Source organism: Aeromonas sp. 604176, assembly GCF_049170755.1.
Classification (GTDB): domain Bacteria; phylum Pseudomonadota; class Gammaproteobacteria; order Enterobacterales; family Aeromonadaceae; genus Aeromonas; species Aeromonas veronii_A.
This window is the reverse complement of the sequence record NZ_JAAKNE010000019.1, coordinates 1-50,577: the sequence shown is the minus strand read 5'-3', so window position 1 is coordinate 50,577 and position 50,577 is coordinate 1. Positions and strand designations below refer to the sequence as shown.

The window sequence follows — 50,577 nt, the reverse complement described above, 5'->3', positions numbered from 1 at the left end:
GGGTACATCAGGCTCTGGCGAAAAGCGGTGGAGAGGTTGAGCCGCTCCGAGCTGTGGTGCACCACGTGGGAGGCCCACAGCCAGCGAACATGGTGGCTGGTGAAGTGGAACAGCCAGTAACAGAGATCCTGCAACAGGAACAGCAGTAGCACACTCCAGAGATTCAGCTCGATATCGAACAGTCGCCAGCCCCAGAGGGTGTCATACAGATAAGCAATGGCGATGGCCGCCAGCGCATCGCCACCCTGATGCATCAGGGCCAGGGCGGCGTTGGCGAACAGATCCCGCCACTGGTAGGTGGCTGTGGGAAAGGCCGCGCCATGTTTGCGCAGGTAGAGCATCTCCCAGCCGATAAAGGCCAGAAAAACCGGGGAGAGGTAGAGCAGAAGCAGTTGCACATCCATATGTGGCCATCCATTCAGAGCAATTGCTCTCCAGCATAAAGGATGGTTTTAATATTTCATTAACATTTTTCAGCCAACGAAGAGATGGCATGAAATATGGCGCACCAGCAGAGGAAGGCGCAGCGGATGGCTATGCTTGATGCAGGCTTTTTCAGGAGGTGCTGGCTTATGCGCGTCTGGTGTTGCTTGTTGCTGGGGTTGTGCATGATGGCGCACGCCAAGACCCGGGTCGAGATCCTGGCGGATGCCGCCTATCCCCCCTACTCCTGGCAGGAGGGGGAGGAGGTCAGGGGGATCTATGCCGACATCATCCGCGAGGTGACCTCTGCCATGCCTGACTATGAGGTGGTACTCAAGCCTATGCCGTGGCGGCGCGGTCTGAGTATGGTGGAACAGGGGACCGCCTTCGCTATTTTTCCACCCTACTACATGCCCGACACCCGCCCTTACATGTGGCCCTACTCCCAGCCGATGCTGGATGAAGAGCTGGTGGTGATGTGCGGCGCCAGTGTGGCAGCCAATACCCCGCAGGCCAGCTTTCCGCTCGACTATCACGGTTTGCGCTTTGGTATGAACGCCGGTTTTGCCGTCGGCGGCGATGCCTTTTGGCAGGCGGTAAAAGAGAAGCAGATCGACGTGGAGGAGGTGAAAAGCAATCGGGAGAACCTGCTCAAGATTGTCCGCGGCCGGGTCGATTGCACCATCAATGATCGCCTCTCCCTGCTCTATGAGTTGCTCAACATGATAAAGGCCGATCAGCTGGCAGTGGCCGATATGTCCCTGCTCAAACAGGGTCCGGTACTCAGCAAGGAGCAGGGGTTTCTCGGCTACAGCCGCAAGGGGGAGTACCCCTACAAACAGGCCTTTATCGACCAGTTTGACAAGGGGCTCTATCAGCTCAAAAAGCGCGACGGGATCAAGCCCATCGTCGAGCGCTATCTGGGAAAGTCCCCGCGCTGAGCCGGTAACCGCGGGAGCGGCTTCAGCAGCGAGTGGGTGTTGTTTCATCCGATCCGCAAAGAAAAAGTGAGAGGAACCATGGTTCCTCTCACTTTTTTACTGGCCATTTTAACTGGCTGTGGGTCTGCGTTTACAGCACCTGACTCAGGAACTGGCGCAGGCGCGGGGAGGGGGGATTGTCGAAAAACTCCGTTGGCTTCTCATCCACCAGCAGTTCACCGCTCTCCATAAAGAGCACCCGATCCGCCACTTCCCGGGCAAAGCCCATCTCGTGGGTCACCACCACCATGGTCATCCCTTCGCGGGCCAGCCCCTTCATCACATCCAGCACTTCCCCCACCATTTCGGGGTCCAGCGCACTGGTGGGCTCGTCAAACAGCATGATGCGCGGCTGCATGGCGAGCGCCCGGGCAATGGCTACCCGCTGTTGCTGACCACCGGAGAGTTGGGAGGGATAGCTGGCTGCTTTCACCGACAGCCCCACTTTCAGCAGCAGCGCCTTGGCTCTGTCTTCGGCCTCACGGCGCGACAGGCCACGCACCTTCTGCGGAGCGAGGCAGATATTATCCAGCACCGTCAGGTGGGGAAAGAGGTTGAAGGACTGGAACACCATGCCCACCTCTTCCCGCAGCTTGTTGACATCGCCCGGCTCGGTCAGGCTGATGCCGTCGACTACTATGTTGCCGTCGTTGATGGTCTCCAGCTGGTTGAGGGTGCGCAGGAAGGTGGACTTGCCCGAGCCACTGGGGCCGACGATCACCACCACTTCCCCTTCGGCGACCTGGGTGCTGACATTTTTCAGGGCATGCACTTCGCTGCCGTAAAACTTCTCGACACCGGTCGCTTTGATGATGGGATCAGTTGCTGCGCGCATATTTCGCCTCCAGAAAACGAACCGGGAAGGCGAAGGGGGTGCCGGTGATGGCTGCACTTCTCGACGCCCGTTGCACCTTGATGATGGGATCAGTTACTGCGTGCATATTTCACCTCCAGAAAACGAACCGGGAAGGCGAAGAGGGGGGCGGTGATGGCTGCACTTCTCGATGCCTGTGGCACCTTGATGATGGGATCAGTTGCTGCGTGCATATTTCACCTCGAGACGGCGTACCAAGAAAGAGAGGGTGCCGGTCAGCACCAGATAGAGCAAGGCGACGGTAAACCATACCTCGAACGGACTGAAGGTGGAGCTGACTACCTCGCGACCGGCCTTGGTCAGATCGGTGATGGAGATGACCGACACCAGCGAGGAGTCCTTGATCAGGTTGATGAACTGACCCGCCAGCGGCGGCAGTACCCGCTTGAACGCCTGCGGCAGGATGACGTAGCGCATGGTCTGGGCCGAGGTGAGGCCCAGACTGCGACCCGCCTCCATCTGCCCCTTGTGAATGGAGCTGATGCCGGCGCGCACGATCTCCGCCACATAGGCGCCGGTAAAGACGGCCAGTGCCGCGACCGCGGCAGTGAAGCGATCGAGGTTCAGCACTGTGCCGATAAAGAAGTAGACGATGAAGATCTGCACCAGCAGCGGGGTGCCGCGAATGAGCTCCACATAGGTGACGGCCAGATTGCGCAGGGCCGGGTTGGGGGAGAGTCGGGCCAGCCCGGCCAGGGTGCCGAGCAAAATGGCGAAGATGCCTGCCACCAGCGAGAGCTTGATGGTGACCCAGACGCCCCAGGCGATGGGGCCGGCGGTCCAGCTCAGCTGGATATCGAGGGCATCGCCACGAAAGACGGTATCCCCTTCGCTGACCTGCACACCGCTGGTCGCGATGGGCTGGCGCTGGTTGGGGTCGAGATCGTTTTGCAGGAACAGTTTGCCTTTCTCTGCGGCCGTGGTGCCAGCCACAACGGTGCCGTCAAACTCGGCGTAATTCTTCTGCTCGGCCTGATAGGCGATGTACTGGGGAATGCGTTCCCAGCGCCAGGTGTAGTCAACGGATTGCACCGCCTTGTAGATGCCGAACACGGCCACCAGCAGCATCAGCAGGAAAACCCCATGCCAGAGCAGCTGATTGGGCTGTTTTTCCATCTGTCTTGTCGGTTTGGGTGTGTGCACAGTCACAACCTCTTCTCGTTATTGTGTGGGGTGTTGCGAGAGGGGGCGGCAAGGCGCCCCCTTTTGAGGTTATTTGAGCTGACTCAGCCAGGCGTTGGATTCGAACCACTTCTTGTAGAGGCGGTCGTAGCTGCCGTCGCCCTTGATTTGGCGCAGGTAGTTGTTGAACCAGTTGAGGGTGTCCTGATCTCCTTTGCGGATGGCCCAGGCCAGCGGCTCGAAGGTGAACGGCTTGTCGAGGTGTACCACGGCGCCCTTGTTCTGGGAGGCGAAGATGGCGTTGTAGGGCAGGTCGTAGACGAAGGCATCGACCTTGCCGTTGATCACCTCCAGCTTGGCGTCATCCTGGGTTTCAAACTGCAGCAGGGTGGCTTTCGGGATGAGGCGCTTGACCGCCTGCTCGCCGGTGGTGCCGAGCTTGACCGCAATCTTGTATTTCGGATCGTTGAGGTCGGTGAAGGATTTGATCTCGGCAGCCTTGTCCTTGCGCACAACGATGGTCTGGCCGACCACGATGTAGGGATCGGCAAAGTTGACCCGCAGGTTGCGCTGGGGAGTGACGGTCATGCCGCCCATGATGACGTCGAACTTGTTGGTCAGGAGCGCGGGAATGATGCCGTCCCACGCGGTATTGACGAACTCGACCTTCACGCCCATCTCCTTGGCGACCATCTTGGCGAGATCGACGTCAAAGCCGATGTACTGGCCCTGTTTGTTGGTCATCTCGAAAGGTTGATAGCCAGCATCGAAGCCAACCCGCAGCACACCGCGCTCCAGCACGGCATCCAGGGTTGAGGTGGGGGTAGTGGCGGGGGCGGCGGTCGCCAGCCCGCAGAAGAGCAGGGTAGAAAGAATCAGTTTTTTGATCATGGGTGACGTCTCTGTCGATGTTGTGTTCGGCCTTGAACCTGATCCCGTGCGACTCCGTGGCACAAGAGACTGCTGCATCCGGCAACAGGCAAGACAGGATGAATGTCTTGGGTCGGGGGAAAGCCCCATATGGGATGCTATGAATCGAAATTGAGCGAAAAATGTACCAAAAACCAATTGTGTCAGAATACTCAATAGGTTAGAGGCGCTTTTTGCTCACCGCTTCACTCATAAAATCACACGAAAACAACATATCTATCTAACGTGGCCGGTTCAAGCCCAAATTGTGTTCAATACCTTTTGTTACATATGATGGGGTTCGCTTGTGACTTGTTTTGTACTCTGACTTTATCTGTACCTGCGGTGGTGCGATCCCGACAGGACAAGCAGGTCACAAAGACAGTAAACAATATGTTTTTATTGTGAAAACAGTCAGCCCCCTCTGGGTCTTGGCAAACGCTTCTCATATACTCAGTTACCTTCTGAAACTGGTTCTTGTATGGCGCTCTCACTGCTGCTGAAACTGGACGTTTTTACCCTGATGCTGATGGCGCTGGGTGGCTACAGTCTTGGCTTTATCACCCTCTCCATCATCTGGTCTACCCACAGGGAGATCCCCGGTATCGGTTACTGGTGGTGGTCTGCACTCTGTGCGCTGTGGCCCAGACGCTATTCTCGTTGCAGGCATTTTTCCCCAGCCCATCCGGCATCTGGCTGGCCAACACCCTGATCACGCTCTGCATCGCGCTGATGCCGCTGGCGCTGCAGCGCTTTTTCGGCCAGCCGCCGAACTGGCGTGCCGGTGTGCTCTTTATGCTGATCTATCTGATTATCCTGAGCTGGTGCATCGTGAAGGGGGGGATGGAGTCTAGGGTGATGCTGGCTTGCCTGAGCTACATGGTGCTGGGGGCGGTGATCGTCTATCTGGTCTGGCGTCACGGCTATCCCGACTATTTGCCGGCGGTGATGGTCTTTACCGTGGTCAACATCCTGCTCTACGCCTTCTACCTGATGCGGCTCTGGTTCCTGTGGCAGGACAACGTGCAGATGCTGATGGATAAGAGCGGGGTCAATGTGCTGCCCTTCCTCTCCATGCTGATGGGAAGCTATCTCTCCACCTTCGGGGTGCTGCTGCTCTGTACCCAGTACCGGGCGCTGGCGCTGCACCAGCAGGCGAGTCACGACCCTCTCACCGGCCTGCTCAACCGGCGCGGCTTTATGGAGCAGCTGAAGCAGCAAAAGTTGGGTGACGGCGGCGCGCTGGCCGTACTCGACATCGATGATTTCAAGCAGATCAATGACCAGTATGGCCACGAGGTGGGTGATCGGGTGCTGGCCGAGCTCGGCGCCTATCTGGGTAGCCAGCCCGATTTGGTGTGCAGCCGTTTCGGTGGCGAGGAGTTTGTGCTGCTCTTCTCGCAGCCCGGTGTGCTGGCGCTGCAGCGCTGCGAGGGATTGCTGGAGGCGGTCGCGAACCGCAACATGGGCGGCCTCTCCATCACGGTCAGCATGGGGCTCTCCCACTGGCACGGGGAGTGGTACTTTGATCCTCTGTTCACTCAGGCCGACCATGCGCTCTATTGCGCCAAGCGGCAGGGCAAGAATCGGGTCTGTCAGGCTGGCCGGGAGGCGTAACTCCCGCTCAGTCCGGTATCACATCGTGTCGGCAGGTTGGGGGCGTGGTGCCTGCGCCTTGAGAAAGGGGAGCAGCAGCAGGGCTGAGATGCCCGCCGCCACCGAGATCACCACGAAGAAGCCGTTCCAGTGCCAGATCTCCATCACCTTGGCCAGCGGATAGCCCGACAGCGCCGCCCCCATGTAGGCAAACAGGCCGACAAAGCCGGTAGCCGCTCCCGCCGAGTTTTTGTGGGAGCACTCCGCCGCCGCCATGCCGATCAGCATCTGGGGGCCAAACACGAAGAAGCCGATGGTAAAGAAGCAGGCCGCCTGCATCACATAGCTGAAGAAGGGCATCAGCCAGAGTGACCCCACCGCCAGCAGGATCCCCACCGCAAAGATGAGGTTCATTGGGCCACGGTTGCCGTTGAACAGCTTGTCCGATCCCCAGCCCGCCACCAGCGCGCCGATAAAGCCCCCCACCTCGAACATGGAGATGGCCGAGTTGGCGCTCATCAGATTGAAGCCGCGCTGCTCGGTCATGTAGAGATTGCCCCAGTCGTTGATGGCGGTGCGCACCACATAGACCAGCACGTAGCAGCAGGCGAGCAACCAGATATAGGGGTTGCCCAGCACATATTTGCGCAAGATCTGGCGATGGGAGAGCCCCGCATCCTGGGTCTGCTGGGCCAGCTCCATGGCGTCCTTGCGCCACTCGCCTACTGTCGGCAGCCCCATGGCGCTCGGGGTATCCCGCAGCCGCCAGCAGAGGAACAAACCCGCCACGATGGCGATAAGGCCGGGCACTATCATGCCGTAGCGCCAGCCATGTTGCAGGGCGATGGTGCTGACGATAAGGGGAATGAGCGCGCCGCCGACGTTGTGGGCGGTGTTCCAGGCCGACCACCAGACGCCGCGCTCGGTACGCGAATACCAGCTTGTGAGCAGCTTGGAGCAGGGGGGCCAGCCCCAGCCCTGGAAGAAGGCGTTGGCGACCCAGAGGGCGGCAAACATCCAGAGTGCCGACGAGAGGCCGAACAGTATGTTGATAACGCCGGTGGCCATCAGTCCGACACCCATAAAGTAGCGCGGGTTGGCGCGGTCACTGATGATGCCGGAGAAGAACTTGGAGCAGCCGTAGGTGATGTAGAACAGAGTCCACAGCATGCCGATATCGGACTTGTCCAGCATGCCGCTCGCCAGCATGTCCGGCATGGCGAAGTTGAAGCTCTTGCGGGTGAAGTAGAAGACCGCGTAGCCCAGATACATGGTCAGCAGCAGGTGCAGCCGCCAGTGGCGATAGGTGGCGTCGATCTCGGCCTGATCCCGGATAAGGGGCCGGGGCGGCGCGCTTCTCATAAAACTCAGCACTGGCTGGCCCTCTGGTAGTGATTAGCCATGACTCTCCTCCCGTCTGCGACTGGGCAGGTTGACCGTCAGCTGGGTGCCGTGGATGCAGGAGAGTTGCAGACTGCCACCGAGCGCTTGTACCCGCTCGCGAATGCCGAGCAGGCCATAGCCCTGTTGCGGGCGGCTTTCCGGCAAACCGCGGCCATCATCTTCCAGCACCAGTTGCAACTGCTCGCCGCTGGCCCGGGCGCGAATGGTGACCGAGTGGGCGTTGGCATGTTTGACCACGTTGTTGAGCCCCTCCTGACAGACCCGAAACAGGGTGACCCGCTGGGCATCCGAGAGATCCCCATCTGCCAGCTGCCACTCCAGACGGGTGACGATGCCGTGACGCTCCAGCTCCAGCTCTCTGAGCAGTGCCCGTACCGCCTGTTCCAGCGTCATGTCGTCGAGCTGGCGCGGGCGCAGCCGCCCGAGCAGACCGCGCACAGCGTCATAGATCCCGAGCGATAGTGTGTCTATCAGGGCGCTGCTCTGGCCCACCCCGGCATTATCGGGGGCAAGGCGGCGCACGATCCCTGCCTGGGTACGAATGGCTGTGATGGTCTGGCCGATGTCGTCGTGCAGCTCGCGCGCCACCTCCTTGCGGATGCTCTCCTCGGTCTCCAGCAGCCGCTCGGTGAGCTGGCGATTGTGGGCGAGCTGGCGCGTCAGCGCCTGATTGAGTTCGCGCTGGCGCTGGATCCCGGCACCCAGCAGCAGGCCAGTGAGACTCTGGGCCAGCAGGGAGAGCAGCAGATCGAGGGGGTGGTCATGCCAGGCTTGGCTCGCCAGCAGGGCGATAGTGTTCATCAGGGTGGCGAGCAGCGCCCCCTGCCAGCCGTAGCGCCACGCCATGGCGATGATGGGGATGGCCAGACAAAACGGGGTAAAGCGCACCAGCGAGTTGGGCAACCCCAGTTGCAGCCAGAGGCTCAGCACGAACAGCAGCAGATACCAGACCAGATGGCGAAAGCGCCACTCCACCGGCTGATCCACCAACGCAGGCCCCAGCGGCACCCAGGTGGCGCGAGTGAGGTAGTGCCAGATCAGCATGCAGGTGGAGGTCAGCGTCAGCCCGCCGGTGAGGCTGAGCAGCAGTGCCGAGAGGCCATCTTCCCCCGCCAGATGCCAGAGCAGGGCTTGCAGCAGCGCCGCCGCCGTGACGGTGGCGAGCAGCAGCAACAGTTGCTGCCAGTCGTTGCGCACCTGTTGGCGACGGGCAATCAGCAGCGGTAGCAGGGTCAGCAGACTGCCCGCGACCAGCCAAGGCCAGTGGGGCAGCCCTACCTCCAGATTGAGCCAGTAGAGCAGCAGCCCTTCGCACAGCAACAGCGGCGGCCAGTAGTGGCCCGGGCTTTGCAGCAGCAAGCCGAGGCGCAGACCGAAAGGGAACAGCAGCACCGCCAGCGCCGGGCCACCCGCCAGATGCAGGCTGATGCTCCAGAGGCAAAACCAGCCGGCGGCAAAGATGAAGCAGGCCGCCAGCGCGATGGCGACATAGCTGGCAAAACGGGAGATCACCAGCTATCCAGCATGCGGTGGGCCAGCTCGACGTTGTTGCTGACCTTGAGCTTGTCCATCAGGTTGGCGCGATGGACGTGAACCGTCTTGGGGGAGAGTCCAAGCTGCTCGGCAATGGCCTTCACCTCCAGCCCCTGTGCCAGCAACTGGGCAATCTCCCGCTCCCGATTGGTGAGGGGATCCCGGCTGCTGCTGGCCAGTTTCTGGGCGATGTCCGGCGTCAGATAACACCCCCCCTGGGCGGCGGTACGCACCGCGGCGATCAGCTCGTCCGGACTGCAGCGTTTGGAGAGAAATCCCTTGGCGCCGGTTTGCAGTGCCTGCTCGATGAGGGCCGGGCTGTCGTGCACCGAGAGCATCACCACGGCCAGACCGGAGGGGAGCTGCTTGAGCAGATCCAGCCCCGATTGGTCGGGCATCGAGATGTCGCAGACGCAGACGCGCGCCCCGCTGCCGGGCAGGCCGGCAAGGGCATCGCTGGCGGAGCCGAATTCGGCGACCACCTGCAGGTCGGGCTCCAGATTGAGCAGTTGGGCAAAACCGGATCGGACGATCTGGTGATCGTCGATAAGGGCAATTTTTATCATGATGTCAGCCTGAAATTCGGTGCGTCATGACCATGACGCGGCCAACAAGATACCTGCCCCTCGAGTCAGGCTCAAGCAGCAGCAGGAAAAGGGGCTAAAAACCGGGGAGCAAGGTGAACAAAGCTTGATCGGGATCAGCTGGCAAGGGCGAGCAAGCGGGCTGATCAACAGGGGATGACCAGCCCGTGGGACTCAGCGGTGCAGCTCGCCGGCGCGCTCCGGCTGATAGACCACTTCCAGAATTTCGACCTCGATGGTGCGACCGGCCGGGCCCGGCCAGGCGATGCTGTCGCCCACTTTCAGACCGAGCAGGGCGCTGCCCACCGGCGCCAGTACCGAGATGTTGCTCTCGTCGCCCTTGGCATCGCGCGGGTAGACCAGGGTGAGGCAGAACTCGTTGCCGCTGCTCTGCATCTTGAAGCGTACCTTGCTGTTCATGGTGACCACGTCCGGCGGCATGTCGGCCGGTTCGCGGATCTCGGCGCGGTCCAGCTCCTCTTGCAGGGCGAGATGCTGCGGGTGGTTGCCGAGCAGTTGTTCGATACGGTCCAGATCAAGGCTGGAGATAACCAGATGAGGTTGTTTCATAAGATATTCCTTATCAATAGCGGATAGGCCCATACCGGCGGGTGCAGGTTGGCCATCACGCAAAGTGTTACAAAAATGGATTCAACAGGTTCAATCGATTGAAAATGCCATGCCCCCAAGCGACTCGCGGCCGAAGGAGCGAGGCGGGGGCTCAGCAGGGTGTGAGCAAATGCGAGGAAATAGCGAGTATTTTCATGGGGCTACCATAACCATTCTGGCCGGCCTTGGCAACCGTGATTGAGTGACTACTCAGGAACCTGATAGTTGTACTGACGGATGATCCGCGCCAGTGTGCCATCATGGCGCATCTCGTCAATCACGGCTTGCCAGCGACGCCCTTCGGTGAAGGGAAAATCCTTGCTGGCCGCGATAAATAACTGGGTACGCATCAAGGATTCGCCTTTTACTATCTCATCGATGGAAAATCCGCCCGTCTGCTGGTTGTAGAGGATGACGTTCCAGGCTGCGACCCAGGCATCGATGCGTCCTCGTTGCAGTTTGAGGGCATTGAGGTCTTCGGTGGCGACGGTTTGGCTGGCGAGATTCAGCCTCTGCTTGAGCAGATACTGGCCGAAGGAGTGACGCAAGGTGCCCACCTTGAGTGAAGGAAGCGCGTTTATCATGAGCGGGGTGGGATGCTTGTGGCGATTGCTGACAATGAGGAACTCTTCATCAAGGATGGGGGAAACCCAGTAGTAGAGATGCTCCCGTTGAGAGCTGCGTACTGGCGGTATCAGCAGTACATCCTTGCGATGGGCGGTTTGGGTGAGGGCTCGGGCCAGCGGCATCAGCTCGATGGTGAGCGGCTCTTTGAGGCGCCGGGCGGCCTCCTCCATGATCTCGATGGCGACACCGCTTGGTTTGCCGTGAGAGGAGCGAATGACGTAAGGGGGCAGCTCGGCCGCCACCAGCACAATAGCCTGGGCACCGGTGTTCACCAGCAACAACAGCAGGGCAAAAAAGGGCAGGCAGAGAGCGCGCATCAAGGTCGTGAGCCAGAGTCGAATATGCAGAGTGTAACATTCCTGCCTGCGTTGTCGTTGTGCCCGCTGAGGGGTTGGGATCTCAGTCGAAGAAATCCCGCAGATCGCGCACTTCGTAATCAGCGAGTTGCTGCCAGGGGAGCTGAGCAGGCAGCTTGCGCAGGGTCACCTCCATCCGGTAGCTGCGATAGCCGTCGAGACTGGCTGACTCGACCACCAGCGGGATCTGCCACTGACTCGACCAGAGAATCCGGGTTCGTTGCTGCCCTTCGCGCTTTTCATACCAGCGGGCCTGCTCGGGGGCGGCCTCATCCAGCGGGGTCATCCCCTCGAGCAGCGCCGGGTTGACGAGATGGCGGAGCCGCGGCCAGTCGGGTTTGAAGGCCACCTGGCCATACTCTTCCACCGGCACCTCAACCAGTTGGTTGTGCCAGCTGTCGGCATAACGCAGCTGAAGTTCACCCTCATCACTGCGACTGACCCAGCGGGCCGCCATCTGGTGGGTAAAGTGCTTGTGGCCGGGGGTGGCGTCGTGAGTGGCGTGATAGGCACGGGCAAGGGGGAGGGGAATGAGCCGCTGGCTCCACACCTGATTGCCCACGCGCAGCCACTTCTCTTGCCAGACACTCTCTCTGGCGATGCCATCGCTGCCGGTGTTCCGGTCGTGATAGCTGATCCGGGCGGCGAGATCCGGGGGCGTGTCGTCAGCATGCAGGGGGAAGGCGAAGGTGCTGCCAAGCAGCCATAACGAAAGCAAAAGTCGCATCATCATCTGTCGCTCGAAAGAGCCGGGGCCCGGGCCGCTGAGTCGATTGCTCAGATGCACCCGGGCCCCTGCTGCTTACAGGCCGAGCGCCTCCCGCAGTTTGCCAAACACCTTGGTGTTATCCAGCGTGCCCTTGAAGCGGTTGCTGCCGGCGCCATCGGCAAACAGCATCACATCGCCGCCGCCGTGGGTTTCCGATGTCAGTTTGACGCCGGTCTCCTGCAGATAGTCATTGGCCATCACCTGATCGCTGGTGAGGACGGGGCGTACATCGGGGCGGTTGGGGCCGTTACCGAACACCAGGGTGGTGAAGGGCTTGCCATCCACGTCGTTCTGGGTCGAGCCATCGCCATTTTTAACCAGATCCAGCACCGGATTACCCTTGGCGGAGTAGCCGTTAATGGTCATGGTGTGGTCATGGTCGGCGGTGACCACGATCAGGGTATTGCTGAGATCCACTTTACCCAGCGCCGTCTTGACCGCCTCATCCAGTGCCACTGCGTCGGTGAGCGAGCGCTTGGCATTGGTGCCGTGCAGGGCGTGATCGATACGGCCACCCTCTACCATCAGGAAGTAACCCTGACTGTTCTTGCTCAGCAGGTCGATCGCCTTGGCGGTCATTTCGGAGAGGGACGGCTGGGTATTGGCTGCCCCCTTGGCGACCCGATCCAGCTCGTAGTCCAGGTGGGATTTGCTACTGAACAGACCGAGCACCTTGCCGCTGGTGACCTTGGCCAGTTCGCTTTGGGTGGTGACATAGCTGTATCCCTGCGCCTTCATCTCGGCGGTCAGGTCGCGGTTGTCATTGCGACCGCCCTTGTTGCTGGCGCTGTAGGGGGTCCAGTGGTTGGCACCACCGCCCATCAGTACATCGACCCCATCCCCCAGCGCCTGGTTGAAACCAGTTCCTCCCGGAACAGCTTGTGCGGCGATGTCATAAGCGGCATCCCGATGGCAGATGTGGGCGTAGGTAGCCGCCGGGGTGGCGTGGGTCAGCTCGGTGGTGGTGACGGCTCCGACCGATTTGCCTGCCGCCTTGGCCAGCTCCAGGATGGTGGGCACCGGCTTGCCATTATCGCTGCTGCAATTGTTGACGGTTTTGTTGCCATTGACGTCTTTGCCGGGGGCGACGGCTTTGGTGTCGCTGCTCATGGCGATCACCTCGTTGTTCATCTTGACCCCGGTGGTGTAGGCCGCCATGGAGGGGGCCGAGTCGGTGGTCTGGGCATCGTTGGAGAAGGTCTTGATGCGGGCACTGCGCGGCAGTTTCATCATCTCCAGATTGCCCTCTTCTCCCACCTTGAACAGGCGGGTGGCGGTGAGCACGGTAGGCCCCATGCCATCACCGATAAAGAGAATGACGTTTTTGGCATCACCGGCCTGTGCCTGGGAGGTTGCGCCCAGTGCACTGAACAGGGCGGCGCAGACCAGCGTGTGCTTGATGGATGTGTTCATCTGTTTGCTCATGAAAGTGCTCCTTACAGCTTGGCCGCAGCCTTGATCTTGCCGAACACGGCGGTGTTGTCGAGTGAGCCATGGAAGCTGTCAGCCCCCTTGCCGATGGCGCCGAGGAAGACATCTGTGCCGCCGTGGGTCTCGTTGCCGATCTCGCCCACCTTGACCACCACTTCCTGGTGGTAGTCATTGGCGGAGACGGTGGCATCGTCGAGCGGGGCGACGCTGCTGCGCGGGCCATCCAGCCGGTTGTAGCCGTTGCCAAAACCTATGATGGTGTAGGGCATGCCCTCGCTATCCTTGCTTGGCTCGCCAGTCTCGTAGTTCTTCACCAGCCCGAGTACGCCGGGGTTGTCGGCGGTGGTCTTGCCGGTGCGCTTGGCATAGCCGTTGAGCACGAGCGTGTGGTCGTGATCGGCGGTGACCACGATCAGGGTGTTTTTCAGCTCGGGGTCGCTCTTTTTCACCTCGTCGATGGCGGCTTTGATGGCGTTGTCGAAGGCGATGGTGTCCTGCAGCGCCCGCTTGGCGTTGGTGTCGTGCAGGGCGTGGTCTATGCGGCCCCCTTCCACCATCAGGAAGTAACCCTTCTCTTTGCCCTTGAGCTGCTTGATGGCGGCCAGGGTCATCTGGGCCAGTGACGGCTCGCTGGCAGGGCGGTCCAGGTCATATTTCATGTGGCTGGAACCAAACAGACCCAGCAGCGGCTTGCCCGCATCGGCCTTGTTCAGCTCATCCAGATTGCTGGCAAACTGGTAGCCCTTGGCCTGCATTTCGCTGATGAGGTTGCGGCCATCCTCCCGCTTGCCCTTGTCGGCTTTGGGCAGGAAGAAACTGCTGCCGCCACCGAGCACCACATCCAGCCCCTCCTTGAGGGCGCTGTTGTAGCCTTTGCCGCCCGGTACCAGCTGGACGGCGATATCTGCCTCCAGATCCCGGTTGCAGATATGGGCATAGGTAGCCGCCGGGGTGGCGTGGGTCACCCGGGTACTGGTTACCACGCCGGTACCGCGGCCATCGGCTTTGGCCAGCTCTAGCAGGGTAGTCACCGGCTTGCCGGCGCTCTTGCTGCAGTCGCTCTCATAGGTGGCGTCGCCGTCCATGCTGATGACGCCGTTGTTGCTCTTGACCCCGGTCATGTAGGCCGCCATGGAGGGGGCCGAGTCAGTGACCTGGGCATCGTGGGAGAAGGTCTTGATAAAGGCCGTTTCTGGCAGGGTATCGATGGTGAGATCACCCTCTTCGCCGACACCGTAGATGCGGGCTGCCGTCAGGGTGTTGAGGCCCATGCCGTCACCGAGGAAGAAGATGACGTTGGTGGGTTGGGCTGCGGGCTTGGTCGCCACCGTGTCATTGTCTGATTTGCAGCCGGCAGCCAGGGCGGCGCCGATCATCACTGCAAGTCCTGCCATTTTTCTCATTGGGGTTCGCTCCTTGTAAAACCTGAGCGCAGCCTAGAGGGGGCAGATGACACTTTTACTGACTATCGGTGACGGTTGTGTGAAAAAGTGATGAAAATGTTACACTATATCAATGTGTTATCTGTCAATTGAGCCAGTTGGTCCGGTCGCTTCCGGCAAGGTCGCTCCGCCTCGGCGGTTTGCTGATTTGATGAGGTGATGGTTAGAATGACCTGTCAAAAGAGGCCCGCAGCAGGTAAAATGCGCCCCCTTCGTTCGATGCCCGCGGCAGAGCGCCTGTTGTTCCATGCGCCCGCCCGCAGCCCCCACAGAGAGTAACGGATATGTCCATCAACTGGTTCCCCGGTCACATGCACAAGGCCCGCAAAGAGATTGCCGAGGTCATGCCCCAGGTCGATGTGATCATCGAGATGCTCGATGCCCGCATCCCCTTCTCCAGCGAAAACCCGCTGGTGCCCGAGCTGCGTGGTGATACCCCTGTGATCAAGGTGCTGAACAAGGCGGACCTGGCCGATCCGGCGATCACCGATCTGTGGGTGGCGCACATGGAAAAAGAGAAGGGGATCAAGGCGCTGCCGCTGACGCAACAAGAGCCGGAGAAGATCAAGCAACTGCTGACTCTCTGCCACGAGATGCTGCCGGAGCGCAATTTTGAGCTGCGCGGCGTGCGGGCGATGATCATGGGGATCCCCAACGTGGGCAAGTCCACTCTGATCAATACCCTGGCGGGGCGCATCATCGCCCGTACCGGCAACGAGGCGGGGGTGACCAAGTCCCAGCAGCGGATCAAGCTGGATAACAACGTTATCCTGACCGATACCCCGGGTTTCCTCTGGCCCAAGCTCAACCCGCCCTCCTGCGGTTATCGTCTGGCCATCACTGCGGCCATCAAGGACACGGTTTTCGACTATGCCGATATCGCCATGTTTGCCGCCGATTACTTCATCAAGGCCTATCCGGAGCGGATCAAGGCGCGCTACCAGATTGACGAGTTGCCCGAGACCGAGATCGAGCTGCTGGAGATGATCGCCCGCCAGCGGGCGTTTATGCGCAAAGGGGGGCTGGCCGACCTGCACAAGGCGTCCGAGATCCTGATCAACGAGTTCCGCTCCGGCTTGCTTGGCCGCATCTCGTTGGAGACGCCGGAGATGGTGAGCGTCGAGATTGTCGAAGCCGCCGCAGAAGCCGAGCAAAAAGCCAAAGAGAAGGCCGAGCGGGAAGAGGAGCGTCAGGCCCGCGCCCGCCGCAAGTACGCCCGCAAGCGTCAGAAATAGTTATCCTCAGGCGTCCCGAGCTTGCCTGACAACGAGCGAGCTTGTGTGACCGAGATGACGGAACACGAAGAGGCGACCCCAGGGGTCGCCTCTTCTGTTTTATCTAGAGAAATCTCCTCCCACTCTGATGGCGTGTCCGCGCCATATAAAGCCATGCCATCAGCCAAAACGATGGCGCGCCGTCTCAAACAGCGACATATGAAGCGGGATCAGCTGTCGCCAGTCGCGGCGATAGCCGCCACCGGGCACCGCCGCGATGGGCAACCCATGCTTGATTGCACAGCCAAATACCATGGCATCGCGCAGGCGAACCCCTGCATCGCTCAAGGAGAGATAACCAAGCTCGTCGGCATGATGCACATCGACGCCCGCCTGATAGAGGATGAGATCCGGCGAATAGAGCCGCAGTGCCAGCGAGAGTGCCTGTTGCAGTGTGGTGAGATAGGCATCGTCCGTCATGCCGCTTGGCAGCGGAAAGTCGAGGTGAGAGGCGGCTTTGTGATGGGGAAAGTTGTGCTCCCCATGAAGGGATAGGGTGATGATATCGCGCCGTCCGGCGCACAGGGCTGCACTGCCATCTCCTTGATGCACATCGAGATCGACGATCAGCACCTGTTCGCAGCGCCCCTCGTCGAGGCAAGCCTGCGCCGCAATCACCAGATCGTTGAACAGGCAAAAACCGCTGCCGTGATCGCGATGGGCGTGGTGATAGCCGCCGGAGATCTGCAAGCCGCATCCCTGCTCAAGAGCATGGCGGCTGGCGGCAACGGTGGCACCCACCGAGCGCAAGGTGCGCTCTATCAGAATGGGTGACCAGGGAAAACCGATCTTGCGGATGGCGCGATCTTCCAGCTGGCCGCTCAGGGCCGCCGCGACATAATCAGCATCGTGAATGCGACAGATTTGCTCCCGGGTGGCCGACGGCGCTTCGCCAAGGGGGTAACCCTGCACCTGCAAGCGCTCAAACAGCCCCTGATACTTGGCCAGCGGGAAGCGATGGCGTTCGGGCAGGGCCAGGGAGGAGTAGAGGGGGTGATAGAAAATATGCAGTGACATCAGGGCATTGTTCCATCGATGCAGAGATGAACCTGGATATGAAAAAGGGGAGCCAAGCTCCCCTTGTCATTCCCGACGGGTCAGGATGATGTTTCCGGATTACTGCTGCTGGATAACCCAGATCTGGAAGGCTTTGCGGGTTTCCGCATCGGCCTTGTTGTACCAGTTTTGCAGTTGGGTCAGGGCTTCCGGATTGCTTTGCGCCTTGCTGGGCGCGGCTTGGGCCGGTGCGCTGGCGGCAGCCATCACGGCAGCAGAGGAGACGGCAACGGTTTTGGGCTGGTTGAAAGCTTTGCCCATGTTGATCAGCTCTTGCTGATAGTCACGGGTCAGCTGGAAGCCCTCTACTTTCGGCATTACGAACTGTTCACTGCTCACTTGCTGTCCTGTGACCTTGTCTTTCAGCGCCACTTTCTGATCTTTCAGGAACTGTTTGGCTTCTGCTTCATTGCGGGGCTTTTTATAGTCCAGCACCAGCTGCTGATTGTCGGCTGCAGTGAAGTTCAGCACCAGCGGCTCGGCGGTCACCAGCTTGATTTCGTTACGGCTGGAGTAGTTGCCTTCAAAGGCGACGACCAACTGGTGCTTGCCGGCAGAGAGGGGGAAGGTGCTGGTTTTGTCGAGCAGCTGGGGGTTGATGGATTGGCCATCAATCAACTGCACGATGTAAGGGGTGGATACTTCCAGTTTGGCATCAGCCAAGGCGCTACCGGCCCACAACAGACCAGCCAGCGCCGGTACCAGAACAGTCAGTTTCATTTCATCTCCTTGAACAGTCAGGCGATTGCCCACTGAAAACAGGGGCTCATTTTTACAGGTTTGGTCTACTGCGGCAATGGCTCTTTCTGGAGGTGTATGTTCGTGCAGTTGTCAGTTCATTTATCAATAACGGCATGCTTATTTATTCGATCCGCCGTGTAAACGGGGGGAGGGCATCAAGTAACCCCTTGCCATAACGCTTGGTCAGCAGACGCCGGTCAAGAATGGTGACTCGCCCCCGATCGGCCTCTTTGCGGATGAGGCGGCCACAGGCCTGGATCAGTTTGCGCGATGCCTCCGGCACCGTCAGTTGCAGAAAGGGGTTGCCTCCTCGCTGCTCCACCCACTCGGCGGTAGCCTCCTCGACCGGCGAGTTGGGCACCGCAAAGGGGAGTTTGGTGATCACCAGATTGGTGAGGTAGTGACCCGGCAGATCCAGCCCCTCCGAGAAGCTGCCGGTACCAAACAGGATGCTGGCTTGACCGCCATCGCATTTCTGCTTGTGCAGGGTGAGCAGGGCATTGCGGGAGGCTTCCCCCTGCACCAGCAGTGACAGTCCCTTGGCTCGCAAGCCAACGGCCACCTCATTCATCTGGCGGTAGGAGGAGAAGAGCACCAGACTCGCCTCCTTGCCCGCCAGAATACGTGGCAGCACGCTGATGAGTTCATTGGTAAAGGCTGGTGAGTTGGGTTCGTGCTCCATCTTGGGCAGATAGAGCTCGGCTTTCTGGTAGTCAAAGGGGGAGCGCAGGCGCAGATAGCGGGTACCGTCGTGCTCCTTGAGCCCCACCTGATGGCGAAAATAACTAAAGGAAGAGAGTGCTGTGAGGGTCGCGGAGACCAGTACGGCTCCCAGACATTTCGACCAGAGCCACTCCTCCAGCAGATAGCCCACCTCTATCGGTGAAGCGTGCAGCCAGATATCGCCGTCATCGCTCTTGGCCATCCAGCGGGCGAGCGGGGTTTTGCCGGTCGGCACATGGCGCCCCAGCATCTCCCAGAGGGCGCAGAAACTCTCCAGCCGCTGCAGATGAAAACCGCTCTCTGCCAACAGGGGTTCGGCCTCCTTGCGGCGGATCTCGCCATCTTTCAGCGCTTCACCTATGGCCCCTTGCATCCGATCCAGCGCTCGCAGCGCCTTCTTGCTCGACTCCTTGAGATTCTCCGCCAGCATGGGCAGGGGATCCGGCAATACCCCTTCGACGAAGCGGTAGTGGGGTTCCGTGCCAAACAGCCGATCGTTGGCGCTGAGCCACTGCTCGACCGCCTTCAGATCAGGCTGGATGGTGGCCAGTGCATCCTGCAGTTTGAGTTGGGGGTCGAGCAGGCTCTCCTTATTAAGAGTCCGCGCCAGCTTGCCTGCACTTTGTACCAGCTTCTCCAGCCAGCGACGCGAGCCTTTGACGCTGGCCGACGCTGCGCCGTGATCCCGGGCGATGGTGGGCAGGTGATGGGCCTCATCCAGCACATAGATGCACTCATCAGGGGGCGGCAGAATGATGCCGCCGCCCATGGTGAGATCGGAGAGCAGTAGCGCATGGTTGACGACCAGCACATCGGCGCTCTCCATGTCGTTGCGGGCTCGATGAAAGGGGCAGTGCTGGTGATGGCTCAGCGCCTTGTTGCAGGTGTGGCGGTCTGCGGCGATGCGATCCCAGCAAGTGTCGGGAATGGGCTCCGGCCAGTTGTCCCGATCCCCGTCCCACTTGCCATTGGTGTAGGCCTGCCACAGCGCCTGGTAGCGATCCTTGTCGCTGTCCGATGGTTTGGATTTGCTCAGACTGCCAAAGTCGAGCTCGAAGTTGGCCATCTCGGCGCCACTGGCTGCCTGCTCCAGCAGATGCTCGCAACAGTAGCGTTGACGCCCCTTGACCAGCATAAAGCGAAACGGAAGCTCGCTGTGGCGGTGGTAAAAAGGAAGGTCTTTGTGGATCAGCTGCTCTTGCAGGGCCACTGTGGCGGTGGAGATCACCAGCTTCTTCTGGGTGAGTCGCGCCACCGGAATGGCGCCCTGCGCATAGGAGAGGGATTTGCCGATACCGGTACCCGCTTCGGCAACCAGAATACGGCGTTGTTTGTCGTACTCGCCGGTCAGGGTTTTGGCTATCTCGGCCACCAGAAAGTTCTGCTCTTTGCGCGGCACAAAACCGGGTAATCCATCCGAAATCTGGCGATAGGTTTGACGAATGGTTGCTTTGAGGCGAGTAGAGAGCATGAAGAGAAGGCCAGTTAGGGGTTAATCGAAGGACAAGGATACCCGCAACCCCTCGGTGAGGTCGAGGCAACAGCCATTATCACGGAGTTTTACGCTGATCAGACCACTTTGGTTGTTTATCAGGTAGTTAGCGTTATTTGCATGCAAAATAGACTATTTGAGTCCAAATAATCAGCAGGATTCATTGTAAACGTTTTCCTTTTACCTTGCCGTCAGGTGAGACTTGGCTCACATTTTTGCCTCCATGACTATGGTTTGCGTAAAAAGTTCCAAGTTTTTTCATTGCGGTTCAAAAAATCCGGTGCTAGTCTCGGCGGCATAGTGATGCAAAGAACATCGCTAACACAGGGAATAACAACAACTTAGTGTTTAATTACAGTAGGCATTGGAAACTATGAAAAAGACAATTCTGGCTATTGCTATTCCGGCTCTGTTTGCATCCGCCGCTAACGCCGCAGTGATCTATGACAAAGACGGTACCACTTTCGACGTATACGGCCGTGTACAGGCTAACTACTACGGTGAGCACGATGATACCGATGGCGAGCTGATTGGTTCTTCCCGTCTGGGCTGGTCCGGTAAAGTTGCTCTGAACAACACCTGGTCCGGTATCGCCAAGACCGAGTGGCAAGTTGCTGCTGAAAACTCCGACAAGGGCAGTGACGGTAAGTCTAGCAAGTTCGATGCTCGTCATATCTATGCAGGCTTTGACGGCACCCAGTACGGTAAAATCATCTTCGGTCAGACCGACACTGCTTTCTACGACGTACTCGAGCCGACCGATATTTTCAACGAGTGGGGCGATGCGGGTAACTTCTATGACGGTCGTCAGGAAGGCCAGGTTATCTACTCCAACACCTTCGGTGGTTTCAAAGGTAAAGTTTCCTACCAAACCAATGACGACGTAGCGGTCAAGATCACTGACGTTGGTCAGAAGGTCAAAGAAGATGCCATCTTTGGTTCCGACGTTAAGCGTAAGAAAGCTTATGCCGTTGCCGCCGGTTACGATTTTGACTTCGGCCTGGGCTTCAACGCCGGTTATGCCTACTCCGACCTGCAAAACAAAGTTAATGGTCAGACTGGTAAGAAAGACGAGTGGGCTATTGGCGCGCACTACGCTATCAATGGCTTCTATTTTGCCGGTGTTTACACTGAAGGCGAAGTGAAGAACAAGAGCCTGGGTCTGAAAGATGACGGCCGTGGTTACGAGCTGGCTGCTTCTTACAACGTAGATGCTTGGACCTTCCTGGCTGGTTACAACTTCAAAGAAGGCAAGGCCAACGCTCAAGCTGCCGGTTCTACTTACAAGGATCTGGTTGACGAGACCCTGCTGGGTGTTCAGTACGCTTTCACTCCGAAACTGAAAGCTTACACCGAGTACAAGATCCAGGGTATCGAGAAGCATGACGACGAGTGGACTGTTGCTCTGCAGTACAACTTCTAATAAGTTGAACAAGAGTAATATCCAGGCTTGAGTCTTTGACCAGGCTACAAATGGCCGAGATAATTTCTCGGCCATTTTCTTTTTTGGCGACAGCGGATTGGCGCCATGATAAATCGCCGGATTGCTGTGTTAAGTGATCTTTGGCAAACCATTTGTCTCGGTTAATCTCTCCTGCTTCCTGCTTCCTGCTTCCTGCTTCCTGCTTCCTGCTTCCTGCTTCCTGCTTCCTGCTTCCTGCTTCCTGCTTATCTCTTTGATGGGGAGGGCACTGCTCTCCTTTACGTCATGCAGTCGTTGCTCGCAGCAGCTTGGTTTGACCGTGAGAATCTGGCTGCCCTTGCAAGGGGCGGTGCTATTTGCGCGGATTGTGCGGATATTGAGGGGGCATACATGGTGGATGTGATGCTGCACAGGGGGAGGGGATTGTGAGGCCAATCAGCGGTAGGTGCTTGGTGTGTCGCCGCTCTCGACTGAGTTAGCGTTGAAATTAGTAACAAACAAAAGGGAAGATGCCTGAGTATCTTCCCTTTTTGGTGATATGAGCGTTCCTGCTTTTGCAGGATCAGCCGTGTTGGCGGCGGTCGTTGGCCTGGGCGAGCAGCATGCGGCTTTCACGCAGGAACTGGTCGGCATGCTCGCCGAAGAAACCGGAAACTTGCGAGAATGCGTTGATGAAACCGTCCCTGTCTCCTCGCTCCAGCAGCCCCAGCGCTTCGCCGAAGTTTTGGTAGTAGCGACGGATCATCGCCAGATTCTGCGGTGACGACAAAATGATGTCGGCATAGAGGTGTGGATCCTGGGCGAACAGCCGCCCCACCATGGCCAGCTCCAGCCGGTAGATGGGGGAGCTCAAACTCAGCAGGCGATCCAGATTGGCCTGCTCCCGGGAGAGGTGCCAGCCATAGGCAAAGGTGGCGAAGTGACGCAGTGCCTGAATGAGGGTCATCGCCTCATCGTGGGCCTTGGCTTCCACCTGTTGCAAGCGGGCGCCCCAGATGGTCATCTGATCCAGCAGCCATTGGCTGGCGGCGGGGTCGCGACCCTGGCAGCAGACGATCACCTGCTTGGCAAGGCTCGCCACATCTGGCCCGAACATGGGGTGCAGTCCCAGTACCGGCCCCTGATGTACCGCCAGCATATGTTCGAGCGGCGCCGCTTTCACGCTGGTGACATCAACCAGCAGGCAATCTGCGGGCAGGTTGCCGAGCCGCTCAATGATCTGGCAGGTGATATCGATGGGCACCGCCACCATCACCAGACCGGCTCCGGCGAGGATCTCGTCAGCGCGCGGCCAGTCGGCTTGTTCCAGCGTCTCGACTCGATAGCCTGAGAGGCTGAACATATGGCCGAACAAGCGGCCAAGCTGGCCCTGACCACCGATGATGACCACCTTGCCAAGATCCGGCTTTATGCATTTGAAGCCGGTATCTTTCTCGCTGGCATAAGATTCACGCATTACCCGGCGCAGCACGTCTTCGATGAGATCGCCGGGCACCCCCAACTGCTCAGCCTCGGCTCGGCGGCGGGCCAGCATGCTCGCTTCCCGATCCGGTGCATAGATGGGCAGGCCGTGGCGGCTCTTTACCTCACCCACTTCTCCCACCAGGGCCAGACGGGCGGCCAGCAGATCGATCAGCTGCTTGTCCACCGCATCTATCTTGTCCCTGAGTACATTCAACTCTTCAGCCATATCCAGTCCCTGCTGGCGCCGCGAGCGGCGGCGCCCTGAAATTCAAGATGCAACAAGGTATCACGGTGTGAGCGGTTTGATGCCACCACTAGTGATACCTCGATTGTTCAATAGGTTACGACAAGATACCACGGCTTACCGTGCAGTTCTGCCCTTGAGGGGGTCAGCCAGCTGGTTGTGGCAGCGGGCGAGCAGGGTAGCGGTGGTGTCCCAGTCGATGCAGGCATCTGTGATGGAGACCCCGTAGCGCATCTGCTCCTTGGGCTGCTCGCTGGACTGGTTTCCCTCGAACAGGTTGGATTCGAGCATCACCCCGATGATGGAGCGGTTGCCCTCCTGGATCTGGTGGATGACGTTGTCGGCCACCTTGGGCTGCAAACGGTGATCCTTGCTGGAGTTGCCGTGGCTGCAATCCACCACAAGGCTCGGCAGCAGGCCCGCTTTCTCCAGCGCCTCTTCCGCCAGCGACACGTTGACCGAGTCATAGTTGGGATGTTTGCCGCCGCGCAGGATCACGTGGCCATCCGGGTTGCCCTGGGTCTGCAGCAGCGCAACCTGGCCCTGCTGGTTGATCCCCATAAAGGCGTGAGGGGAGGAGGCCGCCTGCAGCGCATTGATGGCAGTCCCCAGGTTGCCGTCGGTGCCGTTCTTGAAGCCGACCGGCATGGAGAGGCCGGACGCCATCTCCCTGTGGGTCTGGGATTCGGTGGTGCGGGCGCCGATGGCTGACCAGGAGAAGAGCTCCGCCAGGTATTGCGGGCTGATGGGGTCGAGCGCTTCGGTGGCCAGCGGCAACTCCAGCTCCGCCAGCCAGCAGAGCAGCTCGCGGGCACGGTGCAGCCCCAGCTCCACATCGAAGGTGCCATCCAGATTGGGGTCGTTGATAAAGCCTTTCCAGCCGACCGTGGTGCGCGGTTTCTCAAAGTAGACCCGCATGACAATGTAGAGAGAGTCCTGGTAGGCATCATGCAGCGCTTTGAGTCTGGTTGCGTACTCTTTGGCGGCGTCCATATCGTGGATGGAGCAGGGACCACAGATCACCAACAGCCGGTGATCGCGGCGGTGAATGATGTCGGCGATGGTATTGCGGGCCCCTTGCACGAATGCCAGCGCCTTGTCGGAGATGGGTAACTTCTCCTTGAGCTGGGCAGGCGTGATCATCACTTGTTCGGACTGGATATGGATGTTGTTCAGGGGGTCTCTTTGCATGATTTCATTCTCTCTACTGTATTAAGCCAAAAGCGATCGTACCCATATATTTACACTGGTACCTGCTTTGTTACGCAACCGCCCTCACCTTACCAAGGAAAAACAAACAATCAAGTGAAACTAGTGGGTTTACCACTAAAAAGTCAGATAAAGGAGCTGCTATATAGCGCTAACAGGAATAATACAGAGGGTTTTTCGGAGGGGTAATGGTTATTTTGTAATTTAATGTTTACAGCTTGGGGCGTAAAGGCTGCGTTGCCCAGCTGTTTACCCACAGTAAATGGCATCTCTGGGAGACTGCAACGCGATGGCAATGATGGTGTGAGGTGGCTATCTGGTCAGCCATAGAAAGAGGGAGCCATCATGGCTCCCTTTGCGGTAGGAAGGGGGATCCCGTCTGGCTGCGGATCAGCGCTTTTGTTTTCCCTGCAGCTCTTTGTTCAGGCGAGTGAGCATCCCCTGGGTGACCAGCACTATGCCCTGCTCGGAGCGGTGGAAGCGACGTGCATCTTCATCGGCGTTTTCACCGATCACCGTGCCTTCCGGCAGTTTGCACCCCTTGTCGATCACCACCCGGCGCAGTCGGCAACCGGCACCAATCTCCACACCCGGGAAGATAACGGCCTGATCCAGAGTGCAGAAGGAGTCGACCCGCACATTGGTAAAGAGCACCGAACTCAGGATGAAAGAGCCACTGACGATGGTGCCCCCGGCAAACATGGAGTTGATGGTCATGCCGTGCTGGCCGTTTCGGTCCTGCACGAACTTGGCGGGAGGAGTCATGTTCTGACTGGTCCAGATGGGCCAGTCCTGATCGTAGATATCCAGCTCAGGCGTGACGGAAGCGAGATCCATATTGGCCTCCCAGAAGGAGTCCACGGTGCCCACATCGCGCCAGTAGGGGCGGCGATCCGGACAGCAGCCGACACAGGACATGCCAAACGGGTGAGCGAATGCGGTGCCCTCTTTCACCACGCGGGGGATCACGTCCATGCCGAAATCGTGATGGGACTGCTCGTTGGCAATGTCCTCTTCCAGCAACTGATAGAGATACTCGGCATCGAAGATATAGACGCCCATTGAGGCCAGCGCGGTGTCGGCCTTGCCCGGCATGGCGGGCGGGTTAGCAGGCTTTTCGACGAAGGCATTGATCTTGCGATCATCATCCACCGCCATTACCCCGAAGGCGCTTGCTTCACTGCGTGGCACCTCGATGCAGGCAACGGTCACCTTGGCGCCCATATTGACGTGGTCGAGCAGCATGGCGGCGTAATCCATCTTGTAGATGTGATCGCCTGCCAGCACCACCACATATTTGGGGGCGTGATCGCGGATGATATCCAGATTCTGGTAGACCGCATCGGCGGTACCCCGATACCAGTTCACCTCATCCACCCGCTGCTGGGCAGGGAGCAGATCGATAAACTCGTTCATCTGGTAGCGCAGGAAAGACCAGCCCGATTGGAGATGGCGCAACAGGCTGTGGGATTTGTACTGGGTCACGACACCGACCCGACGGATGCCGGAGTTGATGCAGTTGGAGAGCACGAAATCGATGATGCGGAATTTGCCGCCGAAATGAACGGCAGGTTTTGCACGGTTGTCGGTTAACTGTTTGAGGCGACTACCCCGCCCTCCTGCGAGTACCAGAGCCATGGTCTCGTTCAGCAACTGTCTGGCTTTTGCTGTATTGGCAGGTTGTAACAACATCTCATATCCCTTTGTAGATAAATCACTACAATGTTGCCTCCTTTGACCCCTCAAGAAAGTGCTTTCAGTCACATTTCAGGGTTTTTGACGTAATAAAATGACCTTTTTGTTATTAAAAATGACGGATTGATCCGTCATTGCTTTCAATATGGTCAGTTGTCAATTGAGGCGACTTGGCCAGTAACAGGATCGACTGGGATTGGCGGGGGAGGGTAGAAAAAGCCCCTGCCAATGGTTGGCAAGGGCATAGTTGGTAGAGGCTCGATTAGCCGACTCTGGTTAGCAAGGGTCAGGCTGCGTTGGCCACTGGCTCCTCGCTCTTTTTCTGGTAGGCCTGCGGGGTGAGCCCAAGCAGCTCCTGCACGGTCGAGGCGACGGTGATGGAGGAGACTGTGCCCACCAGGATCCCGGCAAACAGGGTGAAGGAGAAGCCGTAGAGGGCGTCACCGCCAAACAGCAACAACGCGCCCACGGTAAACAGGGTGGTGCCCGAGGTGATCATGGTGCGACTGAAGGTCGCCTTGATGGCCACATCGGAGCACTCGTGGATGCCCATCTGGGTACGCGAGCTTAGCAGATCCCGCAACCTGTCCGAAATGACGATGCTGTCGTTGAGGGAGTAGCCGATCACCGCCATCAAACCGGCGATGATGTTCAGATCGAATTCGATCTGAAAGAGTGACAGCAGCCCCAGCGCCACGATGGCGTCATGGACCACCGAGAGCAGGATGCCGATGGCCTGACGCCACTCGAAGCGAAACGCCAGATAGGCCGACATCGCCAGCGAAGCGACCAGCACCGCCAGCATCCCCTGCTGGAACAGTTCGGCACCCACCTGAGGGCCGACGATGGTGGTGCGCAGCAACTCGACCGGCATCCCCAGCTGTTGGGTCAGCATGGTTGCGAGATCCGCCGCGGGCCAGGGCAGTTCGTGGGGGGGCAGCTTGATCAGCCACTCGCCGGGAATACCGGCCGAGCTCAGCTCAACGGCTCCCGCCAGCGGGGAGACCAGCATGGTATTGAGCTCATGGGCCTCTTTCAGGGTCTGGATATGAAACTCCAGCAGGATCCCGCCGGTAAAATCGAGCCCCAGTGTCAGGCCGTTCACCAGCAAGATGGCGACGCTGGCCACGGTCAGCAGGATGGAAGCCCACAGGCCGATATAACGCCAACGGGTCAGCCCCATGGCAACGATCATTCTCAACATAATTCTCTCCTTGGCCAGCCAGCATCAGGCTGTTGGCCCATCACGACGTGTCGCGACACGCCGGGAAATAGTGTTCTGCTTTGGCCGTCCCAGCCATATCCATGGCCGATGGCGCAGCCAAAGCCGCTCATCAGAGGGACTGCTGTCCCGTTACACCTTCAGCGTGCGCTCGCTGCTGCGTCCCCACAGGGGGTTGATGATGGCGCGTGTCCCCCAGATCCCGGTGATCATGCTGGAGAGCAGACCCAGGATGAGGGTGATGGAGAAGCCCTGCAGCGGCCCGGAGCCGATGGAGTAGAGCACCACGGCGCAGATGAGCGTAGTGATGTTGGCATCGAAAATGGTGTGGAAGGCCGAGCGATAGCCAAAGTCGATGGCGTTGGCCAGTGAGCCCCCTTCTCGCAGACGGTCCCTGATCCGCTCGAAGATCAGCACATGGGTATCCACCGCCATGCCCACCGTCAGCACCAGACCGGCGATCCCCGGCAGGGTCAACACGGCGCCCGGCAGCACTGCCAGCATGCCGACCTGCATCAACAGGTTGGCGACCAGCGCCGTGATGGCAACCCAGCCGAATTTGCGGTACCAGGCCATCATGAACAGCATCATGCCTGCCATGCCGAAGGCCAGCGCGGTGAAGCCTGCCTCGATATTCTGCATCCCCAGCGTCGGACCAATGGAGCGCTCCTCCAGGATCTTGAGCGGGGCGGTGAGGGCGCCGGCACGCAGCAGCATGGCCAGCTCTTGCGCTTCCGGCAGACTGCCAATGCCGGTGATACGGAACTGGTTGCCAAGGGCGGTCTGGATGGTGGCGACGTTGATCACCTCGCTCTGGGCGCGCAGTTTGCCCTGGGCGTTGGTTTTGTACTCGGTGAAGACGGTCGCCATCGGCTTGCCCACATGCTGGCGGCTGAACTGGTTCATCTTGCTGCCACCCAGGGTGTCGAGCACGATATTGACCTGGGGTTGACCCATCTCGCCCATATTGGCGCGGGCATCGACGATGTGCTCGCCGGTGAGTACCGGCTTGCGCGCCATGCCGACGGCCTGGCCGTTGCGATCGGCGATATAGAAGTGGCTGTCGGCTTTGGCCTCGTAGAAGGCCAGCGAGGCGGTGGCCCCGATCACCTCTTTCGCCTGCTTGGGGTTGTGCACCCCGGGCAGTTCGATACGGATGCCATCTTGGCCCTGACGCACCACCGAGGCCTCGACGATGCCGAGCTCGTTGATCCTTTTTTTCAGGATCGACAGGTTTTGGGTCACGGCGTTGTTGACCAGCAGGGTACGCTCAGCCTCGCTCAGCACCAGTTTCAGATCATTGCCGGAGCGGGTCAGCTTCCACTGATCCTGACGGGTACCGGCACTCTCCTTGATGATGGCGAGCCAGCTCTCCTGTTCGGCCACCTCCGGCAGGGTGACGGCTACGGCACCCTGTGCGCTGCGCGTGACGCTGGCGCCGCGCAGATTGGCTTCACGGAAGCGGGTGCGCAGGGTATCCACCAGATTCTTGGTCTGATTGTCGATGACAAAGTCCACGTCCACCCCGATAAGCAGCTGGGAGCCGCCACGCAGGTCCAGTCCCAGCTTGATGGGGTCGGCGCCGAGGCGGGTGATCCAGGCCGGCGCGTTGGAGTGAAACTCCAGGGTCAGGGCGGCACTGTCGACCCCTTGCTGCTCCAGCAACTGCTTGGCTCGCTGCTGCTCGCCCTGGCTGGCAAAGACCAGCTCGACCCGCTCAGGTTGCTCGATCACCTTGACCGGTGTCAGGTGCTTGTCGCTCAGCAACATCTGTTGCTGGGTGGTCAGGCGCTGCTGTCCGTGCAGGCCAAGGGAGGGCTGCTCACCGAAAAAGGTGGGCAGGGAGTAAAAGGTAAAGGTCAACAGCATCAACAGCAGCAGTGCGTACTGCCACTTGCTCATGCGGTTGAGAACGGTGCGATTGCTCTTTCTCATGGCAAACAAGCCTCTGTCAGGAGAATGGTGTCCGGGCCGATAGCATCAAGGCTCGGCAAGGCGCAAAAAATGGGATGCATCAGATGCGGATCAGGCAGTTGCCGGATCCGTCAGGAAGAGGAGATGAGCAAACAGTGGATGTGTCAGCCCCTCCGGGGTCAGGCGTTCAGATAGCTCTGGGTGAAGCGGTATTGCAGATGTTGGCGCTGTAGATGGCGCCGATGGATCGCGCCAAAGCGATCGCGAAAACTCTGTTTGTGATAGAGCTCGGGGGCCAGCATCAGCCAGCCGAGCAGTAACAGCAGGATGGCCTGGGCCGACCAGCTCTGGATCAGCTCGTAGACCACACTCTTGGGCTGGTTGTCACTGCGCAGGGATTGTTCGAGACGCAGCAGGTGATTCTGATGGCTGCCGACAAACTTGATGATGCCATCATCGCTGTCGCTGAGCTGATTGAACACCTGAGTCTGCTGCTGTTCACTCTGGGGAGATGCGGGTAGCAGCGGGCCTTCCATTCGGGCGATGGAACAAAGCAGGGTGAAGGCAATAACCAGAGTTACCAGCACCAGTTTTACTTTGTCGATAAGGCGCAAAAAGTTAATTCCCGATAAATAGAAAGGGCAAACTACCATAAGCGCCCGGTTTGAACAAGGTTGCCCCGGGAGCATGGCACCATTCGGTGCCGCTCGTCAGCTGCCGCTCATCTGCTTGAAGTCGCGGGCATAACCCTTAAGCAGGGAGTAGAGATGGGCCCGCTGGGAGATATCCAGCGACTGGCTCATGGCGCTCAGCCAGTTGACGGTACGCTGGCGCGACTGTTCGGTATAGCCGGTAAAGCGGCCATCCATCAGCCCATCCCCCTCGGCCAGCAGGTTGGTCAGCTCGCGGGTAAAGTCGGGACTTTGGCGCTGCTTCATCAGCCTGTCCAGCTCCTGGGTCCAGGACTCCTGAAACTCGAGCCAGGGGGGCATCAGCTCGTATTGCCATTCGGCCCACTGGGCCACCAGTGGCGCCTGTGCCGGTTTCACCTCACCAATCCAGAACTCGAGCCGCTTGTTCATCTTGTCGCGAAACTCCGCCAGCATCTGCTCTTTGGGCTCAGTGGCAAAGTCCTTTTGCCGCTCCTGTTGCCGCTTGACCCGATCGGTCATGAAGCGGGCCACCTGCTCGTCGGTCAGGGTGCGCGCCAGCCTGACCGCGCGGGGGATAGTGTTTTCCAGCGTGCGGGTCAGACTCTGCTGCACCGCATCTAGGTTGGTCGAGATCTGCTCCGGCGTCATGGGGCTGGCCACCGCCTTGGCCAGTGCATCGAGATCCCTGGCGTAGCGCGGCAGCTCGTGCTGGCGGTGCCAGGCCATCAGCCCCTTCACTTCGCGGCTGAGCAGATCCTTCTGCGAATAGGAGAGGGCAAAGTAGTCATCCAGCTGCCAGATGATGGCGGTATCGAGCCAGTAGTAGATCACCCGGGTGGAGCAGCCGGTCAGCAGCAGGCCGATCAGCAGCAGACCCCAGGTTTTCGGCTTGTGCCAGCGCACCTTGTTTATCATCTGTTACTCCAGTCGTTGCCGGTTGATGGCGATCAGGGTGTCATAGTCGAGTGAGGGCTGTTGCTCTGCCATCAGCAGGGCCCAGAGTAGGCCGATATAGTCGACCCAGGGTAAAAATGCCTCGCTCTGAAAATCGGGCCACTGGTGGCGCGGCACGGCCTGCAGATAGTGCGCTTCCAGCTCGTCGCGCCGCTCGGCGGGCCACTCATGGGTGCGCTGGATGCTGGCGAGCTCAAAGCCGGGGTGACCTGCCGCGCCATACTCCCAGTCGATGACCCAGGGTTTGCTTCCCAACAAGTTAGCCGGATTGAGATCATGGTGGCAAGGGCGCCAGCAATCATTTGGCTCACTGCTGACGAGCAAGCTCCGCTCCAGGGCGGGCAGCCAGGAGGGGATGTGTGCCAGTCGGGCGCGATAGCCCGCCGCGTGGGCTCGCACCGCCATCACCACCGCAGGTAGCGGCAGGCGATGGAGCTTGCGCAGCACCTCAGCTAGCAGACGGGGCTGATCGACTGCCGGTGGCGCCGCGTGCACCCAGTTTGGCTCATCGCACCATTCGAGCAGCATCAGACCGCTGGCGGGATCGCCATAGTGGCAAGGCAGCGCTAGTCCTTCGGCTATCGCCCCCTGATAAAGCTGCCACTCGGTGGGACGGTCGATACCAAGGCGCACCGGGTCGGAGTGGCCCTGACGCAAAAAGTAACTGCGCCCCGAGGGGAGGCGCAGTCGATAGTTGCAGTTGGTCAGGCCTAACCCGAGTGGTTCCAGCTGCCCCTCCCGCCAGGGGGCGGGCAGGCTGGCCAGTAGCGGATCACAGTTGCCTGTCACCGGGAGCCTGTTACCAGCCAAAGGTGGATTTCTTCGCCTGTTTGCGGATCTCTTTCTGATCGGCCCACAGCAGTTCGCCGTTTTGCAGATCCATCAGGTTCATGGTCATCTGGTAGTAGACATCCTTCACCTTGCCATTGTCCTTGACGATGCTGGCGAGGTTGCCATAGACCATGTAGCGGGCACCGGTCTGTTTGCCAAGCCGCACCATGGAGGCAGGATCCACCATGCCGCTGCTCTGCTGGTATTCGAGCTGCTGCTTGACGGCGGCCACCTTGCTCATGTCGACGAAGCGGAATTTGCCGGCCCGCAGCAGCTTGGTGCGGATGGTATCGGTGATCGCTTCGGTATCGATGTGCTCGGAGGTCTTGTTGCGGATAGAGTCCATAAACATCACCGGACGACCGCCAGCGGTGATCTCGCTGGTGGCTGGCGACGCCAGCATGGAGTCCGCCATCTTGTCGGCGATGGCTTGCAGATCGCTTGAGCCGTAATCGACGGTGACGGTTTCGGTTTCAGTGGGATCGCCATAGCTGACCGTGGTGCTGGAGCAGCCGCCCAAGAGCAATGCAGAGGTCAATATCAGCAGGGCATGATTCATTTTCATCAGTAGGATTCCTCAATCACTTCGCGTACGTAAATCCGGTAACCCTGCGCCGCCGGGCTGGGCGCCAGGGCCGAGAGGGTGCGGGTCTGATAGCCATGCAGCTTGATGGGGGTCCAGCCGCGGCCATCGCTGGCGACCTCCTGACCGGCCTCATCATACCAATAGAAGATATATTGCAGCTTGTTATCGCCGCGCTGGGTGCTGGCGGCGGCCACATTGACCTGCAGCAGGCCATTTTGCTGGCGGCGGCTCAGCTCGGTCAGGGTGACGTTGACGTTTTGATGCTGCTCCAGCGTGGGTGCACCGCCCGTCGGGCCATAGAGCGCCACGCCGGAGGTGTTGGTGGCGCAGCCGGTCAGCAGCAGCGCGAGCCCGAGGGCCAACCCGTATGCTTTCATCTTGCTCTCCTTAATCGGGTGAGTGGGGCCGCGTGTGAGCCTGCCCGGTTAATTGTCTTGCTCATCTATCTTCGCCATCTGCTCAGAGCGGCATCACCCGGGTGGTCAGACCGGCGCCGAGGCGCTGTACCCAGACCAGGGTGGTGCGTCCCTTGTGGATGGTGAGCGGCAATTGCCGCTGCGCCGCCCCCGCGCCCAGGGTGAGATTGATGTCACCGGCCGGCACCATTCCCTGCCAGCTCGATGCCTGAGCTGGCAGCGTCAGCCAGCTGCGGGTATCGGCCCGCTCGGAGAGGGTGTTGAAGATCCCCACCAGAATATTGCCCACATCCCCTCCCTCTTTGGCGGCGGTGCGGCGCATCTGCTCCTTGGCCACCAGTCGCAGCGCCTGGCGGGTCAGCATGCCGGGCAGCCGCTCTTGCAGATCTTTGGCGGCCAGCGCTTCCAGCCTGACCAGCTCGCTGGTCTGCTCGACCCGCTTGCCGACTTCCACCGTCAGCGGGCCGGTGTCGCTGGCCCGATTATCGTAATAGGGGATGGCGACGGTAAAGGTGCGAAAATCGCCGCGGGAGGTGGAAATGGGGAGCGGCAGGAACAGTTCTCGCCGTGCCGGGATCAAACCATCTTCAAACAGCACCACCAGTTGGCCTTGATCTTTTGCAAGCGGCGGCGCTTTGCGGCCTATCTTTTTCTCGGTCTCGCGGATCTCGTCCGGTGAGCCACGCAGCCGCGCCAGACGCAACAAGGCATCTTGCAGGCTGCGGTTGTCCGGCGCTATCTGGTAGCCGCGCTGATAGTCGACCCAGGCATCGTTGAGATCCCCGGCCGCCTCATAAAGCACGGCAGAAAAGTAGAAGGTGTAGGCGTTCTGAAAACCGTTCTTGACCTTGCCGATCAACCGGTCGAGATCCGGTGCGCCGCGCGACATCAGCTGGCGCATCTCGCCTTCTGCTTCGGCCTCTTCGCTCTCATCCTTCGCTTTGCGCACCTCATCGGCTCGCCGTTTCAGGGCCTGTTCCTGCACCTGATTGGCCCGACGCACCTCCACCAGGGCGCCATTGGCATCACCCCGTTGCAGATAGTTGAGTGCCAGATAGTGATGCAGCATGGTGCGTTCGTAATCGGGAGTACGATAGGCCATCGACTGATCGTTAGTGAGCAGACTGCCCACCTGATCCAGACCGTGGCTCAGCCGGTATTCGGCCTGATTGTCTTCCCACTGAAGGCGGCTGTCGGCGGCGGTGAACGCCTGCTTGCTGCCCGCATCCTGACCCGCCAGCCAGGCGATGCGCCCCTCTTCAAGGCGATCGAGGATAAAGGTGTCATCGCCGAGGGTGGAGTCGCGCACCTCGGGCAGCGCTTCGGCGGCATGGCCCAGCAGCAGCTGGTTGCGCAGCGGCACCATCTGATCGGAGTAGGAGACGAACATGTCTTGCCAGCGGGAGGCGCAGCCCCCCAGCAACAGCAGGGCGCCGCAGAGCAACAGGGCGCTGCGGCAGGTTGAGGCGTTGCGATTCATTACAGGCTGAGCAGCGGTCCCAACGGCTCGCCGCCGACCAGATGCATGTGGATGTGGTAGACCTCCTGCCCGCCGTGGCGGTTGCAGTTCATGATGAGGCGGTAGCCATCTTCGGCGATGCCCGCATCGCTTGCCAGCTTGCGGGCCACGGTGAACATCCGGCCAAGGGCCAGTTCATGTTCGGCTTCCACGTCATTGACGGTGGGGATCAGCACATTCGGGATGATCAGGATATGGGTCTTGGCCTTGGGCTGGATATCCCGGAATGCGGTGACCAGATCGTCTTGATAAAGGATGTCGGCAGGGATCTCTTTACGGATGATTTTGCTGAAAATGGTTTCTTGCGCCATGGCTAACTCCCTTATATGAAAAAGAAAATTGAACTTGCATCCCAAGCGGCTCCCGAAAGAAGGCGAGCAGCGCGTCAAGTGTGACACAAGCCGAGATTTGACACAGCTGATGTCCCATTCCCTTCAGTTATTGTTAAGAATACCGATAGCCAGAGGGACGTCATCTGCAGCGCCTGTTCAGGGGTCTGCAGGGTATCAAAAGGACGGGGTACTCAGGCAAGGGACTTTTGCATATACAGCGGGACAATAATGAAACAAACAATGTCGGATCTCTCCATCTTGCAGCGAGTCTACCTTGGCTTCGCGATCCTGGTGGCCGTGATGGTGGCCAGTTCACTACTCACATTTCGTAGTCAGAATACTCTGGGGGGAGCGCTGGAACAGGTGACCCGGCAGTCTATGCCGCTGGTGATTGCCAGCAGCCAGACCCAGATCACCCTGCTCAGTGCCAACAAGTGGCTGGGGGATGTGCTCACCGAGCAGGACCCCAAACAGCTGCCTGCCGAAGTGGCCGAACTGAAACAGGCCAAGGCCGCGGTGGGCAAGAGCATCGATGCCTTGCGCCAGCAGGTCGCCCACCACCCCGAACTGCAAGGGGAGATGGGCACTCTGAGCCAGCAGGTCGACAGCTACCTGCAACTGACCGATACCCTGCCGGGCGAACACGAGGCGCTGCTCACCCGATTGCACAAGGTCAATCTGGCCAAGGGGCAGTTTCAGGTCAGCTTGCCCCAGTTCAAGAAGAGTCTGGGGGACATGATGATCACCATCGACGACAGCTTCATCAAGATGCTCTCCGAGACCCTGACCACCAAGCTCTCCGCTATCGAACTCTCCACCATGGATGCCCTCAATCAGAGCATTCCGGCCCCCATTGAAGCCGCGCTCAAGCGCAACAGGATGCAGATGGAGGGGTTCAACAGCACCATCAAGGATCTGCAGGGTGAGCTCAAGGATTTCGACAACAACATGGGTCACTACGTCCACGGTTTCGTGCGCGATACGACCGGTAATGAAGGTGTACTCGCCCAGTATCTGACGCTGATGCAACAGCAGGAGCAGATGCGGGAGAAGAGCAAGCAGGCGAGTGCGCTCATCGTGGCAATTCAGGATCGGCTTGAGCGGGTCACCTCTCAGAGCCAGCAACTGATGAACCAGAGCATTCAGCATGCCAAAGCCGCACAGAGCCAGAGCACCCTGACTCAGGGAGCCAGCATCGTAGTCGCCATCCTGATTGCCATGCTGGTGGCTTATACCCTGGGCAAGGCCATTCGCCGTCCGCTCAGGGAGTTGCTGCTGGTGCTGACCGAAGTAACCCAGGGTGACATGACTCAGCGCATCGGTTTTCAGAGCAAGAATGAATTTGGTCAGCTGGGCAGCCAGATCAACCTGCTGATCGCCCAGATGGGGGAGGTACTGGCGCAGCTTTCACAAGCATCGGCCCAGCTTAACGATGCCGCCCACGGCAACCGTCGCACCACCGAATCGGTGCGGGCGGATCTGGAGAAACAGCGGCAGGAGACCGCCTCGGTCGCCGCCGCCATGACCCAGATGGAGGCATCGGTGCGGGAAGTGGCGCAGGCCGCCAACCAGACTCTGGAGCGAGTGATGGATGTGGAGAAGGCCTCCGAGATGGGACGCAAGGTGATGGCGGGCAATATCACCACCACCCATCAGCTGGCGGGCAAGCTGCAACAGACCGGCAAGGTGATTGGTGATGTGAGCGCCATGAGCAGCCAGATAGGCAACATCCTCGATGTCATTCGCGGCATTGCCGAGCAGACCAACCTGTTGGCTCTCAACGCGGCCATTGAGGCGGCGCGGGCCGGCGATCAGGGGCGCGGATTTGCGGTGGTGGCGGATGAGGTGCGCAGTCTGGCGGGCCGCACCGCCCAGTCCACAAGCGAGATCCAGACCATGATCGAGAACCTGCAGCAGGGGGTCGCCAAGGCGGTAACCGTGATGCAGGAGTGCTCCCGCGAGATGGACAGTTGCGTCGAACAGAGCTCCCACGCCAACAACGCCATGGAGGAGGTGCAGGGGATTGTGGTGCTGATCAGCGACATGTCGAGCCAGATCGCCTCTGCCGCTGAGCAGCAGCAGGCCACCAGCGCCGACATTGCCACCAACCTCAACCGCATCTCCGATATCTCGGATCTCAACTATCAGGGGATTGAGCGGGTAGCCGAGACCAGCCAGCAGCTGGACTCCCTTGCCGAGCAGCAGGAGAGCCTGGTCAAGCGCTTCCGCCTCAGCGCCTGATGGTCGAGAGTTGAAATAACAAGGCCCCGCAGATGCGGGGCCTTGTTATTGCGGTAGTCAACGCAGGAATTACGCGTAGGCGATGGCGCCCTTGCCGACCCCTTCATAAGCGACAATCTTGACGAACTTGTCGCCCACCATCTTCTTCACTTCGCGGGCGATGTAGCAGGCCAGCAGCTCGACCGTGGTGTCGGTGTCGATCATCTCTACCTCGGCGGTGGGGATGGCCAGCTGGAACAGCCCCTGGGGCGCCATATATTTGAAGCCGGTGTGATGCTCGCCAAGCTGGGCATTGGCGCGGGGGCTCAAGGTGAGCTCGGTCAGTGCCACCTTGTCCTCTTCGGTGCCGAGGTAGATATCGCCCCAGCGTTCGGCCCAGTTGAACTCAAGCTCCTGGTCGCGCTCACCATCGACGTGGATCTCGATGGGGGAGCGGTGGCCGTGGGCGATGCGCTGGCAGTTGCCATCGTGCTTTTTCAGGCCGTGGCTGTAGTGGTAGAAGGCACCGGTGATCGCCTCCTGACGCAGGGTCAGGGAGAGATCCTTGATATTGCCCGGTAGCCGTTTGGCCAGTACCGCCAGCAGGTAGCGGGTCACCGACTCTTTATCAACTTGCGGTGCCGGGATAAAGGCGAAGCCCTGGGATGGGCAGCGCAGATGGATGGAGCGCCCCTGGCGCAGCAGATCCACTGTGCTTTCGTCGCCATCCAGTGTCTCGACGTGGATCAGCGGGCACTCTGTCGGTACCAGCAGCTTGTGGTCCACCTCTTCATCGATGATCGACTTGATCAGCTTCTTTACCCGGCCAAAGTCCAGCAGCATGCTCATTTCGTTCAGCTCACCGCTCATTTCGATATCTACCAGCCAGCTCTCGCCCACCATGCCGCGGCGTTCGCACAGGTAGCTGGAGTCGATCACGGTCAAATCTCTTACAAATAACTTCATCAGTCAGGCCTTGCTACAGAGAAAGGGCAGTTTTGCGCTATTATGACCCGCGATTATCGGCAAAGGAACTGGAACCCCCCATGAACAAACTGCTTATCAAAAATGCCACCCTGGTCAACGAAGGCCGCATCTATGCCTCCGATGTGTTGATCGAGGGGGAACGGATTGCCCGCATTGCCCCGGATATCGAGGCGCCCGATGCGCTGGTTATCGATGCCGCAGGTCGTCATCTCATCCCCGGAATGATCGATGATCAGGTCCACTTCCGGGAGCCGGGATTGACCCACAAGGGGACTATTGCCAGCGAATCCCGTGCCGCCGTCGCCGGTGGCACCACCAGTTTCATGGAAATGCCCAACGTCAATCCCCAGACCACCACCCTCGACGCCCTCGAAGCCAAATACCAGATCGCCGCCAACTCCTCCGTCGCCAACTACAGCTTCTATCTCGGCGCCACCAACGACAACCTTGCAGAGATCAAGCGTCTCGACCCCAAGCAGTCCTGCGGGGTCAAGGTGTTTATGGGCTCCTCGACCGGCAACATGCTGGTGGACAATCAGGAGACCCTGGCGGCCATCTTCCGCGAGAGCCCGGTGATGATCGTGACCCACTGCGAAGACACCCCGACCATCGCCAAGGCGGAAGAGGCGGCACGGGCCAAGTGGGGCGAGAATGTGCCGATGGGCGAGCACGGCCGCATTCGCAGCGACGAAGCGTGCTACAAATCCTCCAGCATGGCGGTGGCGTTGGCCAAGCAGTACGGTGCCAAGCTGCACGTGCTGCATCTGACCTCGGCCAAGGAGCTGTCGCTGTTTACCGCCAGCCACGACCTGAGCGAGCTGAAGGACAAGAACATCACCGCCGAGGTGTGCGTTCACCACCTCTTCTTCAATGAAGCCGATTACGAGACCCAGGGCAGCCTGATCAAGTGCAACCCTGCGGTGAAGAGTGCCGCCGACCAGCAGGCGCTGCTGGATGCGGTACGTAACGACGTGCTTGATATCATCGCCACCGACCACGCTCCCCACACCTGGGAAGAGAAGCAGAACAGCTACTTCAAGGCGCCGTCCGGTGTGCCGCTGGTGCAGCACTCTTTGCAGGCGCTGCTGGAGCTCTACCACAACGGCGTGTTTACCCTGGAGACTATCGTCAAGAAGACCTCCCACGCGGTAGCCGAGCGCTTCCAGGTGCAGGATCGCGGTTATATCCGCGAGGGGTATTTCGCCGATCTGGTGCTGCTGGATCTGGGCAAGCCCTATGTGGTCAACGATGACAACATCCTCTACCACTGTGGCTGGTCGCCCTTCAACGGCTACCGCTTCCACAGCACGGTGGAGATGACGCTGGTGAACGGCCAGATCGCCTGGCAAAACGGGCAGGTGACTGACCAGATCCTGGGCAAGCGGCTGACCTTTAACCGCTGATTGTTCGCAAAGCAGGCGAACGCACCGTGGCCGAGGAATTGGCGGCGTTTCCCTGTTGACAGGGCAGGGTCATCTCCATAAACTCTGCCCCCGTCAGCCGAGCTGACTCCGTCGGTGTGTAGCGCAGCCAGGTAGCGCATCTGCATGGGGTGTAGAGGGTCGGAGGTTCGAATCCTCTCACACCGACCAAATTCCCCGGTAAAGGCCTTGTCAAACGACAAGGCCTTTTCTTTGGCTACGTGTTGAAAGGCTAATCTTGAAGTAGGCCATCACCTTGAGGTCTACCATCATGGATACCCCAGCCTTTCAACACCTGTTGTCCCTTTTTCCCCAGTTAACCCTGCGCCAGCGCCGTGTTGCTCAGCAGGAGCTCACTGCACCCCACACCATTACCTCGCTCAATACTCAGTTACCGGCATGCAGTGGCTGCCCCCATTGTCAGGCCGATGTTACCCAGCTGGCGCCTTGGGGATGGAGTCGGGGACTGCGCCGCTACCGTTGCAAACTGTGTCTGCGCACCAGCACCGTTCTGACCAAGACGCCCTTGGCCAGATTGCGTAAAGCACAGTGCTGGGAAGACTACGCGCAAGCCCTCATCGAAGGACTGACTGTCCGCCAGGCTGCGCGGCGCTGTGGGGTCAGCAAGAACACCGCGTTCCTCTGGCGTCACCGCTTCTTGCGCGCGATGGCAACCCATCAGGCCACCCGGGAAGAGGGCATCGTTGAGGTTGATGAGACCTTCTTCCTTGAATCGTTCAAGGGGCAGCGGGGACTGCCGCGTCCACCACGTCATCGCGGTGGTAAAGGTCGAACTCGTGGAACCGGGCCAGATTACATCCCGGTGATGGTGGTACAAGAGCGTGCAGGCCACCATGCGGATTTCCAGTTGGAGAAAATAGATGCCGAGACGGTCATCGCGGTGTTGAAGCCGTTGGTGTCACCGGATGCGGTGCTGTGTAGCGATGGGGCGGGTGTGTATGCCTGTTTCAGCAAGGAACAGGGTATAACCCATCAGGTGGTGCGCAATCGTCAAGGCGAACGGGTAGTCGGTGCGTATCACATCCAGCATGTGAACGGATATCACCATCGGTTGAAAGCGTGGATGGAGCGGTTCCATGGCGTGGCGACGCACTACCTGAAGAACTACTTGGGTTGGCGCCGGATGCTGGAGCGTTACGGAAAAGGCGTAAATATCAAAACATGTTTGCATGAGGCGCTGGGGCGCCCCATGCAACACGTAATTGGGACATAGCCTTTTCTTTTGCCTGCTATTTGCCCTAGAGGCGTGAAGTCAGTGGTGGTGCACGCTGGTCGCTGTTGGCGTGAGCAGATTGTGCAGCCACCGCGCTTTATGTTGTAGTAACAACTCTGTTGCTCATTTGCCTGTCGAGGCCTCTCGTGTCTGCATCCCTATCTAAACCCTGTTGTCTGCTGATGCTCACCCTGCTGCTGGTGGGCTGCGCCACCCCTTACGAGAGTGAAAAGTCATTCTGGAACGGCCAGACCGGTTTTTCCCAGACCCGGCTTGGCCCGGACAAGTGGCAGCTGGAGTTTGTCGGCAACGATCTGGTGGACAGGGAGACCGCCCGCAAATATGTGCTCAAGCGGGCAGGGGAGCTGGCACTGGCAGAGGGGTACTCCTGGCTCAAAGTCGATGAGCTGACCATTAACCGCGATGCCGTCAGGGTGACCCCATCACGGCCGATCTTCGGCTTTGACGAGGATGAACCGGATCTCTTTATGTCCCAGATGCAGGTGCAGCACACCATCTCGGCGCTACTCACGTTTACGCTGTTGCAACAAGCGGTTGATGAGCGAAGTCTTTCCGCGAAATATCTCGCTGAAATAAAAATAAACAGCGATTAATATTGGCTTTTTGCAAGATCTATATCACATACACCTAATAGCAGCATAAAATTCTGGATAAACCCTCTAGATTTACCCCCTGCTTTTAGGCATTCTCCCAGCATACCAGCCGCCAGGAATCAACGGCTCGGATCACAAAAACGGACTGTTGTGGCTCCCATGCCACCGTTTACGGCTTGCACCAATCAAAACCGGGACTCCCCCATGAAAATGAATAAACTGACGGTCGCCATCCTCATCTCCATGATGTTTGGCATCCTCACCGGCCAGGGCTATCGGATGTTTGCCGCAGATCAGGCTGCGGATTTTGCCAATAACATCACGATCCTGACCGATATCTTCCTGCGACTGATCAAGATGATCATAGCTCCCCTGGTCTTCACCACCCTGGTGGTCGGTATCGCCAAGATGGGCGACACCCGCACTGTGGGTCGTATCGGTGCCAAGACCCTCGGCTGGTTCATGCTGGCCTCCCTGATGTCCCTGAGCCTGGGTCTGGTGATGGTGACCCTGATGCAGCCGGGTGTGGGGCTTTCGCTCTCCCTGCCCAATGACACCGCCAGCTCGGGCATTGCTGCCGGTGCCATTACCCTGAAAGATTTCGTGACCCACGCCATTCCCAAGAGCGTCGTAGAGGCGATGGCCACCAACGAGATCCTGCAGATCGTGGTCTTCTCCCTCTTCTTCGGTCTGGCTGCCGCCGCGCTCGGCGATCTGGCCAAGCCGGTAGTGGTGCTGATGGCCAGCGCTGCCGAGATCATGCTGAAAGTGACCGGTTATGTGATGAACTTTGCGCCGTTCGCGGTGTTTGGCGCAATCGCCGCCATGGTGGCCAAAGAGGGGCTGGGTATTCTGGTTACCTACGGCAGCTTTATGGCCCAGTTCTATATTGCGCTGGCCTGTCTCTGGCTGCTGCTGATCGCCATGGGCAGCGTCTTCCTGCGTGGCCGTGTCATCAAGCTGCTGGCGATGATCCGCGAGCCCATCCTGCTCGCCTTCTCGACCGCCAGCTCCGAAGCCGCCTATCCGAAGACCCTGGATCGTCTGGAGAAGTTCGGTTGTGACAAGCGCATCGCCAGCTTCGTGTTGCCGATGGGTTACTCCTTCAACCTCGACGGCTCCATGATGTACTGCACCTTCGCGGTGATGTTCATCGCCCAGGCGTATGGCATCGAGCTCTCCATGGCCCAGCAGATCACCATGCTGCTGCTGTTGATGGTCACCTCCAAGGGGATGGCCGGGGTGCCGCGCGCTTCTCTGGTGGTGATTGCCGCTACCCTGAACCAGTTCCATATTCCGGAAGCGGGCATCCTGCTGCTGCTGGGGATCGACCACTTCCTCGACATGGGCCGCTCAGCCACCAACGTGCTGGGCAACGCCATCGCCGCCAGCGTGGTCGCCAAGACCGAAGACAGTCTGGGTGAAACCGTCGCGCTGGGCGAGAGTGAGCCAGCCAAAGCCTGATCACAACGCCATGAAAAATAAACAACAACGGCCCGCCAATGCGGGCCGTTGTTGTTTATGGCTCGTCTACACTGCTAGATAGTTTCCATCTGGAGTGTACGGTTATGAATATTGCTCGTCGACTGCAACTGATCGCGCTGCTGGTGATGCTGACGCTCATTTTTCTCAGTTGGTTCAGTATCAATCGCCTTGGGGCAGGCAACCGTGATTTGAGCTATGTGACGGACAATACGGTGCCCAGTATTTCGCTGATTAAGGAAGTGCAGGCCGATTTCTATGAATTGCACTCGCTGGTACAAACGCATGTGCTCAATACCGACTCAAGCAGGATGCAGCAGATTGAAACGGGTATCACCGAGATACGGGGACAAATCAATTCGCTGCTCGACAAATATAAGGCAGAGATGCTCTCCAATGATGAAGATCGGCGCCTGACTGACGATGATCAACGCATAGTCGCGCAATATTATCAGGAGATAGACAAGGTTCTGCAGCTCTCCCGCCAAAACAAGAATGATGAAGCCAGAGACATGCTGGCGGGAGAGGCATACGCACTGTTCAAGCAGTTTGCCAAGGCCATCGAGCTTCACGTCAACTTCAATATGGATTTGGGACTGGCGCTCAAGAAGCAGGGCCAGGAGAACTACGACAACAGCCTGCAAACCCTGTTGTTGATCGCTGGTGGTGCCACCGTGCTGACGATGGGGCTGTTTGTCTGGTTGTTCAATCAGGTGGCCAATCCCCTTCGCACCGCCATGGATACCCTGACCCGGATCCAGCGTGACCTCAACTTTACCCTGAGAGCTGATGTGAAACAGCAGGATGAGATTGGCCTGACCCTCAATGCGGTCAACCGGCTGCTCGATACGCTGCAACAGACATTTACCGAATTTTCCGTCGGCAGCTTGCAGATCAAGAGCACTGCCGAATCCCTCTCTCAGGCAGCGCAACACTTGGCCAGCTCGGCTAATCAGGCCAATGATGCCACCAGTCTGATAGCCGCCGGTGTCGAAGAGATGACGGTCAGCATCACAGATATCTCCCAGCGCACTCAGGAGACGAGCCGCATCACCAACGAGTCGGGGCAGCTGGCGACCGAAGGGGGCCGGACCATCGAGCGCACCGTTCATGCCATCAACGAGATAGCCGACTCCATTCGGCAGGCCTCGGCCGAGGTCATTGCGCTGGGTGAGGGCATTTCGCGCATTGGCGGTGTGGTCAACGTGATCCGTGATGTGGCGGGGCAGACCAACTTGCTGGCCTTGAACGCGGCCATTGAAGCGGCGAGGGCCGGGGAGTCCGGCCGTGGCTTTGCGGTGGTGGCGGATGAGGTGCGCAAACTGGCTGAGCGCACAGCCCAATCCACTCAGGAGATATCTGCCACTGTAGAGGCGATCCAGCAGGAGTCGAACAATACGGTCTCCCGCATGCATCTTGTGGAGGAGAAGGTGAGCCAGGGGGTCACCATGGCGACCGAGAGTGGCGCCATTATTGCCGAAATCCGCAGTGCGTCGCACCGGGTGATGGAGCAGGTGGGCGAGATCACCAATGCCATCCGCGAGCAGAGTTCGGCCGCCGAGTCGATCGCTCATCAGGTAGAGCAGATTGCTCATGTCGTGCAGCAAACCAGCAGCACAGCGGAGGAGACCTCAGCCGCAGCCGAGGAGCTCAATGTCACCACCGAGAGCATCCACCAGCAGATATCCCGTTACCGTATTCAGTAACGCCGACGGTTGTTATCCATTCGCTATCCCCGCCAGCAAGCTGGCGGGGATTTTTTATATGGCTTGCTTAGAAGCTTGAGCCCGGTTGCTGCAAAAATGCCGCCTCTTCTGGTGTGCTGGTGCGACCCAGAATGTCGTTGCGGTGGGGGAAGCGGCCAAAGCGTTCGATGATCACCTGATGGCGGCGGGCAAAGTCGGCAAATCCGGCAAAGGTCGCCTGCGCCGGTGTGCCAGCTTGCTCGGCAGCCAGTGCCTCGAACAGCGCCACACTTCTGGCCTGTTGTTCGCGGGATTCGGCATGCTCCAGCGGCAGATAGAAGAAGACCCGCTCCAGTGGTGAGAGGGATTTGTCCGCCCCGATGGACAGCCCTTTCAGGCAGAGATCCCGTGCCAGCGGATCCCGGGCAAAGGCTGCAGGCGTGCCGCGATGGATATTGCGGGGCAACTGGTCGAGCAGCAGGATCAGCGCCAGCCGCCCGCTGGGGAGATCGGCCCAGTGGGCGAGACTGCCCTTGGCTGCGGCCTCTGCCAGCTCGCCAAAGCGGCTGGCCAGCAGGGCATCCGTTTCGCTGCTTTTTCCCCACCAGAGCGGGGCTTGCCGTGTGGCCCGCAGGACGTCATCGGCTTCGTTGCCAAACCAGAGAGCGAGCAGAGATTGCCAGGGTTGCATGGGAACTCCTTGAGGTGATTCAGAGGGAACCAGGAACAAATGGCTCAGGGGTGCTGCCGAAACGGCGGCTTCTCGTTACACTGTGCCATCTTTTGCCCGAAAGACGTAACCCCCGATGGTGAGCGCCGGATTCTTGGCGCGGCCGATGATGGCCTGCGATCGCCATGAGGTGGTCCTGTTGACCCTGGTGGTTATCGGGACGTACACCTCTCTCCCGAGGTTGTTCTCACTGATATAAGGAAGCTTTGATATGGCCGGAACCAGTTTGTTGGCCCTGCTCGATGATATCGCCAGCGTGCTTGATGACGTGGCGCTGATGACCAAGGTCGTGGTGAACAAGCGCGAGACATTTTTCGGGAAGACGTTTCTCACTGATATAAGGGATCTTTGATATGGCTGGAACCAGTTTGTTGGCCCTGCTCGACGATATCGCCAGCGTGCTTGATGACGTGGCGCTGATGACCAAGATGGCGGCGAAGAAGACCGCCGGGGTATTGGGGGATGATCTGGCCCTCAACGCGGAGCAGGTTTCCGGAGTGCGTGCCGAGCGGGAGCTGCCGGTGGTGTGGGCGGTGGCCAAAGGCTCATTTCGCAACAAGCTGATTCTGGTGCCCGCCGCCATCGCCATCAGTGCCCTGGTGCCCTGGCTTATCACGCCACTCTTGATGCTGGGAGGCGCCTACCTCTGCTTTGAGGGGGCCGAGAAGCTGGCCCACAAGTTCCTGCCTCATGAAGTGAGCGAAGGTGAGGCACACACAGCTCCTATTCCCGATGATCTGGTCGCCTTCGAGCAGCAGAAGGTAAAAGGGGCGATCCGCACCGATTTTATTCTCTCTGCCGAGATCATCGTCATCGCTCTTGGCACGGTACAGGGAGCAAGCCTCGCGCTGCAGCTATCGGTGGTGGCGGGCATCGCCCTGCTGATGACCATCGGGGTCTACGGGTTGGTGGGGCTGATCGTCAAGCTCGATGACATCGGTCTGCATCTGCTGCAAAAGCCCGATGGCAGCGCCTTGCGCCGCGGGGTGGGGCAGGGACTGTTGGTGACGGCGCCTCGTCTGATGCACCTGCTGGCACTGGTCGGCACCATCGCCATGTTTATGGTGGGCGGCGGCATTCTGGTGCATGGCTGGCCCTTTGCCCATCACCTGATTGAAGGTGCAGCCGCTGTAGTCGCCACCCTGCCCACAGTAGGTGCCGTACTGGCGGCGGTGACGCCGACGCTGCTCAACGCCGTGGCCGGTGTGGTGGCGGGTCTGCTGCTGGTTGCCGTGATGACGCTGGTGAGCCGTCTCGCCCCGGCCAAGGGATAAGCGAGCTTGCGGGCCATTGTCTCTTTTTTCCTCTCTTCATTTTTTGGCCTTCGGGTTGCCCGGTTTCGGACTTGCTGCCCGCAGGTCTGTTGCGCCTCCCGATAAAGGCCTTTGCGAGAAGCTATGTATCAACAACAGTGGAATAACGACCATATCTACCCGGGCCTCGACAGCCCAGAGCTGGAAGCGGACATGCGCGCCGCCCGCCACGCGCTGGAGGAGCTGACCAGCTATATGGCGGGTCTGGACATGGTGCGCGGTGATGACGCTGCACTGCTGGATTTCTTGCGGGAAGTGCGGCTGCGCGCCCGTGATATTCGCCATATCGGCTGGAACGTCGCCATTCTGGCCGCATGCCGCGGCAGTCAGGATGCGCGGGATCCGCAGGCCAAACAGTTGGCGTCCCGTGCCCGCGCCCTTAATGCCGATCTGTTCAAGACGCTGGCGCCGGTGGAAGATCTGATGCTGGCCTTGCCGGAAGAGGAATTCGCCGCGCTGATGGCGGATCCGCTACTAGGCGAGGAGGCGTTCCGCCTGCGCCACGAGCGTCGTTTGCAGGATCAGCGCCTGCCGGTGGCGGCAGAGCAGCTGGTGATTGGTCTGGGCACCGATGGCCTGCACGCCTGGGGCAACCTCTACAACGATCTGGTGGGCAAGATCCGCTTGACCATTGATGGCCGCGAGATGGGGCTGGCCGAGGCGAGCAATCTGCTCTCCAGCCCGGTGCGGGCATTGCGCCTTGAGGCGTTTGATGCCATCAGTGCTGGCTGGGAAGATGAGCAGGAGACGGTCGCCGCCATCCTCAATGCCATCAACGGCTGGCGGCTGGAGCTGGCCCGTCAGCGTGGCAACACCCGTTTGCTCGATGAGCTGGATCTCTCCTGCCACCAGAGCCATATCGAGCGTGCCACCCTCGATGCCCTGATGAGCGAAACCTGGCGAGCCCGTGGGTTGGGCCAGCGGGCGCTGGAGCTGATGGCCGAGCGCCTTGGTCTCGACGATCTGGGGCCGGAGGATCTCTTTGCGCCGCCGCCTGCTTCCAGCAGCCGCGACATTCCTTTTGATGAGGCGATCGAGTTGATTGCCGATGCCTTTAGCCGTTTCGATCCCGAGATGGGGGCATTTGCCCGCATGATGGCCGAGAGGGGGTGGATTGATGCGGCGCCCACGCCAAATCGCCGCACCGGCGCCTACTGCACCAAGTTTGCCGAACCGGTCGAGCCGCGGGTCTTCGTCACCTATGCCGGCACCATGGACAACGTCATCACTCTGGCCCATGAGCTGGGTCACGCCTGGCACAACTGGGTGATCCGCGATCTGCCGATGAGTCAGCGCAGCTATCCCATGACGCTGGCCGAAACGGCCTCCATCTTCGCCGAAACCCTGGTGCGCAGCGCCCTGTTCGAGCAGGCAGAAAGTCCCGAAGAGCAGTTGGCCATCGCCTGGGCGGAGGCCGATGGCGCAGCCACCTTCCTGGTCAATATTCCGGCCCGCTTCGATTTCGAGCGGGCGCTGGTGGCCGAGCGGGCGCAGGGTTATGTGTCGGCAGAGCGACTCAAGGCGTTGACTGACGAGGCGTGGGGGCGTTGGTATGAGGGGAGCCTGACCCGCTATCATCCCATGTTCTGGGCGGCCAAGGCGCACTTCTCCATCGCGGGGCTGGGCTTTTACAATTACCCCTATCTGTTCGGTTATCTGTTCAGCCTCGGGGTCTATCAGCAGTTGATGAGCCGCAAGGCGGCGGGGGAAGAGGGCGTGGCCGAGGCGTATCGCGCCTTGCTGCGCGATACTGGCCGGATGAGTGCCGAAGATCTGGTAGCCAAGCATCTGGGGCAGGATATCCGTGAGGCCGCCTTCTGGCAGGGGAGTCTGGCACAAGTAGCGCAGGCGGTAGAGCGCTTCACGCAGTTGCCTGCCTGATTGGGTCAGCGGTGATATGAACAACAGGCCCCCGGACAGTCTCGCTGTCCGGGGGCCTGTTTGTTATGCCTGCTTTTGTTGCGGTTTGATGGGACCAACGAACAGTGGACGGGTCTGGTGAGTCAGATCTGGCTGATAGCCGTTGAAGAAGAGGTTGAGCAGCACCGAGCTGATGGTGGCCAACAGAATACCGCTATGAAAAAGCGGTTGTAGCTGCGCCGGAAGCTGCTGGAAAAAATTCCCGGAGACCGTCGGGATCATGCCAATTCCAAGACTGATGGCGACGATATAGAGGTTGTGACGGTTGCTGTTGTAATCGGTGCGCGCCAGGATGCGAATGCCGGTTGCCAGCACCATGCCGAACATGACGATACCGGCGCCCCCCAGCACGAAGGGCGGGATGGAGGCGACCAGCACCGACATCTTGGGGATGAGGCCAAAGGCAAGCAGGATCCCCCCCGACATCACGCAGACCCAGCGACTCGATACTCCGGTCACGCTCACCAGACCGATATTCTGGGAGAACGATGTGTGGGGGAAGCTGTTGAAGATCCCACCAATAATGGTGCCTATGCCATCCACCCGCAGCCCGCGCACGATATCACCGCGCCTGGCCGGATGGCCGACGATGTCGCCAAGGGCCAGAAACATCCCCATGGATTCGATAAAGGTGATGAGCATGATCACCGTCAGAGTGGCGATGGAGATGGGATCGAAGGTGGGCCAACCAAAGGCGAACGGTACTATGGGGGCAAACCAGGCTGCCTCGCCGAGGCCGTCGAGGCTCACTTCGCCCATGGCGATGGCCACCACGAAGCCGAAGATGATCCCGAGCAGCACCGAAATATTGCTGAAAAAGCCCTTGGTGAAGCGGGTCACCAGCAGGATAAAGACGAGCACCACAAAGCTGGTGCCGATGTAGCGCAGGCTGCCATATTCCGGATTGCCCTTGCCCCCCGCCATCCAGTCGATCCCCACCTGCATGATGCTGATCCCGATGGAGGTGATAACCACCCCGGTCACTACGGTGGGGAAGAGCGGCATCAGCCGACCTATCAGCGGCACTAGCAGGGTCGAGATGATACCGGCGGCGATGGTGGCGCCGAAGATGCCCGTCAGCCCCAGATCCGGGTTGGCTCCGATGGCCAGCATCGGCATCACGGCGGCAAAGGTGACCGACATGATGACCGGCAGCCGGATCCCGGCAAAGCGGCCAATCCCGACACATTGCAACAGGGTGACGATACCGCAGCAGAAGAGATCCGAACTGATAAGGTAGGAGATCTGCTCCTTGGGCAGCCCCAGACTGCCGCCGATCACCAACGGCACCGCCACGGCGCCGGCGTACATCACCAGCACATGTTGCAGGCCCAAGGTAAAGAGTTGGCCCATGGGGAGCATGCGCTCCACTTCATCCACCGGGCGCTTGCGCGTGCCCGGTCGGGGGGAGGGGGGGTTGGTCTCGTTCATGAACAGATCACTCCTTGAAGCCCGCGCAACTGCTACAGGCAAGATAGTGAAAGCCGCAGCTTTCCCGGTCATTGATCTCGTGTATTGACTGACGTGCCAGATCCCTTTGCAGTGGTGAGAGGGATCCGGTGCAGCACGGGTCAGTGCACAAAACATGCACAATGCCGCTCATGAGCGAAAACGTTTGGCGATAACGCCTTGTTTTTGCGGGATGAGTCACATACCGGCCAGATAAGTGTCCGGCTGTTGGCAGGGGAAGGAGGTGGGGCATCTCAGATTGGTAAGGGATTTATCATTATCGGTCTGGCGATCTCACTTTGATAGCCAGGCACCAGAGCGTTGCTCGCAATGCGCCCCCCTGCATGTGACAGCGCTCGCGGGTCACAAGGCGCAATCGGGGGCGGGGGCGTGATCCAAAGCAAGAAAGTTGGATGTTTTGGTGGCGCGCGGGGCAGCCGCTGGGGTAGTTTCGATAAAACCGACACAGTTCCTGAGGTCTTATCCATGATCATCTATCTGCATGGCTTTGATGCCACCAGCCCCGGCAATCACGAGAAAGTGCTGCAGTTGCAGTTTATTGATGATGATGTGCGTTTCGTGCACTACAGCACGGTTCACCCCCGTCATGATATGAGCCATCTGCTCAAGGAAGTGAAAAAACAGCTCGATATGAGTACCGATCCCAAACCACTGATCTGCGGTGTCGGACTTGGTGGCTACTGGAGCGAACGGATCGGCTTTCTGTGCGGCATTCGCCAGGTGATCTTCAACCCCAACCTGCACCCAGAAGAGAACATGCAGGGCAAGATCGACCGGCCGGAAGAATATGACGATATCGGTACCAAGTGTGTAACTGAATTTCGTAAGAAAAATTCAGGAAACTGCCTGTGTATCCTTTCCGTTCAGGATGAAGTGCGCGATAATCGGGACACTGAACGTGAATTGAAGAACTATTACGACATCGTGTGGGATGAGCGCGAGACTCATAAGTTCAAAAATATCTCGCATCATCTACAGCGGATGAAGGCCTTCAAAGAAGCCTGATCCATCACGTCGACCGATTTCGTTTTAGGGAGCCAATGGCTCCCTTTCGTTTTGAGGAACCGAGGAAAATCATCATGATGAATATTGTC

At 59.3% G+C, this 50,577-nt stretch carries 45 protein-coding genes, 1 tRNA gene and 1 pseudogene; 15 read left to right on the top strand and 32 right to left on the bottom strand.

The window, feature by feature from the left end; genetic code table 11:
- Positions 1–404: sterol desaturase family protein (locus G5358_RS05555; protein WP_421323771.1), on the bottom strand; the 404-nt coding region annotated here is incomplete at its 3' end.
- Positions 405–572: 168 nt separating this feature from the next.
- Here G5358_RS05555 and G5358_RS05550 point away from each other — a divergent pair.
- Positions 573–1,364, top strand: coding sequence for a substrate-binding periplasmic protein (locus G5358_RS05550; RefSeq protein ID WP_421323770.1), 792 nt, complete (start codon positions 573–575; stop codon positions 1,362–1,364).
- 130 nt (positions 1,365–1,494) lie between these two features.
- On the opposite strand, the gene G5358_RS05545 is transcribed toward G5358_RS05550, so the two are convergent.
- The 5 genes from G5358_RS05545 to G5358_RS05525 all read right to left on the bottom strand — a co-directional run bounded on the left by G5358_RS05545 (position 1,495) and on the right by G5358_RS05525 (position 4,290).
- Positions 1,495–2,238 (bottom strand): amino acid ABC transporter ATP-binding protein, encoded by a 744-nt coding sequence (locus G5358_RS05545; RefSeq protein WP_421323769.1) that lies wholly within the window; start codon positions 2,236–2,238, stop codon positions 1,495–1,497.
- Positions 2,222–2,344, bottom strand: a complete 123-nt coding sequence (locus G5358_RS05540) for a hypothetical protein (RefSeq protein WP_265177235.1) — start codon at positions 2,342–2,344, stop codon at positions 2,222–2,224. Before G5358_RS05540 ends, G5358_RS05545 begins: the two co-directional genes overlap by 17 nt.
- Positions 2,328–2,450 carry a hypothetical protein gene (locus tag G5358_RS05535; protein ID WP_265328643.1) on the bottom strand — a complete coding sequence of 41 codons (123 nt, stop codon included), beginning with the start codon at positions 2,448–2,450 and terminating at the stop codon, positions 2,328–2,330. Before G5358_RS05535 ends, G5358_RS05540 begins: the two co-directional genes overlap by 17 nt.
- Complete coding sequence (locus G5358_RS05530; protein ID WP_421323768.1) at positions 2,434–3,393, bottom strand: amino acid ABC transporter permease; 960 nt, start codon at positions 3,391–3,393, stop codon at positions 2,434–2,436. Before G5358_RS05530 ends, G5358_RS05535 begins: the two co-directional genes overlap by 17 nt.
- A gap of 96 nt (positions 3,394–3,489) precedes the next feature.
- Positions 3,490–4,290, bottom strand: coding sequence for a transporter substrate-binding domain-containing protein (locus G5358_RS05525; RefSeq protein WP_041209881.1), 801 nt, complete (start codon positions 4,288–4,290; stop codon positions 3,490–3,492).
- 499 nt (positions 4,291–4,789) lie between these two features.
- Between G5358_RS05525 and G5358_RS05520 the strand changes: the two are divergent.
- A pseudogene (locus G5358_RS05520) lies at positions 4,790–5,925 on the top strand (GGDEF domain-containing protein).
- Between the two features lie 18 nt (positions 5,926–5,943).
- Here G5358_RS05520 and G5358_RS05515 read toward each other — a convergent pair.
- From G5358_RS05515 to G5358_RS05480, 8 genes are all read right to left on the bottom strand, one after another.
- The gene (locus tag G5358_RS05515; protein WP_216954065.1) at positions 5,944–7,278 is read right to left on the bottom strand and encodes an MFS transporter; all 1,335 of its coding nucleotides are present in this window, start codon (positions 7,276–7,278) and stop codon (positions 5,944–5,946) included.
- 21 nt (positions 7,279–7,299) lie between these two features.
- Positions 7,300–8,820, bottom strand: coding sequence for a signal transduction histidine-protein kinase/phosphatase UhpB (uhpB, locus tag G5358_RS05510; protein WP_019445271.1), 1,521 nt, complete (start codon positions 8,818–8,820; stop codon positions 7,300–7,302).
- Positions 8,817–9,407, bottom strand: coding sequence for a transcriptional regulator UhpA (gene uhpA, locus G5358_RS05505; protein ID WP_005334071.1), 591 nt, complete (start codon positions 9,405–9,407; stop codon positions 8,817–8,819). Before uhpA ends, uhpB begins: the two co-directional genes overlap by 4 nt.
- A gap of 192 nt (positions 9,408–9,599) precedes the next feature.
- Positions 9,600–9,995, bottom strand: coding sequence for a nucleoside diphosphate kinase regulator (gene rnk / locus G5358_RS05500; RefSeq protein WP_005334070.1), 396 nt, complete (start codon positions 9,993–9,995; stop codon positions 9,600–9,602).
- A gap of 245 nt (positions 9,996–10,240) precedes the next feature.
- Positions 10,241–10,978, bottom strand: a complete 738-nt coding sequence (locus tag G5358_RS05495) for a substrate-binding periplasmic protein (protein WP_421208170.1) — start codon at positions 10,976–10,978, stop codon at positions 10,241–10,243.
- Positions 10,979–11,060: 82 nt separating this feature from the next.
- Positions 11,061–11,747 carry a hypothetical protein gene (locus G5358_RS05490; protein ID WP_421208510.1) on the bottom strand — a complete coding sequence of 229 codons (687 nt, stop codon included), beginning with the start codon at positions 11,745–11,747 and terminating at the stop codon, positions 11,061–11,063.
- A gap of 72 nt (positions 11,748–11,819) precedes the next feature.
- Entirely contained in the window at positions 11,820–13,211 is a 1,392-nt protein-coding gene (locus G5358_RS05485; protein ID WP_139732383.1) for an alkaline phosphatase, read from the bottom strand.
- Between the two features lie 11 nt (positions 13,212–13,222).
- Positions 13,223–14,620 carry an alkaline phosphatase gene (locus G5358_RS05480; protein WP_421208172.1) on the bottom strand — a complete coding sequence of 466 codons (1,398 nt, stop codon included), beginning with the start codon at positions 14,618–14,620 and terminating at the stop codon, positions 13,223–13,225.
- Positions 14,621–14,943: 323 nt separating this feature from the next.
- On the opposite strand from G5358_RS05480, the gene ylqF reads away from it, so the two are divergent.
- Positions 14,944–15,894 carry a ribosome biogenesis GTPase YlqF gene (gene ylqF, locus G5358_RS05475; RefSeq protein ID WP_005334061.1) on the top strand — a complete coding sequence of 317 codons (951 nt, stop codon included), beginning with the start codon at positions 14,944–14,946 and terminating at the stop codon, positions 15,892–15,894.
- Between the two features lie 159 nt (positions 15,895–16,053).
- Here the strand turns inward: ylqF and G5358_RS05470 are convergent, their stop codons facing one another.
- From G5358_RS05470 to dinG, 3 genes are all read right to left on the bottom strand, one after another.
- Positions 16,054–16,950: a histone deacetylase gene (locus tag G5358_RS05470; protein WP_227340820.1), complete on the bottom strand. Its 897-nt coding sequence runs from the start codon at positions 16,948–16,950 to the stop codon at positions 16,054–16,056.
- Between the two features lie 99 nt (positions 16,951–17,049).
- Positions 17,050–17,709: a DUF2057 domain-containing protein gene (locus G5358_RS05465; RefSeq protein ID WP_216954052.1), complete on the bottom strand. Its 660-nt coding sequence runs from the start codon at positions 17,707–17,709 to the stop codon at positions 17,050–17,052.
- Positions 17,710–17,851: 142 nt separating this feature from the next.
- On the bottom strand, positions 17,852–19,924 hold the full coding sequence (gene dinG / locus G5358_RS05460) for an ATP-dependent DNA helicase DinG (protein WP_421173160.1): 2,073 nt from the start codon (positions 19,922–19,924) through the stop codon (positions 17,852–17,854).
- 394 nt (positions 19,925–20,318) lie between these two features.
- Here dinG and G5358_RS05455 point away from each other — a divergent pair, with 394 nt between their 5' ends.
- Positions 20,319–21,368 (top strand): porin, encoded by a 1,050-nt coding sequence (locus G5358_RS05455; RefSeq protein ID WP_088869706.1) that lies wholly within the window; start codon positions 20,319–20,321, stop codon positions 21,366–21,368.
- Positions 21,369–21,930: 562 nt separating this feature from the next.
- Here the strand turns inward: G5358_RS05455 and tyrA are convergent.
- From tyrA to hinT, 12 genes are all read right to left on the bottom strand, one after another.
- Entirely contained in the window at positions 21,931–23,058 is a 1,128-nt protein-coding gene (gene tyrA / locus G5358_RS05450) for a bifunctional chorismate mutase/prephenate dehydrogenase (protein ID WP_421173161.1), read from the bottom strand.
- 135 nt (positions 23,059–23,193) lie between these two features.
- The gene (locus G5358_RS05445) at positions 23,194–24,267 is read right to left on the bottom strand and encodes a 3-deoxy-7-phosphoheptulonate synthase (RefSeq protein ID WP_021231016.1); all 1,074 of its coding nucleotides are present in this window, start codon (positions 24,265–24,267) and stop codon (positions 23,194–23,196) included.
- 408 nt (positions 24,268–24,675) lie between these two features.
- Complete coding sequence (gene glgC / locus G5358_RS05440) at positions 24,676–25,977, bottom strand: glucose-1-phosphate adenylyltransferase (protein WP_421323767.1); 1,302 nt, start codon at positions 25,975–25,977, stop codon at positions 24,676–24,678.
- 289 nt (positions 25,978–26,266) lie between these two features.
- On the bottom strand, positions 26,267–27,184 hold the full coding sequence (gene secF / locus G5358_RS05435) for a protein translocase subunit SecF (protein WP_421202618.1): 918 nt from the start codon (positions 27,182–27,184) through the stop codon (positions 26,267–26,269).
- Between the two features lie 150 nt (positions 27,185–27,334).
- Entirely contained in the window at positions 27,335–29,137 is a 1,803-nt protein-coding gene (gene secD / locus G5358_RS05430; RefSeq protein ID WP_201908306.1) for a protein translocase subunit SecD, read from the bottom strand.
- 158 nt (positions 29,138–29,295) lie between these two features.
- Positions 29,296–29,730: a hypothetical protein gene (locus tag G5358_RS05425; protein ID WP_227340814.1), complete on the bottom strand. Its 435-nt coding sequence runs from the start codon at positions 29,728–29,730 to the stop codon at positions 29,296–29,298.
- A 96-nt stretch (positions 29,731–29,826) separates the two neighbouring features.
- Positions 29,827–30,684, bottom strand: coding sequence for a DUF6279 family lipoprotein (locus G5358_RS05420; RefSeq protein WP_064336756.1), 858 nt, complete (start codon positions 30,682–30,684; stop codon positions 29,827–29,829).
- 3 nt (positions 30,685–30,687) lie between these two features.
- The gene (locus G5358_RS05415) at positions 30,688–31,512 is read right to left on the bottom strand and encodes a phosphotransferase (RefSeq protein ID WP_254204278.1); all 825 of its coding nucleotides are present in this window, start codon (positions 31,510–31,512) and stop codon (positions 30,688–30,690) included.
- A 10-nt stretch (positions 31,513–31,522) separates the two neighbouring features.
- On the bottom strand, positions 31,523–32,119 hold the full coding sequence (gene lpoB, locus G5358_RS05410) for a penicillin-binding protein activator LpoB (RefSeq protein ID WP_005334041.1): 597 nt from the start codon (positions 32,117–32,119) through the stop codon (positions 31,523–31,525).
- Positions 32,119–32,517: a YcfL family protein gene (locus tag G5358_RS05405; protein ID WP_040066236.1), complete on the bottom strand. Its 399-nt coding sequence runs from the start codon at positions 32,515–32,517 to the stop codon at positions 32,119–32,121. Before G5358_RS05405 ends, lpoB begins: the two co-directional genes overlap by 1 nt.
- An 82-nt stretch (positions 32,518–32,599) precedes the next feature.
- Positions 32,600–34,036 carry a COG3014 family protein gene (locus G5358_RS05400; RefSeq protein WP_167558070.1) on the bottom strand — a complete coding sequence of 479 codons (1,437 nt, stop codon included), beginning with the start codon at positions 34,034–34,036 and terminating at the stop codon, positions 32,600–32,602.
- Positions 34,036–34,386 (bottom strand): purine nucleoside phosphoramidase, encoded by a 351-nt coding sequence (gene hinT / locus G5358_RS05395; RefSeq protein ID WP_167558071.1) that lies wholly within the window; start codon positions 34,384–34,386, stop codon positions 34,036–34,038. Before hinT ends, G5358_RS05400 begins: the two co-directional genes overlap by 1 nt.
- Positions 34,387–34,635: 249 nt before the next feature.
- Between hinT and G5358_RS05390 the strand changes: the two genes are divergently transcribed.
- A complete protein-coding gene (locus tag G5358_RS05390; protein WP_421323766.1) occupies positions 34,636–36,648 on the top strand; it encodes a methyl-accepting chemotaxis protein in 2,013 nt (670 codons plus the stop codon).
- Positions 36,649–36,717: 69 nt separating this feature from the next.
- Here G5358_RS05390 and G5358_RS05385 read toward each other — a convergent pair whose 3' ends face one another.
- Entirely contained in the window at positions 36,718–37,593 is an 876-nt protein-coding gene (locus tag G5358_RS05385; RefSeq protein WP_167558073.1) for a 6-pyruvoyl trahydropterin synthase family protein, read from the bottom strand.
- Between the two features lie 80 nt (positions 37,594–37,673).
- On the opposite strand from G5358_RS05385, the gene G5358_RS05380 reads away from it, so the two are divergent.
- The 6 genes from G5358_RS05380 to G5358_RS05355 all read left to right on the top strand — a co-directional run bounded on the left by G5358_RS05380 (position 37,674) and on the right by G5358_RS05355 (position 44,071).
- A complete protein-coding gene (locus G5358_RS05380; protein WP_129503690.1) occupies positions 37,674–39,017 on the top strand; it encodes a dihydroorotase in 1,344 nt (447 codons plus the stop codon).
- Positions 39,018–39,129: 112 nt separating this feature from the next.
- Positions 39,130–39,206 (top strand) — tRNA-Pro (locus G5358_RS05375).
- Between the two features lie 100 nt (positions 39,207–39,306).
- Positions 39,307–40,269: an IS1595 family transposase gene (locus G5358_RS05370; RefSeq protein ID WP_421323765.1), complete on the top strand. Its 963-nt coding sequence runs from the start codon at positions 39,307–39,309 to the stop codon at positions 40,267–40,269.
- Positions 40,270–40,451: 182 nt separating this feature from the next.
- Entirely contained in the window at positions 40,452–40,883 is a 432-nt protein-coding gene (locus G5358_RS05365; RefSeq protein WP_216954397.1) for a CC0125/CC1285 family lipoprotein, read from the top strand.
- Positions 40,884–41,087: 204 nt separating this feature from the next.
- A complete protein-coding gene (locus G5358_RS05360; RefSeq protein WP_005334018.1) occupies positions 41,088–42,347 on the top strand; it encodes a dicarboxylate/amino acid:cation symporter in 1,260 nt (419 codons plus the stop codon).
- 104 nt (positions 42,348–42,451) lie between these two features.
- The gene (locus tag G5358_RS05355) at positions 42,452–44,071 is read left to right on the top strand and encodes a methyl-accepting chemotaxis protein (RefSeq protein ID WP_421323764.1); all 1,620 of its coding nucleotides are present in this window, start codon (positions 42,452–42,454) and stop codon (positions 44,069–44,071) included.
- Positions 44,072–44,138: 67 nt separating this feature from the next.
- On the opposite strand, the gene G5358_RS05350 is transcribed toward G5358_RS05355, so the two are convergent.
- Complete coding sequence (locus tag G5358_RS05350) at positions 44,139–44,741, bottom strand: DUF924 family protein (protein WP_421323763.1); 603 nt, start codon at positions 44,739–44,741, stop codon at positions 44,139–44,141.
- Between the two features lie 250 nt (positions 44,742–44,991).
- On the opposite strand from G5358_RS05350, the gene G5358_RS05345 reads away from it, so the two are divergent.
- The 3 genes from G5358_RS05345 to G5358_RS05335 all read left to right on the top strand — a co-directional run bounded on the left by G5358_RS05345 (position 44,992) and on the right by G5358_RS05335 (position 47,974).
- Complete coding sequence (locus G5358_RS05345; RefSeq protein WP_021231002.1) at positions 44,992–45,132, top strand: hypothetical protein; 141 nt, start codon at positions 44,992–44,994, stop codon at positions 45,130–45,132.
- Between the two features lies 1 nt (position 45,133).
- A complete protein-coding gene (locus G5358_RS05340) occupies positions 45,134–46,054 on the top strand; it encodes a DUF808 domain-containing protein (protein ID WP_421323762.1) in 921 nt (306 codons plus the stop codon).
- Between the two features lie 123 nt (positions 46,055–46,177).
- Positions 46,178–47,974 carry a M3 family oligoendopeptidase gene (locus G5358_RS05335; RefSeq protein ID WP_421323761.1) on the top strand — a complete coding sequence of 599 codons (1,797 nt, stop codon included), beginning with the start codon at positions 46,178–46,180 and terminating at the stop codon, positions 47,972–47,974.
- Positions 47,975–48,037: 63 nt separating this feature from the next.
- On the opposite strand, the gene G5358_RS05330 is transcribed toward G5358_RS05335, so the two are convergent.
- A complete protein-coding gene (locus tag G5358_RS05330; protein WP_216954032.1) occupies positions 48,038–49,444 on the bottom strand; it encodes a nucleobase:cation symporter-2 family protein in 1,407 nt (468 codons plus the stop codon).
- A gap of 504 nt (positions 49,445–49,948) precedes the next feature.
- On the opposite strand from G5358_RS05330, the gene ycfP reads away from it, so the two are divergent.
- Positions 49,949–50,488: an alpha/beta hydrolase YcfP gene (ycfP, locus tag G5358_RS05325; protein WP_005334000.1), complete on the top strand. Its 540-nt coding sequence runs from the start codon at positions 49,949–49,951 to the stop codon at positions 50,486–50,488.
- Positions 50,489–50,577 lie beyond the last annotated feature (89 nt).

Coding starts and splice junctions, on each gene's coding strand:
- G5358_RS05550 (WP_421323770.1), top strand. CDS start 573: ATGCGCGTCTGGTGTTGCTTGTTGCTGGGGTTGTGCATGATGGCGCAC.
- G5358_RS05545 (WP_421323769.1), bottom strand. CDS start 2,238: ATGCGCGCAGCAACTGATCCCATCATCAAAGCGACCGGTGTCGAGAAG.
- G5358_RS05540 (WP_265177235.1), bottom strand. CDS start 2,344: ATGCACGCAGTAACTGATCCCATCATCAAGGTGCAACGGGCGTCGAGA.
- G5358_RS05535 (WP_265328643.1), bottom strand. CDS start 2,450: ATGCACGCAGCAACTGATCCCATCATCAAGGTGCCACAGGCATCGAGA.
- G5358_RS05530 (WP_421323768.1), bottom strand. CDS start 3,393: ATGGAAAAACAGCCCAATCAGCTGCTCTGGCATGGGGTTTTCCTGCTG.
- G5358_RS05525 (WP_041209881.1), bottom strand. CDS start 4,290: ATGATCAAAAAACTGATTCTTTCTACCCTGCTCTTCTGCGGGCTGGCG.
- uhpA (WP_005334071.1), bottom strand. CDS start 9,407: ATGATAAAAATTGCCCTTATCGACGATCACCAGATCGTCCGATCCGGT.
- rnk (WP_005334070.1), bottom strand. CDS start 9,995: ATGAAACAACCTCATCTGGTTATCTCCAGCCTTGATCTGGACCGTATC.
- G5358_RS05495 (WP_421208170.1), bottom strand. CDS start 10,978: ATGCGCGCTCTCTGCCTGCCCTTTTTTGCCCTGCTGTTGTTGCTGGTG.
- G5358_RS05490 (WP_421208510.1), bottom strand. CDS start 11,747: ATGATGCGACTTTTGCTTTCGTTATGGCTGCTTGGCAGCACCTTCGCC.
- G5358_RS05485 (WP_139732383.1), bottom strand. CDS start 13,211: ATGAGCAAACAGATGAACACATCCATCAAGCACACGCTGGTCTGCGCC.
- G5358_RS05480 (WP_421208172.1), bottom strand. CDS start 14,620: ATGAGAAAAATGGCAGGACTTGCAGTGATGATCGGCGCCGCCCTGGCT.
- ylqF (WP_005334061.1), top strand. CDS start 14,944: ATGTCCATCAACTGGTTCCCCGGTCACATGCACAAGGCCCGCAAAGAG.
- G5358_RS05470 (WP_227340820.1), bottom strand. CDS start 16,950: ATGTCACTGCATATTTTCTATCACCCCCTCTACTCCTCCCTGGCCCTG.
- G5358_RS05465 (WP_216954052.1), bottom strand. CDS start 17,709: ATGAAACTGACTGTTCTGGTACCGGCGCTGGCTGGTCTGTTGTGGGCC.
- dinG (WP_421173160.1), bottom strand. CDS start 19,924: ATGCTCTCTACTCGCCTCAAAGCAACCATTCGTCAAACCTATCGCCAG.
- G5358_RS05455 (WP_088869706.1), top strand. CDS start 20,319: ATGAAAAAGACAATTCTGGCTATTGCTATTCCGGCTCTGTTTGCATCC.
- tyrA (WP_421173161.1), bottom strand. CDS start 23,058: ATGGCTGAAGAGTTGAATGTACTCAGGGACAAGATAGATGCGGTGGAC.
- G5358_RS05445 (WP_021231016.1), bottom strand. CDS start 24,267: ATGCAAAGAGACCCCCTGAACAACATCCATATCCAGTCCGAACAAGTG.
- glgC (WP_421323767.1), bottom strand. CDS start 25,977: ATGTTGTTACAACCTGCCAATACAGCAAAAGCCAGACAGTTGCTGAAC.
- secF (WP_421202618.1), bottom strand. CDS start 27,184: ATGTTGAGAATGATCGTTGCCATGGGGCTGACCCGTTGGCGTTATATC.
- secD (WP_201908306.1), bottom strand. CDS start 29,137: ATGAGAAAGAGCAATCGCACCGTTCTCAACCGCATGAGCAAGTGGCAG.
- G5358_RS05420 (WP_064336756.1), bottom strand. CDS start 30,684: ATGATAAACAAGGTGCGCTGGCACAAGCCGAAAACCTGGGGTCTGCTG.
- lpoB (WP_005334041.1), bottom strand. CDS start 32,119: ATGAAAATGAATCATGCCCTGCTGATATTGACCTCTGCATTGCTCTTG.
- G5358_RS05405 (WP_040066236.1), bottom strand. CDS start 32,517: ATGAAAGCATACGGGTTGGCCCTCGGGCTCGCGCTGCTGCTGACCGGC.
- G5358_RS05400 (WP_167558070.1), bottom strand. CDS start 34,036: ATGAATCGCAACGCCTCAACCTGCCGCAGCGCCCTGTTGCTCTGCGGC.
- hinT (WP_167558071.1), bottom strand. CDS start 34,386: ATGGCGCAAGAAACCATTTTCAGCAAAATCATCCGTAAAGAGATCCCT.
- G5358_RS05390 (WP_421323766.1), top strand. CDS start 34,636: ATGAAACAAACAATGTCGGATCTCTCCATCTTGCAGCGAGTCTACCTT.
- G5358_RS05385 (WP_167558073.1), bottom strand. CDS start 37,593: ATGAAGTTATTTGTAAGAGATTTGACCGTGATCGACTCCAGCTACCTG.
- G5358_RS05380 (WP_129503690.1), top strand. CDS start 37,674: ATGAACAAACTGCTTATCAAAAATGCCACCCTGGTCAACGAAGGCCGC.
- G5358_RS05370 (WP_421323765.1), top strand. CDS start 39,307: ATGGATACCCCAGCCTTTCAACACCTGTTGTCCCTTTTTCCCCAGTTA.
- G5358_RS05365 (WP_216954397.1), top strand. CDS start 40,452: ATGCTCACCCTGCTGCTGGTGGGCTGCGCCACCCCTTACGAGAGTGAA.
- G5358_RS05360 (WP_005334018.1), top strand. CDS start 41,088: ATGAAAATGAATAAACTGACGGTCGCCATCCTCATCTCCATGATGTTT.
- G5358_RS05355 (WP_421323764.1), top strand. CDS start 42,452: ATGAATATTGCTCGTCGACTGCAACTGATCGCGCTGCTGGTGATGCTG.
- G5358_RS05350 (WP_421323763.1), bottom strand. CDS start 44,741: ATGCAACCCTGGCAATCTCTGCTCGCTCTCTGGTTTGGCAACGAAGCC.
- G5358_RS05345 (WP_021231002.1), top strand. CDS start 44,992: ATGGCCGGAACCAGTTTGTTGGCCCTGCTCGATGATATCGCCAGCGTG.
- G5358_RS05340 (WP_421323762.1), top strand. CDS start 45,134: ATGGCTGGAACCAGTTTGTTGGCCCTGCTCGACGATATCGCCAGCGTG.
- G5358_RS05335 (WP_421323761.1), top strand. CDS start 46,178: ATGTATCAACAACAGTGGAATAACGACCATATCTACCCGGGCCTCGAC.
- G5358_RS05330 (WP_216954032.1), bottom strand. CDS start 49,444: ATGAACGAGACCAACCCCCCCTCCCCCCGACCGGGCACGCGCAAGCGC.
- ycfP (WP_005334000.1), top strand. CDS start 49,949: ATGATCATCTATCTGCATGGCTTTGATGCCACCAGCCCCGGCAATCAC.